At 49.0% G+C, this 57,671-nt stretch carries 44 protein-coding genes; 11 read left to right on the plus strand and 33 right to left on the minus strand.

Annotation, left to right across the window (positions count from 1 at the left end; translation table 11 throughout):
- From CUC53_RS03315 to CUC53_RS03330, 4 genes are all read right to left on the minus strand, one after another.
- Positions 1 to 847: glycosyltransferase family protein (locus tag CUC53_RS03315; RefSeq protein ID WP_100292836.1), on the minus strand; the 847-nt coding region annotated here is incomplete at its 3' end.
- A complete protein-coding gene (locus CUC53_RS03320) occupies positions 844 to 2,112 on the minus strand; it encodes a glycosyltransferase family 4 protein (protein ID WP_100292837.1) in 1,269 nt (422 codons plus the stop codon). The genes CUC53_RS03320 and CUC53_RS03315, both read right to left, overlap by 4 nt.
- A gap of 4 nt (positions 2,113 to 2,116) precedes the next feature.
- On the minus strand, positions 2,117 to 3,496 hold the full coding sequence (locus CUC53_RS03325) for an O-antigen ligase family protein (protein ID WP_100292838.1): 1,380 nt from the start codon (positions 3,494 to 3,496) through the stop codon (positions 2,117 to 2,119).
- On the minus strand, positions 3,484 to 4,803 hold the full coding sequence (locus CUC53_RS03330; protein ID WP_100292839.1) for a lipopolysaccharide biosynthesis protein: 1,320 nt from the start codon (positions 4,801 to 4,803) through the stop codon (positions 3,484 to 3,486). The genes CUC53_RS03325 and CUC53_RS03330 overlap by 13 nt, the downstream gene beginning before the upstream one ends.
- Positions 4,804 to 5,089: 286 nt before the next feature.
- On the opposite strand from CUC53_RS03330, the gene CUC53_RS03335 reads away from it, so the two are divergent.
- Genes CUC53_RS03335 through CUC53_RS03350 form a run of 4 tightly spaced genes read left to right on the plus strand, consistent with a single transcriptional unit; the run spans position 5,090 to position 10,064 of the window.
- The gene (locus tag CUC53_RS03335) at positions 5,090 to 5,854 is read left to right on the plus strand and encodes an acyltransferase (RefSeq protein ID WP_100292840.1); all 765 of its coding nucleotides are present in this window, start codon (positions 5,090 to 5,092) and stop codon (positions 5,852 to 5,854) included.
- Positions 5,851 to 7,041: a glycosyltransferase gene (locus tag CUC53_RS03340; protein WP_100292841.1), complete on the plus strand. Its 1,191-nt coding sequence runs from the start codon at positions 5,851 to 5,853 to the stop codon at positions 7,039 to 7,041. Before CUC53_RS03335 ends, CUC53_RS03340 begins: the two co-directional genes overlap by 4 nt.
- Positions 7,042 to 7,052: 11 nt before the next feature.
- On the plus strand, positions 7,053 to 9,584 hold the full coding sequence (locus CUC53_RS03345; RefSeq protein ID WP_100292842.1) for a hypothetical protein: 2,532 nt from the start codon (positions 7,053 to 7,055) through the stop codon (positions 9,582 to 9,584).
- A 48-nt stretch (positions 9,585 to 9,632) separates the two neighbouring features.
- A complete protein-coding gene (locus CUC53_RS03350) occupies positions 9,633 to 10,064 on the plus strand; it encodes a hypothetical protein (protein ID WP_236757855.1) in 432 nt (143 codons plus the stop codon).
- On the opposite strand, the gene CUC53_RS03355 is transcribed toward CUC53_RS03350, so the two are convergent.
- A complete protein-coding gene (locus CUC53_RS03355) occupies positions 10,033 to 10,491 on the minus strand; it encodes a hypothetical protein (protein ID WP_100292844.1) in 459 nt (152 codons plus the stop codon). The genes CUC53_RS03350 and CUC53_RS03355 overlap by 32 nt on opposite strands.
- A complete protein-coding gene (locus tag CUC53_RS03360) occupies positions 10,475 to 11,248 on the minus strand; it encodes an archaeosortase/exosortase family protein (protein ID WP_420808038.1) in 774 nt (257 codons plus the stop codon). The genes CUC53_RS03355 and CUC53_RS03360 overlap by 17 nt, the downstream gene beginning before the upstream one ends.
- Before the next feature lie 140 nt (positions 11,249 to 11,388).
- Here CUC53_RS03360 and CUC53_RS03365 point away from each other — a divergent pair, with 140 nt between their 5' ends.
- Both CUC53_RS03365 and CUC53_RS03370 read left to right on the plus strand, forming a co-directional pair.
- Positions 11,389 to 12,219, plus strand: coding sequence for a DUF1194 domain-containing protein (locus CUC53_RS03365; RefSeq protein WP_100292845.1), 831 nt, complete (start codon positions 11,389 to 11,391; stop codon positions 12,217 to 12,219).
- Between the two features lie 391 nt (positions 12,220 to 12,610).
- A complete protein-coding gene (locus tag CUC53_RS03370; protein WP_100292846.1) occupies positions 12,611 to 14,992 on the plus strand; it encodes a beta-glucosidase in 2,382 nt (793 codons plus the stop codon).
- Positions 14,993 to 15,076: 84 nt separating this feature from the next.
- Here CUC53_RS03370 and CUC53_RS03375 read toward each other — a convergent pair whose 3' ends face one another.
- Both CUC53_RS03375 and ppsA read right to left on the minus strand, forming a co-directional pair.
- On the minus strand, positions 15,077 to 16,063 hold the full coding sequence (locus CUC53_RS03375) for an AraC family transcriptional regulator (RefSeq protein ID WP_100292847.1): 987 nt from the start codon (positions 16,061 to 16,063) through the stop codon (positions 15,077 to 15,079).
- Positions 16,064 to 16,363: 300 nt separating this feature from the next.
- Positions 16,364 to 18,745 carry a phosphoenolpyruvate synthase gene (ppsA, locus tag CUC53_RS03380; RefSeq protein ID WP_167386672.1) on the minus strand — a complete coding sequence of 794 codons (2,382 nt, stop codon included), beginning with the start codon at positions 18,743 to 18,745 and terminating at the stop codon, positions 16,364 to 16,366.
- Between the two features lie 330 nt (positions 18,746 to 19,075).
- On the opposite strand from ppsA, the gene ppsR reads away from it, so the two are divergent.
- On the plus strand, positions 19,076 to 19,888 hold the full coding sequence (gene ppsR, locus CUC53_RS03385; protein WP_100292848.1) for a posphoenolpyruvate synthetase regulatory kinase/phosphorylase PpsR: 813 nt from the start codon (positions 19,076 to 19,078) through the stop codon (positions 19,886 to 19,888).
- Between the two features lie 535 nt (positions 19,889 to 20,423).
- Positions 20,424 to 21,794, plus strand: coding sequence for an amino acid permease (locus CUC53_RS03390; RefSeq protein WP_100292849.1), 1,371 nt, complete (start codon positions 20,424 to 20,426; stop codon positions 21,792 to 21,794).
- 111 nt (positions 21,795 to 21,905) lie between these two features.
- Here CUC53_RS03390 and CUC53_RS03395 read toward each other — a convergent pair whose 3' ends face one another.
- The 25 genes from CUC53_RS03395 to CUC53_RS03510 form a co-directional block, all read right to left on the minus strand.
- Positions 21,906 to 22,547: an energy-coupling factor ABC transporter permease gene (locus tag CUC53_RS03395; RefSeq protein ID WP_100292850.1), complete on the minus strand. Its 642-nt coding sequence runs from the start codon at positions 22,545 to 22,547 to the stop codon at positions 21,906 to 21,908.
- A gap of 73 nt (positions 22,548 to 22,620) precedes the next feature.
- A complete protein-coding gene (gene pflA, locus CUC53_RS03400) occupies positions 22,621 to 23,418 on the minus strand; it encodes a pyruvate formate lyase 1-activating protein (RefSeq protein WP_100292851.1) in 798 nt (265 codons plus the stop codon).
- Between the two features lie 65 nt (positions 23,419 to 23,483).
- Positions 23,484 to 26,423, minus strand: a complete 2,940-nt coding sequence (locus tag CUC53_RS03405; protein WP_100292852.1) for a sensor domain-containing phosphodiesterase — start codon at positions 26,421 to 26,423, stop codon at positions 23,484 to 23,486.
- Between the two features lie 346 nt (positions 26,424 to 26,769).
- Positions 26,770 to 27,858 carry an LPS O-antigen chain length determinant protein WzzB gene (locus CUC53_RS03410; RefSeq protein WP_100292853.1) on the minus strand — a complete coding sequence of 363 codons (1,089 nt, stop codon included), beginning with the start codon at positions 27,856 to 27,858 and terminating at the stop codon, positions 26,770 to 26,772.
- Positions 27,859 to 27,909: 51 nt separating this feature from the next.
- Complete coding sequence (gene rfbC / locus CUC53_RS03415) at positions 27,910 to 28,440, minus strand: dTDP-4-dehydrorhamnose 3,5-epimerase (RefSeq protein WP_100292854.1); 531 nt, start codon at positions 28,438 to 28,440, stop codon at positions 27,910 to 27,912.
- A gap of 45 nt (positions 28,441 to 28,485) precedes the next feature.
- Positions 28,486 to 29,394 (minus strand): dTDP-4-dehydrorhamnose reductase, encoded by a 909-nt coding sequence (rfbD, locus tag CUC53_RS03420; protein ID WP_100292855.1) that lies wholly within the window; start codon positions 29,392 to 29,394, stop codon positions 28,486 to 28,488.
- A gap of 13 nt (positions 29,395 to 29,407) precedes the next feature.
- On the minus strand, positions 29,408 to 31,369 hold the full coding sequence (locus tag CUC53_RS03425) for a polysaccharide biosynthesis protein (RefSeq protein ID WP_100292856.1): 1,962 nt from the start codon (positions 31,367 to 31,369) through the stop codon (positions 29,408 to 29,410).
- 64 nt (positions 31,370 to 31,433) lie between these two features.
- Positions 31,434 to 32,609: a DegT/DnrJ/EryC1/StrS family aminotransferase gene (locus tag CUC53_RS03430; RefSeq protein WP_100292857.1), complete on the minus strand. Its 1,176-nt coding sequence runs from the start codon at positions 32,607 to 32,609 to the stop codon at positions 31,434 to 31,436.
- A 26-nt stretch (positions 32,610 to 32,635) separates the two neighbouring features.
- Entirely contained in the window at positions 32,636 to 33,262 is a 627-nt protein-coding gene (locus CUC53_RS03435; protein WP_100292858.1) for an acetyltransferase, read from the minus strand.
- Positions 33,255 to 33,866, minus strand: coding sequence for a sugar transferase (locus CUC53_RS03440; RefSeq protein WP_167386673.1), 612 nt, complete (start codon positions 33,864 to 33,866; stop codon positions 33,255 to 33,257). Before CUC53_RS03440 ends, CUC53_RS03435 begins: the two co-directional genes overlap by 8 nt.
- Positions 33,867 to 33,953: 87 nt before the next feature.
- A complete protein-coding gene (locus tag CUC53_RS03445) occupies positions 33,954 to 35,201 on the minus strand; it encodes a glycosyltransferase family 4 protein (RefSeq protein WP_201796707.1) in 1,248 nt (415 codons plus the stop codon).
- Between the two features lie 75 nt (positions 35,202 to 35,276).
- Positions 35,277 to 35,495: a UDP-N-acetylglucosamine 2-epimerase gene (locus tag CUC53_RS19435; RefSeq protein WP_272896747.1), complete on the minus strand. Its 219-nt coding sequence runs from the start codon at positions 35,493 to 35,495 to the stop codon at positions 35,277 to 35,279.
- Positions 35,492 to 35,707, minus strand: coding sequence for a hypothetical protein (locus CUC53_RS19440; RefSeq protein WP_272896748.1), 216 nt, complete (start codon positions 35,705 to 35,707; stop codon positions 35,492 to 35,494). The genes CUC53_RS19435 and CUC53_RS19440 overlap by 4 nt, the downstream gene beginning before the upstream one ends.
- Before the next feature lie 7 nt (positions 35,708 to 35,714).
- Positions 35,715 to 36,899, minus strand: coding sequence for a glycosyltransferase family 4 protein (locus tag CUC53_RS03455; protein ID WP_201796708.1), 1,185 nt, complete (start codon positions 36,897 to 36,899; stop codon positions 35,715 to 35,717).
- Positions 36,823 to 37,896 (minus strand): glycosyltransferase family 4 protein, encoded by a 1,074-nt coding sequence (locus tag CUC53_RS03460; RefSeq protein ID WP_167386674.1) that lies wholly within the window; start codon positions 37,894 to 37,896, stop codon positions 36,823 to 36,825. Before CUC53_RS03460 ends, CUC53_RS03455 begins: the two co-directional genes overlap by 77 nt.
- Positions 37,897 to 37,940: 44 nt before the next feature.
- Positions 37,941 to 39,824 (minus strand): asparagine synthase (glutamine-hydrolyzing), encoded by a 1,884-nt coding sequence (asnB, locus tag CUC53_RS03465; protein WP_100292862.1) that lies wholly within the window; start codon positions 39,822 to 39,824, stop codon positions 37,941 to 37,943.
- Positions 39,824 to 41,155 (minus strand): hypothetical protein, encoded by a 1,332-nt coding sequence (locus tag CUC53_RS03470; protein WP_201796709.1) that lies wholly within the window; start codon positions 41,153 to 41,155, stop codon positions 39,824 to 39,826. The genes asnB and CUC53_RS03470 overlap by 1 nt, the downstream gene beginning before the upstream one ends.
- Positions 41,156 to 41,938: 783 nt before the next feature.
- Positions 41,939 to 43,195: a lipopolysaccharide biosynthesis protein gene (locus CUC53_RS03475; protein ID WP_100292863.1), complete on the minus strand. Its 1,257-nt coding sequence runs from the start codon at positions 43,193 to 43,195 to the stop codon at positions 41,939 to 41,941.
- A gap of 365 nt (positions 43,196 to 43,560) precedes the next feature.
- Positions 43,561 to 44,745, minus strand: coding sequence for a DegT/DnrJ/EryC1/StrS family aminotransferase (locus CUC53_RS03480; RefSeq protein ID WP_272896749.1), 1,185 nt, complete (start codon positions 44,743 to 44,745; stop codon positions 43,561 to 43,563).
- The gene (wbpD, locus tag CUC53_RS03485; RefSeq protein WP_100292865.1) at positions 44,666 to 45,241 is read right to left on the minus strand and encodes a UDP-2-acetamido-3-amino-2,3-dideoxy-D-glucuronate N-acetyltransferase; all 576 of its coding nucleotides are present in this window, start codon (positions 45,239 to 45,241) and stop codon (positions 44,666 to 44,668) included. Before wbpD ends, CUC53_RS03480 begins: the two co-directional genes overlap by 80 nt.
- A gap of 88 nt (positions 45,242 to 45,329) precedes the next feature.
- Positions 45,330 to 46,604 carry a Vi polysaccharide biosynthesis UDP-N-acetylglucosamine C-6 dehydrogenase TviB gene (tviB, locus tag CUC53_RS03490; protein WP_100292866.1) on the minus strand — a complete coding sequence of 425 codons (1,275 nt, stop codon included), beginning with the start codon at positions 46,602 to 46,604 and terminating at the stop codon, positions 45,330 to 45,332.
- 15 nt (positions 46,605 to 46,619) lie between these two features.
- Positions 46,620 to 47,660, minus strand: coding sequence for a Gfo/Idh/MocA family protein (locus CUC53_RS03495; RefSeq protein WP_100292867.1), 1,041 nt, complete (start codon positions 47,658 to 47,660; stop codon positions 46,620 to 46,622).
- A gap of 153 nt (positions 47,661 to 47,813) precedes the next feature.
- Entirely contained in the window at positions 47,814 to 48,917 is a 1,104-nt protein-coding gene (rfbB, locus tag CUC53_RS03500; protein WP_100292868.1) for a dTDP-glucose 4,6-dehydratase, read from the minus strand.
- Positions 48,918 to 49,601: 684 nt separating this feature from the next.
- The gene (locus CUC53_RS03505) at positions 49,602 to 52,754 is read right to left on the minus strand and encodes an efflux RND transporter permease subunit (protein ID WP_100292869.1); all 3,153 of its coding nucleotides are present in this window, start codon (positions 52,752 to 52,754) and stop codon (positions 49,602 to 49,604) included.
- A gap of 17 nt (positions 52,755 to 52,771) precedes the next feature.
- Entirely contained in the window at positions 52,772 to 53,950 is a 1,179-nt protein-coding gene (locus CUC53_RS03510) for an efflux RND transporter periplasmic adaptor subunit (protein WP_100292870.1), read from the minus strand.
- A 140-nt stretch (positions 53,951 to 54,090) separates the two neighbouring features.
- On the opposite strand from CUC53_RS03510, the gene CUC53_RS03515 reads away from it, so the two are divergent.
- The 3 genes from CUC53_RS03515 to rimO all read left to right on the plus strand — a co-directional run bounded on the left by CUC53_RS03515 (position 54,091) and on the right by rimO (position 56,939).
- Entirely contained in the window at positions 54,091 to 54,732 is a 642-nt protein-coding gene (locus CUC53_RS03515; protein ID WP_100292871.1) for a TetR family transcriptional regulator, read from the plus strand.
- A gap of 82 nt (positions 54,733 to 54,814) precedes the next feature.
- Positions 54,815 to 55,390, plus strand: coding sequence for an SAM-dependent methyltransferase (locus CUC53_RS03520; RefSeq protein WP_100292872.1), 576 nt, complete (start codon positions 54,815 to 54,817; stop codon positions 55,388 to 55,390).
- Between the two features lie 220 nt (positions 55,391 to 55,610).
- Positions 55,611 to 56,939 carry a 30S ribosomal protein S12 methylthiotransferase RimO gene (gene rimO, locus CUC53_RS03525; RefSeq protein WP_100292873.1) on the plus strand — a complete coding sequence of 443 codons (1,329 nt, stop codon included), beginning with the start codon at positions 55,611 to 55,613 and terminating at the stop codon, positions 56,937 to 56,939.
- Positions 56,940 to 57,671: the final 732 nt, after the last annotated feature.

Raw genomic sequence — 57,671 nt, forward strand, 5'->3', positions numbered from 1 at the left:
ACACAAAAATGCCGCAGTGGGAGCGGATCATATCTAGGTCAGCGGGGGCCTGATACCAACGTGTATCCGGCAACTCGGGTTGGGGGGTACTACAAGGTAATGCGATACCTTTAGGCAGCAAATAACAAACCGTCAGTATGGGCCGTAGGTGCCCCATCTGTTGGTGCGCCGCCAACATGGTTTCCAGCCCTTTCCAACGCAATAATGACGCTGCCCAAAGAATGCCACTCCCACCCTCTCCCTGACGTGGCCACACTGCTTCAGATAAGCCATTACGAAAAGGCTGCCAGCTGTTTGGAAAATCATCTTTGCCAAGCCGTTCTAGGATGGCGTTTAACGACGGGCGGCAACTCTCGAGATAAAAAACGCGTGTCGCTTGCCATAGCGCCCGAGCAGAGAGCCCAGAACAATACACCGGCCCATGGATCAGCTGCACCACGGGTAATCTCAGGAGTCGGGCGGCCCAATAACAACAGAGATCAACCCCTGGACCAGATGCAGCCAACAAGCAAGTCACCCGACCTAATCGCCATGCCCACCAGAGGATCAGCAGAGTCTGCCAGCTTTGTGAGAGTAAATAGCCGACCCCCGACTCTCTCCCCTGCAATAACCGCGGTAACCCTAGCACGTGGTGCTGGCACAGGGGCCACGAGTCACCATCTTGCGTTACTACATGGAGCTCAGCATGAGGCATACGCTGGTGTAGCTCAGCTAACATCGCCTCTGTCGCAATCTTTGAGCCGCCACGAAAAGGAATGGGATCCACAATCAACAACTTGGGTACCGCACTCGTGGCCATCGATTGTTTGGCATCACGGTCTTGATGAAAAGAAGGGCTGATACTCATGGCTGTTCCTTATTGGCCATATTTGCCGAGCCTGTGGGCTGCTTGCCTGCGCGTAACCGAATCAAGTAAGCACGCCCTATTGCGAGCAGTCGTTGCCAGATCCACGCGGCAATCGCGCCATAGGGCTGCCGCCCTGCCTGTGCCCATTGCCCTGCATAAAGATTTGACCAAATAGACATCACCTTCTCGGTGTAACGAGATACGGTAAAATACTGCCGCGCGCGCAGCTGCCCGGCCAGCCCCATCTGTTGTCGTAATTGGGGATCAGCTAACCGCTGCCACTGATGGGTCATCTGCACCCAATCTTGCGGCTCAGCTAACAAGCCGGTGACGCCGTCATCAACCACTTCAGGGATCCCGCCAACCCGATAGGCACTGACCGGTAATCCCAACATTCCAGCCTCCGCCAAGGTCAAACCAAATACCTCTTCTCTGGCACCAGAGACCAGTAAATCTACCCCGCCACGCAAGATAGCAGCACTGTCTGCACGCTCCCCCAAAAAATGGACCTGCTGCAACACCCCGAGTTCACCCGCTAATGCCTCCAAGGCGTTACGTTCAGGACCACTGCCAATCACCAGCAGATGAGCGTCTTGCCCTGATCGAAGTAGCTCTGCCAGTGAGCGGAGCAGCAGATCCATGCCTTTACGGGGGATCAGCGATCCGATAGTGGCGAGGACAAAACTCGCTGGCGACAGACCTAATTGCTCCCTGACTAACCAAGGCTCCCCCTGATCCAGTCGAACCGGATCAACCCCATTTGCCACATGGATCAAGCGTTCAGGGTCGCAGCCATCTTGGTACCAAGGTGCCAAAACGGGCTGACTGACACCGATCAACACATTGGCCTTATGTACCTGCAAACTAAATCTATCTCTGGGCTGATAACGCGCATGTAAGTGGCAAACTAAAGGGACCTGTAACCCTTGGCACACGTCAGCTAACCATTGACAAGGCGCTGCACTGTTGGCGTGCACCACCGCAATCTGATGTTCACGTAACAACTGGCGCGCACGCAAACAACGCTGCCGATGTGCCACCAAATCAAAACGGGGAGCTTGCCAGCCCAGCAGCAGGCTGAACGGTTCGACTAGCACCATGACCCCAAGACGAACAGCTTCTTCAGCCAGCAAAGGGCTATTACACCAAAGTAATGGGGCAAAACGACGGCGGTCGAGATGGGCTAGCAGATCGAGCAAACAGCGCTCGCTGCCACGAATCCAGTCATCACCGTAATGCACTAATAACACCGGAGTTATGCTCATGCTGTCACTTCCTGATTGACTGTGCCGATGTCGCACTAGAGGCTGGGTGGCTCATGTCATCACTGGCATGCTGGGCATACCGGATCACCGCAAGCGCTAGTGCCAGTTCTAAATAAATGGGCCAAGTGAAGCCTTGGGTCAAAAACGATCCTGAAATCACAAATCCCATCATGCTGGCAATCACCCCCTGCATGGCTGTCGCAACAGCGGGCGGCATTCCCTCTAACTGACAACGCCAAGCGCTGCGTATCGCCACACTCACCATGCCAACAAACAGTACTAACCCAACGAATCCTGTCTCCGCCAGCACGCCAAACCATGTGGAGTGCACCGCATGATTGAGCCCATCCCAATGGGGGCTATAGAAGTAGTAGTTGTAGTAAAAGTTGTTTAGACCAACGCCAATAAAGGGGTGGTCTAACGCCATCCCCCACGCCGCTTGCCACGCATAAAGCCGCCCCATCGCTGAGGCATCAACGCCACTTTCTGCCGCACCACCGGAGGCCCGCTCACTAATCCCTGCGGCAACAAACAGCACCATCATTGCTACAGTACCAAGCATGATCAGTAACGTTTTCGACTGCACCCGCTGCCAAGCAAACACACCACCTACCGCACAAATCCCAAGCAAACCGCCTCGGCTCTGGGTGGCAATGATGGCCGCAGCCGTCAAGATGAAGCCTATCCCCCCTAACGCGCGACCGACCCAACTACCAGGATTCAGTAGTAAGCTCACGGAGAAACCCGCCGGAAATAGTAATACCAACGCTAAATCATTCGGATCGCCCAACACGGAGCCAAGTTCCCGCCCAATGGTGACCCGCGTCTCCTCCACTAAACCGATTCCGTTCGCTTTGTTATAAAGCGCCACCAGCGCCACCATTGAGCCAGCGACCACGAAAGTGCGTACGGCCAACGCGAAATCAGCTGGTGTACGCACCAACCACGCAGTCGCGAGTGTCATCAGATAAATTTTGCTGTAACTACCGGTCCAAGCGGCCATCGCCTCACCCCGATTGTTCGCAAACAAAACACCAATCGACGCAATAATAAAAAATGCACTCAACCAGCTCAGCACCGGGCTCCAGTAAGGTTTGATACGACCGCTCAACACAATGTGCCACGCAAGCGCCCCGATCGCTGCCAAGGATAACAACAGAGGCACTTTGAGCGGATAGAGTGGAGGAAATACCTCATGAAGGCGGAAAAATGAGAAGGTGACAAATCCTAGCACCATCAAAAATGGCCAACGCAGTGCAAACCAGATTGCGGGTATTGCCAGACCGACGGCGGGCAGTAAAAGTGGATGGGGTAAACGTAACCACAGCCATGTGAGCAGCACACAGGCAACCAGCGCCCATAGCCCATGACTTAAACGCCCCATAAACTAACCCACTCTTGTCCAATCCATACCATGACCAGCGCCCCTATGATGCTGGACCAGAGTGGTAACAACCGATAGGGCAGCGGTAATAACCGCTGACTGACGAGGTAAAATGCCAGAGCTCGCACTAAATAGACCAACAGCAGCGTCCAGATCACCCCTTCAACACCATAAGCGGGGATAGTCAGCCAAAACCCCATCACCCCAAGTGCACTGCAACCAAGGTTGATATACATCTGAGACTTACTTTCCTCGCCACTAAAACAACCGACATTCAGTAAATCTGAGACATTACGTACCGCCATCCCCAAGACTAACAACGGGATATAGGCAATCGCACCATGATAGCTTTGTGGTGTCAGCCAAGAGATAAGCAAAGGAGCGATAAGTCCAACGACACCTGCGGTAACAAAACCCAGCACTGACCCAAGCACACTGTAATGGGCATTAAGACGTAAGCCATCAGGCTCTTTGAGCAGCATAAAACGACGGGGATACCACCAGAGTGCAAAGGGTTGGAGCAATAGTCCTACCGCCAGCGCCAATTTACCCGCAACCGCGTAATACGCCAGGCGGGCTTCACCGACCACATCGGCCAATAGCCAACGATCCAAACCATTTAATGCAAAACCGGCAAGGCCACTGACCACCAGCGGCAGTCCATAACGTAATAACGGCCGCGAGTGATACCAATCAAATCGTAACCCGCTGTCACGCCACTGCCAAAAACTCAGAATCAAAGCCAGACCAACACACGTGAGGGTCCCTGAGGCGAGCACCCCACTCACCCCCCACCCTAGCCAGAGCCACCATACCGTCAGCAAAGACTGGATCATCGCCTTGCCTGCCGTGACAAAAAAGAAGAGGCGAGCAAAATTACGCATGCGTAGCCAGGCCAGCGGTACTCCAATCACCCCCTCAAACGGCAAAGCGCATAATACCCAGCGCACATCGGCAAGCTCCGTTGGTACCGGCAACAACGCTTGTACTATGGGAGCTAGCCACCACAGCAACAGCAAACTTCCCAAGGCAATTAGCCACACAAGGCCAAATAAGTTAGCTACCACCGCTTGGCGCGCTTGGTCATCTTTAGCAAGACCCGCAAAACGATAAAGCGCATCCACCAGCCCAAAACCCAAGATCAGTGAGCCGAGGTTAATAAGCGTGAGAAGCACTTCCAGCTGGCCATACTCTTGGGGGACTAACATGTGTGTTAGGACGGGTAGCATCAATAGAGAGATGCCCTTCATCAGTAGCAACCCCACTGCGTAATACAGCATGGCTCGTTGGTTTATCCCCAATGTCATTTGGCCTCCTTGCCGAGGGTGACACTGCATTGCTTTACTGTGATTTCAATAACGCAGTAGGAAGATAAGCCACAAATGGGCTTAAGCTCTTAGCATGTGTCTGATGAGTGACTATATTCAAGCTCACAATGAGACTCTGTCACGCTTTTTGCAGCTGCTGTTGCAAATTTCATCGCAGCCAAGAGAATCCCACTCCCACTATCCTGCTTTTTCATCACGGTAGATCCAAAAACAACCAATTCATGCCACATTAATTCATTGGCGCGACCGACAAGAGGAACAAACGATGAGCCTACTCAACATGCACAACATAAAAGCATGGGCAAAACAGGGCGATACGCCAATGGCTCGCCAGCTATGGCGATTTGCCAAAAGGGCGCGTGGCTGGTCGTGCCCAGTAATCCCTCCCCTTCATCGTTTACTTTATCGTTTTTATCTGCTTACCAGTCATAGCCTCGCCACACTCACTCGCACGCTCTGGTGGACGCCCTTATTTCAATCTCGCCTGACAACACCAGCCCCTCGGCTATATCTGTATGGTGGCATCCCTTTTATCAGTGGCCCAGTGACCATTGAGATCGGCGCAGACTGCCGACTCAGTGCGGCCATAACCATCAGTGGTCGTCCGTCTAGTGAAGCGCCTTTACTCAAGCTAGGTAGTAACATCGATATCGGCTGGCAAACTACCCTAGCAATCGGACGTAAAATTATATTAGGGGACAACGTGCGAATTGCTGGGCGCGCTTTTTTGGCAGGCTATCCTGGCCATCCACTTGACGCAAAGGATCGAGCGTTAGGGAAACCTGACTTGGATGAGCAGGTCGGAGATATCGTGCTAGAACAAGATGTGTGGCTCGGCACCGGCGTGATGGTAATGGCGGGTGTCACCATTGGTGCTGGCACAGTGGTTGCAGCTGGCAGCATCGTCACTCGCAGCTTACCCGCAGGGGTTCTCGCAGCCGGTATCCCAGCGCAAGTGATCAGAACGCTTGGTCGTCAGGAACAACGCGAACCACTTATCTCCCCTTTATTGCAGGAGACCACATCATGACGCCATCAGAGAAGAAACCTCAATTGGTCGTGCTGGGTGAGGACTGGGGGCAACATCCTTCCAGTACTCAGCATCTGATCAGGCGCTTATTACCTGACTATCAGGTGCTTTGGGTAAATTCGATTGGTTTGCGTCGGCCACGCTTTACACTCCATGACCTTACCCGCATGGGGCGCAAATTGAGCGCCGTGTTGCGTCGCTCCGCCAAGACTGAGATATCTTCTGAGCAGCACAATCAGCCCCAGGTTCTCCCCCCCCTTGCTTTACCCCTACCAGGCAATCGCCTAGCAGGAAAAATCAATGGCCACTGGCTTGCCGCACAAATTCGAGCCCAATTTCCCGAGCTAGATCGTCCACTGCTGTGGCTCTCGCTACCCAGTGCTGTCGACCTAGTCGGTAAATTGGGGGAACGCGCTGTGATCTATTATTGCGGCGATGATTTCTCGGCATTAGCGGGAGTAGACCATCAAGCAGTTGCCCGCAGTGAGGCCACACTGGTTGAGAAGGCGGACTTAATCCTCGCCGCCAGCCCTGCGTTAGCGAGCCGCTTCCCACCCCATAAGACTCGCTTGCTCACTCATGGTGTTGATTTGGAACTCTTTATGCCCCCCCAACCGCGGCCAACAGACCTCCCCCGCGGCCGCCCTATTGCCGGTTTTTACGGCAGTATCAGCGACTGGATTGACCTTCCTTTGCTAGCAGAAACAGCCAAAGCGTTACCCCATTGGGATCTCGTGCTGATTGGCCCAGTCCAGACAGACCTTAGCCCCTTACAAGGGCTGCCGAATGTTCATCTCCTGGGCCCCCGCCCTCACCATGCCTTGGCTGCCTACGCCCAACACTGGCAGGTAAGCCTGCTGCCTTTCGTCGATAACGCCCAGATCCGTGCTTGTAACCCACTCAAACTTCGAGAATATCTTGCTGTTGGTCGCCCTATAGTCAGCACTGATTTTCCTGCCTTAGAAGGGTTTCGAGAACTCGTTCATATCAGCACCACAGCCAGTAGCCTCGCCAGTGCAATTAACCAAGCCGCCTTTGATCAGACCAACCCAACGTGGTTTCAAGCCAATGAATGGGAGACATTAACCAGACATCACGGACCTCAAACACGCCAGTCTCACGTCGCTCAACAAAGCTGGGACCATAAGGCCGGTGAACTAAAGACTTGGCTTGCTGAGTTGGGCTAATGATAAGAGGAATGCGAAAGCCCCGTTGGGCAACGGCGATCATCCTCTTATTTGCATCTCATCTCTGCGCCGAAAGTCGACTGAACCAACCGGTGTCACTGCCGCTCAAGGGGTCTCATACCCCACAGCAGGTGAGTCTCATCAACGACCCAGTACCGATAGGCAGTGATGATGAACTAGTGATAGAAGGAGATAATCCCAGCCCCCTATCAACAACCCTGATCTTACGGGTTGATGACACGGCCTCTGTCGGCTATGGCAGTCGGGTTAATCTGGAACGAATCATTCCCCCTGGCCCGTTTACACTTCGTTTCGCCCTCAGTGAATGGCGCACCAATCAACCTCGTGCACTCGCGCTCGACAAGCTCACTGACCTTTATCTTTTTACCGCCGACACGACATCCGCTATGACCATCAAAAAATGGTACTGGACTGCAGGTTTAACCTTACCAAGCGATACGATTGCCCTCGACTTGGGCCCAGCGGATGCACCACGGTTCAGTGGCTTCGATGCAGTAACCCCCGGAGATCCTCGCCTAATCGGGCACCCAACCCCTATCTTACGCCCCTCGGGAGATGCCCTGATCCGTGATGGTTTACGTAACCTTGATGGCCTTAATCTGGCGGTGCCACCAGGGCGCTATGAACTCACCTTGTGGCTAGATGATCCTGGTGAGTGGGAATACGTGCCTCACCCCCTCGAACGCACTGTGCTGATCAATGGTGAACCTATATGGGCAGAGCAATGGCAACCTCAGCAGTGGCTAAAACACCGCTATTTAGCAGGGCAGATGCGGGAGGCATTGCCCAATCCAGACCCTTGGCAGCTGCTGGGCGCCTCTCAGGGGGGACCGGTAACGATCACCCTTACACACGCAGGAGGCCCTTTCAACGTGCAGCTTATTGGTCACTCGCCAGAGGCGAAATTTTTAGCGGGCTTGCTACTGACACCTGCTCCAAAGAGCACGGCTCAACCACGAGGTGCAGTCCCAAAAACCGAGCCGTCACCACACTCAAACGCAACCTTGCTGGTACGAGCAAAACAGCAACAGCTGTTTACCGAAAAATGGGCGCTGGCGCCCTATAAGGCAATACCTGCAACGAGTTCATTGGGCTTACGCCCGATCGCCTCCTCACAACCCACCCTTGGCAGCACGATAAATAGCTCCCTTTCCGACCAACAGTCACCAATAATAGCGGCTCGAGGAAGCCAACTTTTGTTAACGTTCGTGATTGATTCACCATGGGATGACCCAACCCCATTACTGGTGATTCAGCCCCCTACAAGAGAGGATAAATCACTACCACTTACCCCTTATTATGGTCAGTGGCACCTCACGCGGCCCCAAGCCAGTGGTACTTTGCTCACTCCTTCAGATCAAGAGCTGGTTGAAGGTCTCGCTGGGCTTACATTACAACCGTCGGTCCCTCGCCGGATCGTACTGCACCTGCCCATTCCAAACGATGCCCCCGCTGGTATCTATCAAGGCAGCATTCAGCTGTTAAGCAAGCATCAATTGGTGCAACAACCTGTGCAGATTGAGATTCTCCCCTTAAGGCTACCTGCAAGCCTCAAACCCATAGGCATCTATTTGGAAGCTCCGCCTTACTTTAACTGGTTGAACCAAGATACAGCGCAAGCCAGCCAACAAATTGAAGCTGCTAATCGTTGCGATCTCACCCGCTTAGCGCAGCTTGGCATCACCGGCCTCTCTCCCGCATTACCACAAGATGATGCGGGAATACGTAATGCGATAAGCGAAGCGATGGGATTTGGCTTTCAGCCACCGCTACTTGCCTACACACCTCTCAAACGATGGGGAACTGACCTCGCCACCCAACTTACAGCTTGGCAGCGGCAGCAAGCGGCTCTGAAAAAAAACGCTCTCCCTCCCCTCGCGTGGAGCCTGTTTGATGAACCGGAGTTAGCAAGCTTGCCCTCTATTATTAACTTGGCTCAGGAGATGAAACGGCGTGATCCGTTAGTTATCCGAGCCGGCCATTTCAACCATCCTGACCAAGCTCCTTTACTTGCCGAAGTAGAAATAGCATTAATCAATACAGGTTTTGGCGCTGACAAGTCTGATGTCATACGTGTTAGAAACGCGGGTGCGCAACCATGGTTTTATAATCTTGGCAGCCCCAGAGCTGCGGGGTTTTATTTATGGCAGAGCGGAGCACAAGGTTATCTGCAGTGGCATGGCCGGATGCCTACCGCAAAACCTTATGATCCCACTGACGGGCGTGAAAGCGATTTTCTATGGCTTGGCCCTCAAGCTTGTGAAGCACACCGTCTGAGTCAAGATTTGCTCATGCTACAGCAAGCCATCGAAGACTTACGCTGGTTACAATGGCTTGAAGATGCGGCTCGCTATCAAGTTGATGCTGCCTTGTTACTCAGAGACTTACGTCGACAGATCCCTACTCGCTGGCATGATGCAGAGCAACAATCCCCGTACGCATGGGAGGCACTACGTCAACCAATAGAACAACTAGCCAAGCGGCTGAAAACCTTGCAAACTGAGGCCAACCTATCCCCTTGATGCCATTTACTTATGTCAATGCCAAGATCGCAAAGCAGACAACTGATTGTGCCATTTGCACTGTCGGTATTAGCGCTATTTGGTTGTGCCAGAGAAAGGCCGATGGACGACACGCTACCCTTGCTCGCGCAGTTGCGTCAACAACAGTTGGCCGAAAACTCGCAGCTGCAGTTGCAATATCTAGGCGAAGAGATCACCCTCCCATCCGACCAAGAACAGCTATTGCACCAATTTTTAGCCCAAAAAGATCCAACAAGAATTACCCTGATAAGCGGGCCAAGCAAGCAAACTAACGTGCTGGAAAGTGCACGATTGGCTAGCTTACGTCTGAATAAGTTGAGCCAGTTACTCGCACCGCGCGCCATCGAACTGGAGCCCCACTATGACCCAATGCAATCGCCTAATCAGCTCCTGATCAAGGTATTACCTCCTAAAACAGAAGATCACATCAGTGCACAGCCAGAGACACCTCCCCGATAAGACTCAGACATGACTCAGGCAGGGCAACTCGATAAAACGGATAAGGACTTAGCCCCCACAATTTACGCCAGCCCTGACTCAGTCTATAAACCAACAAGGGAGGTTGCAGATAGCGTTGTCCCTGAAACATGATCCCTTGCACCAAAGTGGGTAAGGCAAACGATACTGACATCGCCTCTTGATCTGCAGACAACACCATCGCCTGTAATGCCCCATCACAACGAGGGTGTAATAACTGATAGTTGATATAAGTGCCGCCAAGTAATGGGGTTGCCATACGAACATGCCAGCCCCAACTTGAAAGCTCTGCCAACATCTGTTTTTCGCTATCATCGGCAATCCGATATTGATAACGCCAAAACATAAATCCAATGGAAAGCACAGCCACTAGTAGCCACACTGTATATCCTCTAGCGTGACCGTTCATGACGTCCTCCAACAAACAAGAAAATCATGATGATCATCATGATGGTCCACTGATATAGCTGCGCCCAAGAACCACTGTGTAACCAGCGATACCAACGTACATCTACGCTCATCAGTACTAATCGTAATTGGTTAGCACCGATATAGAGGACACAAACAAATAGCAATAATGGCAACCGCTGACGCCAAGTATGCTGCGGTGTGAGCCAACAAGACGACACCAGCCAAGCAAGTACAACCAAATAAATCTGAGCAAATGAGGAGCATCCTTTCAACACAATTAAAGAATGGCCACCAATACGCTCAATCCGATTTCCTTCCCAATATGTTTGCCATCCCAGTAACTGTAACCACTTGCTTACCCCCCAAGCATCTAAGGCCAACACCGGACCAGAAAGCAGTGCGAATACTTGTTGTCCCCACAAAACGGCGACCGTAAAACCGAATACAATCTGCAATACTGCACGCTGATCCTTTGATTGACCCCGACGCCATAACGTGGCGACCAGCATCAGGCATGCTAATGCCTTGAGGCTAGCGCTTGGCACTAAGATCAATAAAATAAAACCAATGAGCTGATAGCGATTCAATTGCCAACTGGCAGCAATTCGCAACGCAATTTGCCACCAAATAGCGATGAGTAATACAACCAGCAGATTGAAGTGTCCCATATTCAGCCACACCATTATCCACTGATTGGCCAATCCTAATAACAGCCAGTTAGGTGCCCATAGCCAAGGGCGGTCTGCTATCCTCATTCTATGCATCTCCCTAGTATCACCGGATCAGACACCTATACATCATGCCTGCAACAATAATGAAAGCCATAGACCAGATTGGCACGCTTTATTCATAAGAGAGTTAGGCAACCATCACTAACAAAGACAAGGAAAGCGCGATGAAACTCAAACCATTAATTGGTCTACTGGGAATATTCATGGCTACGCAAGTCCACGCGTTGACCGAAGTTGACACTGAATTACAACTGTTGATGGACGTATCAGGTAGCGTCAGCTCCTCTGAATACAATTTGCAGCTACAAGGCTATGTTGATGCTTTTTATAACACTGAGGTACAAAGTGCCATCCTCGATACCAGTGAAGGGCGACTGGGCTCTATTGCCGTTCAAATGGTGATGTGGAGTGGCGGTAGCCAGCAAAGTGTGATGACTGACTGGTTTCATCTCTATGACATGACCTCTATAAACAATTTCGCAGCGACTTTAGATAGTCTGGTTCGTCCCTTCTCAGGTTCAACAGCACCAGGATCCGCAATGGCTTTTGGTGGACTGCAATTTGATAACAACGACTTCACCGCGGCACGTCAGGTTATCGATGTTTCGGGAGATGGCATTCAAAACAATGGTATCGATACAGCAACCGTACGGGATCAACTACTGGCATCAGGTATCGACACCATCAACGGTATCACCATCGGCCAAGACTATGCAGATGGCGTCCTCCAGTCATGGTACATGGATAACATTGCGGGTGGCCAAGATGCATTTGTTATCAATGCAGCAACGTTTTCCGACTTTGGTAGTGCATTACAATTGAAGCTAGCTGCAGAGATCGAAGGCGGGGTCATTCCCGAAGGCGCTCTGCCTGCACCGATAGAAGACATACCGCTGCTTGCTCAATTCCTACTCGGCATCCCTTTAATGCTTGCTTGGCATTATCAACGTCGGTCTCGTTCTTTGCCGCGTCACAGTGCACCGGCTGAGGCTTGACGTACCCCAGCCAGCATCGATGAGATCATCATGTTCCCGATGAAGACTCTGGCCACTGCGCGCAGCCGCCCCTGCGTGCAGTGGCTCAAAAAGTGGGATGTCCCAGTTATCACCTTCCCACTTGCGACACATCTTGGTTTGACACTCACAACACGATCTTGCTCACAACTCCGTATGCTTGCTCCCGCCGGCACATTCCTCGCTCCCTCTAGGCAAGGCGGCCATCGCTCAGCTTGTTAACCTGCCTACGAACCGAATGCCTGACGATGGGCGCCCGACTTCCTTGCGATACCCAATAACAGTACGCGAGTGTCCAGCCTGAACCCACCTCTTACGCTCGGTGTCGCTCTCTCTTTTCTATTGTTCTTCTGACAGTTATGAGGAGATCTTCATGCCTATCACTACAAAATTAAAAACAGTTTCACTGGGTGTCAGCTTGGCACTAGCCGGCCTGCTGGTCGGTTGCAACCAGACTGACGCAGACCCCAAGGTGAAAAACGATGCCTACTACCGCAGCCAAGCCGAAAGCATGGTGACAAAACTGACGCTGAGCGAGAAGCTGAGCCTGCTCTCCGGCCCTGGTTACGGCAGTGCCAACGGCGCCATCAACGTCAAGCAAGACGTGCCCGGCGTGGCGGGTTACATCAACGGTGTGCTGCGCAGCGCGGACGGCATCGACATTCCAGCCCTCAAACTGGCCGACGGGCCGGCAGGGGTACGGATCAACGCCAACCGCGACGGTGACAGCGCCAGCTACTACGCCACCGCCTGGCCCATCGGCTCGCTGCTCGCCTCCAGCTGGGACGTCAAGCTGGTCAAGGCCGTCGGCGCAGCCATGGGGGACGAAGTTCGCCAGTACGGGGTCGATATCTTGCTGGCACCGGGCATGAACATCCAACGCAACCCGCTCAATGGCCGCAACTTCGAGTACTACTCAGAAGACCCCCTACTGACCGGCAAAATCGGGGCCGCCATGGTCAATGGGGTGGAGAGCAACGGGGTGGGCACCACCATCAAACACTACTTCGGCAACAACTCCGAGACCAACCGCACCCAGATCAACGATATCGGTGAGCCGAGAACCTTCCGCGAGATCTACCTGCGTGGCTTTCAGATCGCGGTAGCCGAAGCCCAACCTTGGGCGGTGATGACCTCCTACAACAAGGTCAACGGCACCTATGTCAACGAACGCAGAGATGCGCTGACCGATCTGCTGCGCGGTGAGTGGCAATTCGACGGTCTAGTGATGTCCGACTGGTTTGCCGGCGACGTGGCCAATAGCGCCTACAAACAGGTACTGGCGGGGCAGGATTTGATCGAGCCTGGCAACGTCAAGGAGCAGTTGCAACAATCCATCGAACAGGGCGACCTCGACGAGGCCAAGGTAAACAAGGCCGCCATCCACATCCTGACCCAGGTGATGAAGAGTCCCTCCTATCAGCGGCTGGCTATCAGCAACAACCCAGATTTGGCGGCCCATGCCAAGCTGGCGCGTCAGGCTGGTGCCGAGAGCATGGTGCTGCTACGCAACGATGCCGCCGCCCTGCCGCTAGCGGCAAGCAGCTCCTTGGCCAGCTTCGGCATCAACCAGATCAACACCTACAAGGGCGGCACCGGCAGCGGGGATGTGAACGCCGCCAGCACCACCACCATCGCCCAAGGGTTAGCCGCTCGCTTTTCGGTCAACGAAGCGTTGCAGCGTTACTACCGCGATTTTTACCAGAATAACAAGGTCTATCACGAGGGGCAGTTTGGCGCCAAGGGCTACTACACCTGCGCCGAGGCACCGATAAACGGCGATCTGGCGGCCCTGATCGCCAATACAGCCACCACCCAGCAAGCTGCCATCATCAGCATCGGCCGTCAGGCTGGGGAAGGGGCGGATCGCAGCAGCGGCAAAGGGGACTATCTGCTCGGGGATGACGAGCGCGCCCTTATCGACGCAGTGAGCAGCGCCTTCCACGCCCAAGGCAAGAAGGTTGTCGTGGTACTCAACGTCAACGGCGTCATCGACACCACTCAGTGGCGCGACAAAGTGGATGCCATCCTGCTGGCCTACATGGCCGGCCAGGAGACCGGCCACGCGGTGGCAGACGTACTCTCTGGCGTGGTCAACCCGAGCGGCAAACTGGCCCAAAGCTTCCCGCAAAGCTATGCCAGCGTTCCCTCCGCCGATACCTTTCCTGGCGAGGATTCTGACGGGGATGGCGAACCGGACGATCTCTACTACAACGAGGGGATCTACGTGGGCTACCGCTACTACAGCACCTTTGAGCAGGCAGTATCCTATCCGTTCGGCTTCGGCCTCTCCTACACCAGCTTCAGCTACACCAACCCCACTATCGCCAGCAATACATTGACCAACGATGGCACAGGTAGCCTGGTGCTGACCGCCACCATCAGCAACACCGGTGCGGTGGCAGGAAAGGAAGCGGCCCAAGTCTATGTCACCGCCCCCGAGGTCAAGCTGAAGAAACCGCTCATCGAGCTCAAGGCCTTTGCCAAGACGGCGCAGCTGGCACCTGGCGCCAGCGAACAGCTGAGTTTTACTATTCCGGCCAGCATCCTCGCCAGCTTCGATGAGACCAGCAACCAGTGGATCGTGGAGCCGGGCCGCTACAATGTCTACATCAGCCCCTCGTCAAATATCTCCGCCAGCACGCCGGTCAGCTTCACGGTGAGCAAGGAGATCGTGGTCAGCAATACCACGCTGGGGGCGCTGGCACTGCCAGCTGGGGTAGACCCCACCACTGTCACTACCGTCACCCGCTAACACGATGCGTTCAGCTCAGCTTGACTCGACAATTATGGCTCGGCAATAGCCCGACTACGGGACTGGCCTTGCGCCGGTCTCGTGTTATTGGCGGGCGTTGCGGTAGGCCAGTGGCGTCATCTTGGTATTGGCCTTGAAGAAGCGGTTGAAGGCGCTCTGGGACGAGAAACCGACCTTATCACTGATGTTCTGCAGGGGTTGCAGCCCCTCGCCCAGCAAGCGACAGGCTTCGTTCACCCTCGCCTCCCTGAGCAGAGTGGAGAAGCTGCATCCCTCCCCCTGTAATTTACGATTCAACGTCCAACGACTGACGTTCATGGCCGCACACACTTCTTTGAGCAGGCTTGCGTCGCACTCCAACCCCCTCTCTTGGATTTTGTGACGGATCCGCTCCCCTACCAGATAGGCAAAGGGGGACCGCTCGGCGATGTCGGCGCAAATCTGAACCAACTGGGCCAGCTGCAGACGAGCAAGGGGCTCGTTGTAGCTGGGGCTGAGGCTATCTAGCTGGAGATTGTTGATGGTCAGGGTATTCTCCCTTTGCTCCCTTTGCTCCCAGCGGCAACGGGTGGCAAAAAAGTGATCCAGCAGCTGATGGCGCGGTGGTGGTTGCCCCGTGAAGCCCACTGAGATCCGGGGAGCATCCAGATAGAACCGCAAGATCCGAAAGATCATGATGAAGTTGGGAATGGCCTGGCTCGCACCTAAACTGGCGGGCCCCTGATTGAGATACAGATATTGGCTGACCTGCCCTCCTCGGCGCACCCGCAGCTCATCACAACTGCCGATAATGGGGCGATAGGCCAGCAGCACCTCGAGCGCCGCACGCGGCGATGGCTGGTTTAGGCACAGGCTGATGAGCGGCGGATAATGCTGGTAGAGCTGAGCGATGTCATAGGAGAGGATGGTTTCGTGAAAACTGGCCAAATAGGGCTGCATCAGTTGCAGCATCCGGTAGTGGCTATGGGCTGGGATCCGACCCAGTTCCCGCTCGATGTCGAACGAGGTGAGTCCACCCGCCAGCAAAATGGCAGCAGGATCGCCCCCCTGCTGCTGGCAGGCCGCCAGCATGGTTCTGATCACCTGATTTGATACGCTCTGCGACATCTGCCGTCCCAATCTGCATGCTAACAGGAAACTGCTCGTGATCCCCCAGCCCGCGAAGTCAGGGCGGGAAAGCCCCCATATCGCAATGGCGGGACCAGTATGGGGTGGTTGCAAAGCAAGCAGATGTAACGGAGTGTAAAAACATGCGCCAGCGCGCCTATTTGGCCCCATATCGTCACACTAGCGGGACACGTCAGTTTCCGCGGTGAAAAATGGCGCCCGCAGGCGCCATCTCATCAGGATCGGCAAACAGGCAATAGCGGTTTAGCGCACCTTGTGCTGCTGTGCCAGATAGAGCCAGGTATTGACCACGGTATCAGGGTTCAGCGACACCGAATCGATCCCCTGCTCCACCAGCCAGGCGGCGAAGTCCGGGTGATCCGATGGCCCCTGACCGCAGATCCCCACGTACTTGCCCGCCTTGCGCGCGGCCTGAATGGCCATCGACAGCAGCGCCTTGACCGCCTCGTTGCGCTCGTCGAACAGGTGGGCAATCAGCCCCGAATCCCTATCAAGTCCGAGCGCGAGCTGAGTCATGTCGTTGGAGCCGATAGAAAAACCATCCACGTGTTCAAGAAACTGGTCAGCCAACAGGGCGTTGCTTGGGATCTCGCACATCATGATCACCTTAAGCCCCCGTTCGCCACGGCGCAGGCCGTTTTCTGCCAGAATGTCGATCACCTGTACGGCCTCACTGACGGTGCGCACGAAGGGGATCATTATCTCGACGTTGGTTAACCCCATCACATCGCGCACCCGCTTGATCGCCTCGCACTCGAGGGCAAAACAGGGGCGGAAGCTGTCGGCGATATAACGCGACGCGCCACGAAAGCCGATCATCGGGTTCTCTTCATGAGGCTCGTAATCACGTCCCCCCACCAAGTTGGCGTACTCGTTGGACTTAAAATCCGACATCCGCACGATCACCCGCTCCGGCCAGAAGGCAGCAGCGAGGGTTGCGATCCCTTCGCTCAACTTGGCGACGTAGAACTCACGCGGGCTGTCGTAACCGGCGATCATCTTGGCGATGGTGGCCTTGAGCTCTGGCGTTTGCTGGTCAAACTCCAGCAAGGCCTTGGGGTGCACGCCGATCATCCGGTTGATGATGAACTCAAGGCGCGCCAGCCCCACCCCAGCATGAGGTAGCTGGGCAAAATCAAACGCCCGGTCCGGGTTGCCGACGTTCATCATGATCTTGATCGGCAGCTGTGGCATGTTGCCCACCTCGGTCACCGCCACATCGAAGTCCAGCTCGCCGTCATAGATAAAACCGGTATCCCCTTCGGCACAAGAAACGGTGATCCGCTGGCCCGGTTGGATATGATCGGTGGCGTTGCCACAGCCGACCACTGCCGGAATGCCCAGCTCACGGGCGATAATGGCGGCGTGACAGGTGCGGCCGCCCCGGTTGGTGACGATGGCGGAGGCCCGCTTCATGATGGGCTCCCAGTCCGGGTCGGTCATGTCGGTGACCAGCACATCGCCGGGTTGCACTTCGTCCATCTGGCTGATGGAGGAGATGACCCGCGCCGGGCCCGCGCCAATCTTGTGGCCGATGGCCCGCCCCTCGATCAGCACCTTGCCCGCTTGCTTGAGGGCAAAACGCTCGAGGGTGTTAGCCTCCTGGCGGCTGCGCACGGTTTCCGGGCGCGCCTGCACGATATAGAGCTGGCCATCCTGACCATCTTTGGCCCACTCGATATCCATTGGGCGGCCGTAGTGCTGCTCGATAATGAGGGCCTGTTGCGCCAGCGCCATCACCTCCTCATCGCTGATGCAAAAATGGCTGCGCTCGGCCTCATCGGTATCGGCGATCTGCACCTGACGGCCATGGCTGGCATCGGCGGAATAGGTCATCTTGAGCAGTTTCGAGCCTAAGCTCTTGCGCACCACCGCTGGGCGACCCGCCTTGAGAGTGGGTTTATGTACATAGAACTCATCCGGGTTAACCGCCCCCTGCACCACCATCTCGCCAAGACCGTGAGCGCCGGTGATAAAGACCACGTCGTTAAAACCCGACTCGGTATCGAGGGTAAACATCACGCCAGAGGCGGCGAGATCCGAGCGCACCATCCGCTGTACCCCAGCCGAGAGAGCCACCCCTTTGTGGTCGTAACCTTGATGCACCCGATAGGAGATGGCGCGATCGTTAAACAGGGAGGCAAATACATGCTTGATGGCGATCATCACGGCATCGATGCCGCGCACGTTGAGGAAAGTCTCCTGCTGGCCAGCAAAGGAGGCATCCGGCATATCCTCAGCGGTGGCAGAAGAGCGCACCGCAAACGAGGCCTCCCCTAAGCCTGCGCTCAGCTGCTGATAGGCGCTACGCACCGCCTGCTCCAACGCACTCTGGAATGGGGCCTCAATCACCCAGTCGCGGATCTGCTGACCGGCCTGATTTAGGGCAGCGATATCGTTCACATCTAAGTTATCAAGCAGATGGTGGATTTTGCTGTTGAGGCCACTGGACTCAAGAAACTCGTTAAACGCAAACGCCGTGGTGGCAAAGCCACCCGGCACCGATACACCGGCCCCCGCTAGATTGCTGATCATCTCACCAAGGGATGCGTTCTTGCCGCCCACTCGTTCTACATCATGCATACCGAGTTGCTCGTACCACACTACGTACTGTTGCACTTGCATGTCTCCTGTTGGATGGGCGCTTGGCCATCACACCTTGGGCGCCCACTATTATCGGTGTATAAGCTGCCCAATTATCCAAGCCTGCTGTTTGTCAACGCACGAATCAACAACCTTGAAAACGTTTTCCTTTGGCAGCCAAAAAAATCCCCGTGCAAGTCAGGGGATCGTCAAATGACCCAAACATTCTACAATGTCGATACAAAAATATAACGATTCAGATTTGCAAGCGGCGTCACAACTTGGCTACAGCAGACCCGTTGACAAAACTGGTATGGTTTCGATGGGTACAGCCCATCCCAGAACCTTAGATTCATGTAACAGGAGCCTCGTGTGCACACGGTTTTTTATGTTTCAGACGGCACAGCCATCACCGCCGAAGTGTTCGGCCATGCGGTATTAAGCCAGTTTCCTCTGGTGTTCGAGCAAGTCACCATCCCATTTGTCGAGACCCAAGAAAAGGCCCGCCAAGTGCGACTGCGGATCAACGAGCAGTTTCGCCAGACGGGGCTGCGCCCGATCTTGTTCCATACCATCGTTGACCCCTTGGTGCGCGAAGAGGTACTCAAAGCCGAGGCCAGTAGCCACGATTTTCTCAACACCTTCGTCAGCCCCTTGGAGCAGGAGCTGGGCATCAAAGCTGAACCCAAGCCCCACCGCACCCACGGTATGGAGAACCGCAAGCTCTATGACGATCGTATTGAGGCGGTCAACTTTGCGTTGGCCAACGACGATGGCATCACCACCAAGGAGTACGACGAAGCCGACATCATCCTAATCGGGGTGTCGCGCTGCGGCAAAACCCCCACCAGCCTCTATCTGGCGCTGCAATTTGGTATTCGCGCCGCCAACTACCCGTTTATCGAACAAGACATGGGCTCCCTCGCACTGCCTGCGGCGCTCAAAGCCAATCGCCACAAGCTGTTTGGCCTCACCATCGCCCCCCTGCGCTTACACGAGATCCGCAACCAACGCCGCGCCAACAGCCGTTACTCCTCGATCGAGCAGTGCGAGCAGGAGCTGGCCTGCGTCGAGCGGCTGTTTCGCCAAGAGGCGATCCGTTTTCTCGATACCAGCTCCCACTCGGTCGAAGAGATTAGCGCCAAAATCCTAGAGGCGACCGGCCTGCGTCGCCAGCTCTGTTAAGCCAACTTGCCAGCTACACCGTCACATCCGATAAAAAAGTGCGCCAGTGCTATCCACCTATCAACTGGCGCAGATTGATTTAAGACCTTAATGCAACAACCTCTCCCTGTCGGTCTTCGATTAGTACGGCCGTTTATCATCACATCTGGCTTTTTGGCCGACATAACGATTCGAGTGGGTACATCAATGGTGTCTTGTTCTCCGCACCGCTCTGATAGCCAGCTGAAAATCCAGCAGCAATCAGCAATGTCAACGAAATCTAATTCGATTGAGCAAAAAAGCGACGGTCACCATAAAAAGCTTACTGAGATCATAAAAACGCTACATTTTGTTAAAAATACAGCCATTACACCATGAAAAAAGGTGCATAAGTGGCGGATGATCACTATTCTTCTGCGCTTGCTAGCCATTAGAAAAAAATGGCGAATAGCATTCCGTAACGAAATAAATACAGATTTCCCCCGTGTTCATCCTGTATCAGGTGAGGGACGCCGCAAGAGGGGCAAACTATAACGTCAGAGGTTAAGGGCAGAATATGGATCTTCAACAAGAGGGTGAAGAGCTCAAACGCGGCTTAAAAAACCGCCACATCCAGCTCATCGCGCTGGGCGGCGCCATTGGCACCGGCCTGTTTCTCGGGGTCGCCGATACCCTGAAAATGGCGGGACCAGCGGTGCTGCTGGGGTATGCTATCGGTGGCTTTATCGCGTTCTTGATCATGCGCCAGCTCGGTGAAATGGTAGTGGAAGAGCCCGTTGCAGGCTCTTTTAGCCACTTTGCCTGTAAATACTGGGGCAATTTTGCTGGCTTTGCGTCCGGCTGGAACTACTGGGTACTTTATGTGCTCGTCAGCATGGCGGAGCTGACCGCTGTGGGTATCTACGTCCAATATTGGTGGCCCGAGATCCCGACCTGGATGTCTGCTGCTTTCTTCTTCGTCCTGATTAACGCAGTCAATTTCTCCAACGTTAAGGCGTTTGGTGAGATGGAGTTTTGGTTTGCCATCATTAAGGTGGTCGCTATTCTCGGCATGATTGGCTTTGGTGGCTACCTGCTGCTCTCCGATACCGCAGGCCCTGAAGCTAGCGTGACCAACCTCTGGGCTCAAGGTGGCTTCTTCCCCCATGGGGTCGGTGGATTAGTGATGGCCATGGCGTTTATCACTTTTTCCTTCGGTGGACTCGAGCTAGTAGGGATCACCGCCGCCGAAGCCGATGACCCAGAAAAGAGCATTCCCAAAGCCACCAATCAGGTGATCTACCGGATTTTGATCTTCTACATCGGAGCCCTGACTGTGCTGCTGTCACTCTATCCGTGGAGCAAGGTAGCAGAAGGGGGTAGCCCTTTCGTGATGATTTTCCATGCCCTCGACAGCAACCTCGTCGCCAACGCCCTGAATTTGGTGGTGCTGACAGCCGCCCTGTCGGTCTATAACAGCTGTGTTTACTGCAACAGCCGGATGCTATTTGGCTTGGCTAAACAAGGTAATGGCCCCAAAGCGCTACTCAAAACCAACAAGAGTGGTGTGCCGCTGGTCGCCATTTCCATCTCTGCAGCAGCCACCTTACTGTGTGTGCTGATCAACTATTTGATCCCGGGTAAAGCCTTTGGTCTGTTGATGTCCTTGGTGGTCTCTGCATTGGTTATCAACTGGGCCATGATCAGCCTCGCGCATCTCAAGTTTCGCAACCACATGCTAGCAAAAGGAAAGGAGCCAAAGTTCAAAGCACTATGGAGTCCGTTTGGTAACTATCTGTGCCTTGCGTACATGGCTGCCATCTTGGTCATCATGTACCTCAATGACGGCACTCGGATCTCGGTTGAGCTGATTCCGGTCTGGCTGGTAGTACTGGGTATCGGTTTTATGATCAAACGTCAGAGCCAAGCCCACGCTAAGCACAATTGATCCCAAGCCAAGATGCTAAAACGCCGATCAGATGATCGGCGTTTTGTCAGCTAGTTCACGTTATCCGTTCAGATAATAAGCGGGCGCCCTGCGTGGGCCACACTCCCCCCATTAACGCCCCAGATATTCCCGATCAAAAAAGGTATAGACCCAGTGGGGCCGATAGATGGCCAGCACGGTCATCGCCATGCCATTGAGCAGCGCTTCGGGAAACAGCAGTAGAGGCCAGACAGAGAGGTAATCGGCCAGGATGGTATGCCAAGGGTAGCTGCCGCCAAGGCCCATCAGCAAGGCGCTGGCCACTACTTTGACGGTGATAGTCACCGCCCCGCCAAGAAACGCAGCAACAAAGATATAGACAAACAGGTGACGCGGTAGAAAGGCCCAGCTGGCCAGGAACAGCAGCCAGCTAGTGGCCACAGGCAGGGCAATCCCGATCAGCCCTTGCCAACCGAAGTCAGCCAAATTGGTGACCCCGAAGTAACCAAGCACCAGCAGAGTGAGACAAGGGGCCAGCAGCGCTAATCGCCAGCCCAGCAACAAGGTAAGGGAGGTAAGCCCGAGAAAATGCACTTCTAGCCCCTCATGCAGCCCTGCCCGTAGATACCAAAGTGGCACCAGTGCAATGGCACAGCCCAGCAACAGGTGCTGATAAAGGGGATTGTCGTGGAGTGTTTGCCACACTGAACGATGAAGGCTCAACAGCAGCAATATGAGCCAGCAGATGAGGGCGGCGAGTTGTCCTTCACTCATGCGCGTTTACTCGGGCAAGTGGAGATAACCTAAGCCGCTGCTGCCTTGCAAACGAGAGCGGCCCAGTGGTAAATCAATACTTCACGTTGTGGTGATAGCGACCAATAATGCCTTGGATCCGATCCATGGTCTCTTTGCTCGGCGGTTTGATCCCCGTCAGATCATAGGTATCACCCAAGACATCCCATTTGTGTTTACCCAGCTCGTGATAAGGCAGCAGCTCCACCTTCTCAACACTCTCCCCCAGTTCGGCGATGAACTGACCTAATGCTTCTGCACTCTGCTCATCATCAGTCCAGGTCGGCACCACCACATAGCGGATCCACATGGTTTTGCCTTTCGCCGCCAGATAGCGGGCAAACTCCAAGGTGTACTTATTGCTCACGTGGGTCAACGGGATGTGTTTGTCATCGTTGATCTGCTTGATGTCGAGTAATACGAGGTCGGTGTTGTCGAGCACCTTATCAACCTGCTCATCCATCTGCCGGACAAAACCGTTGGTATCAAGACAGGTGTGAATGCCTTTTGCTTTGCAGGCGGCAAACAGCTCAGCAATAAATGCTTGCTGCAACATGGCCTCGCCACCGGATGCTGTCACGCCGCCGCCAGAGGCATTCATGAAGTGACGATAACTAGTGATATCACTCATCAGCTCGGGCACGGTCATCTCTCGACCGCCCTGCGTATCCCACGTATCGCGGTTGTGGCAATACTTGCAGCGCATCAGGCAGCCCTGCATAAACACAATAAACCGGATGCCGGGACCATCCACCGTGCCGCAGGTTTCAACAGAGTGAACTCGGCCAATGACGCCTGGCGCCTCGGCTGGTTCGCTGATATTCGCAACAGGGATCGGGTTCGTGACAGACATAGACAACTCCAACGGTTCGGTCAGGCCGCCATTTTATGCCAAAAATCCCTATTGTTCCTATACCTTTAGTCAGCCTCGGTGGGACAAAGTAGCTGTTCAAGTCCGTTGACGGTCAGTGGTCGGCTGGTCAGAAAGCCTTGGTAATGTTGGCACCCCAATATCTTGAGCACCTCCAGTTGGGCGGTCTCTTCAACCCCTTCTGCCGTGACGGTAAAACGAAAGACCTGAGCCAAGTCGAGAATCGCCTTGACGATGGCGCGATCCTGTTCGCTGTTCACCAGGGTCTGGATAAAGCTGCGGTCTAGTTTGACCTCGTCAGCGGGGAGATCCCGCAAATAGGCAAGCGAGGAGTAGCCGGTGCCAAAATCATCGATAGAGATAAGAATGCCAAGCGCTTTGAGTTGGCGCATTCGCGCGATGCTGTCGCGGCGATTTTCAAGCACCACCGACTCGGTCACCTCAAGTAGCAAGCGGGAGGGCGGTACACCGGTATCGCGCAGAATATATTCCACTTGCTGCACAAACCCTTGGGTATGGAACTGACGAGCACTGACGTTAACCGACAGATGGGGAATGCAGAGCCCTTGGTTCAGCCAGAAGCTGTATTGGGCACAGGCGGTTTTCATCACCCAGTAGCCAATTTCCAGGATCAGGCTGGTCTCCTCGGCGATGGGGATAAACTCGGCAGGGGAAACCATGGTGCCATCGGCCCGCTGCCAGCGTAGCAGTGCCTCCACCCCATATAGGGAGCCATTATCGACCCGGTACTGGGGCTGATAGTGAAGTGATAACTCATTCAGGCGCAGGGCATTGCGGAGTTGATTGGTCAGGGTTAAGCGGTGTCTTTCCTGCTCAGCCATGGTTTCAGTGAAGAAGACATAGCTGCCTTGGCCTGCCCGCTTAGCCATGTGGGTAGCCGTATCTGCCTGTTGCATTAAGGTCCAGTGATCCTGCTCACGGCAGGAAAAGAGACTGATACCCACCGAGGCACTGCAGTGCAATTTGTGATCACCGATGTCAAATGGCGTACTGAACAGCCGCATTAACTCGCGGGCGAAATGCTCGGCAAGGATCTTGGCCGTCACCTCCCCCTGCCCTAACTGAGTGAATAACAGCGCAAATTCATCCCCAGAGATCCGAGCTTGCACGAGATTGTCTTGCGGTAAATCCTGAAAGCGCGCCACCACCGCCTGCAATAGCCGATCCCCGCACGCATGACCCAATGAGTCATTGATCGCTTTAAAGTTATCAAGATCCACCAACAGCAAGGCGCCCCATTGATCATTGGCAGCATTGAGGGTCGCTTGCAGGGTTTGGTTAAAACTACGACGGTTATAGAGACCGCTTAAATCGTCATAGTAGGCAAGTTGCTCAATGTGTTTGGCCGCTTCACGCTCTTGGGTCATGTCGTAAAAGCTGCAGATAAAGTGGGTCACCCCGCCCTGCGGCTCCTTAACCCGGCTGACCATCAACCGGACTGGAAAAAGGTGGCCCTGTTGATGCAAACAGCGCTCTTCCCCCAGCCAGCACTCTTGCATCTCTAGGGTGCGTAGCACATCGGCCTTGAAGTTATCGCCATAATAGGTGGGACGAAGCAGATCGATCGTGCGGCCAATGACCTGCTCTTCGCTAAAACCGGTAATACGGCAAAAAGAGCGATTCGCTTTGAGGATCGCGCCATTGCGATCGAGGATCAGCAGGCCATCGTGGGTTTGAAATGCCACCTCCGCCAATCTCAACGCATCATCGCTGCTCAGCCGCTGCACTTCACTGGCCGCCCGCTCATGCTGGCTACTGAGCAAATCAAGCAGTGGCATGGGATCGCTCAATGGATGATCGAGCAGCAGCGTTAACACGCCCACTGGCGCCTTTTTATCCAGATAAAGCGGGATACCGATATAAACAGGGGTATTAAACGCCAGTAGTCGAGTCGCTTGGGGATAACGTAGCCGGATCTGATCGATATAGATCGCTTGACCATGCAGGAATATGTCACGCTCAGGGCCAGCATCGAGCTGACTGGGGGTGATCCCATCTGTGCCCGTCTGTGGCCAAATACAGCGCTGATGGCACCACAGCAACTCACCTCTGGGTTGAAACTCGCCAATCCAACCGACTCGGGCACCACTGGTGGTGATGGCCCATTGCAGCAAGGCTTGGCAATAAGGTAAGCCCGTCAATTGCGATAACACTGCTGGCAACACCAACTCGTTCGCCAATTCAGACGCCGCCACCGGCTGCCAGTGGCCAAGCAACTGAGCACAGCTGCGCACCAGCTGCAGCATCTCATCGCCCAAGGGGGTGGGATCGAGATACTCGATGCTCAACACCCCAAGTAGCTGCCCCTGCTCTAATAAGGCGCCATCTAATCGAGAGCTGACACCCGCCGCAGCCAAATAGGTGTGCTGGCTTAACATCGGTTGGTGAGAGGACTCTGAAAAACGCAGTGACTTTCGCGTACGCAGGGCGCGAATATAACGGCTGTCACCCCGTATTGGTGACAGCGGCTCAGTCCCTAAACTAAACACCGGCGTCAGTTGCTCCCCTCCTAGGGTGCTACTGGCTTGGTAGTGCCAAAAGATAACCCTATCAGCCCCTAACATCTCTTTGAGGCTCTCAAGCAACAAGACATATTGCTGCTGGCTCGCCATCTGGCTCAGCCTGGGCAGCTGCAGCCTAAGATCGGCGATCGGCCCTTGGCGCTGAGTCTGCAAGCAGATGAGCCAAAAATCCCCCTGTTCATGGGCAAAGGTGATATGCCAGAGCAAGTCAGCAAAGCGCAGCGTCAGCCGTCCCCCTTGGCTATGCAGCAGTGCTTGCTCGATAGGCAGGCGTAACGCATCAGGCAACTGATTAGGCCAAGGGGCTCTGGGCTCATCCAGCCAGTAAAGCGGGGTTTGCATCACATCGGTTAGCGCCACCAATCGCTGGCCGCGCTTGTCCAAACGGAAAAACAGTGGAGTTTGACTAGCTGGAAGGCGAGAACTAAGCGCAGTGGACGACATGAATAAAGCTGCATCCTGTTAATTCGATGGCACATTGTGGTGGCCAGAATAGCCTAACATCCCAGCCACCAAAAGAGGGTTATTACTCGGCATTGAGCAACAGGTTAGTGAAATCAATGCTCATGCAGTTAACACACCAACATCATTGCCATGACAGACGTGCTGGTAGCCAAGAAAACATGGCATGTCACAAGGCAAGTGGAATGTTATCGCGGGTATTACCAAGATAAATGTCGATATGAATATCGAGGAGTGAAAAAGCGGCGAGCTGAAGATCTATTTCATCCATCAGCACGCTACTTTTACTGGCAGATCATGACTAGCAGAGAATGACTAGCGGATAATATTACTGCTGAGCGGCAGGCTTACGAAAGGCATGGCGTACTAATACGATGGCCACAGCTAGCATCCCCCCGAGTAATGTAGCGAGCACCACAATCAACGAACGTTTTGGTTTATCGCGCGTCAGCGGTTCCTCAGGTGAGCCGAGCATCTGAAAAGAGTAAAAGGGGACAGGTGTTAATTTTAACGATTTCAGGCTATCGAGCCGGAGACGAATTTGCCCTAACTTAGGATCTAATAACTCTGGGTTTTTGATTTCTTCAAACACTTTTAATTTTTCAGCTAACGCTTTACTACCTAAATCAATATTAAAAAGCTCGCTACCGCTGTAAGTTCGCTCAAGTGGTTTTTCTACCCCAGCCGCTTGGCTAATACGCAAACTATATTGAATCCGATTAATATTGTCTTGCAGTGTTTTAAGCGTATCCGTTTTAAGGTTGTCATATTTAATAGTTAAGGTGTCGACTCTATTTTTAATAATATAATTGAGCGCTGAATACTTATCCAAGGTCTGTTTTTTTTGCGTAAACGCAATATAATCCTGCAGTCGCTGCTTAGCTAACACTGCGGTATCAGCAGAAAAAGAAAGCGTCATATCATTACTGGTCTTATCGGCAAGCTTAGCGATAACCCCCTCACTTAATCGATTAACCAGTGCTTTTTTATGTTTTTCATCGCCGTCATCTTTTTTACTCAGCTCTTCAGCAATAATTCCTCGCTCTTCAAAAAACTGACGTTTATTATCAATACTATTAAAAGTGTAAATAAAGCTTTTATATAACTCTGCTTTGCTAAATTCAGACAAGTCTATTTGATTCATCAACTCCAATGGAATAGTGCTAGAGAGTTTATCGATATCTAATTTCAGGGTATTCAACTGCTCAATGGAAGGGGAAGTGATCACAGCTTGACTCACCCATACTTGGCGTGCAGTCAACGCGTAACTGATACCAATAGCAGTGAATAAGATTGTAACCAGTAAAATAAAGGTTTTATGCCGCCATAGCACTAACACCAACTCTCGTAAATCAATTTCATCAGAAGATACCGTGTGCATCAACTGCGGGGGAATTGAAGGAACTTTATCGTTCATACTATCTCTCTATTATCAGCTAATATTGGTATAAAAATATAACTACACTCATCAACTAAAATTGGGTGCGATTAAATCTCGCTCAGACAGATATAACCTTTGCTCCTTTAACAAAGGCCATGCAATATTTAGCTTCGGGCTATTCCAGTGAATAGCACACTCATCCTCAGCGCTATAGTAATCGGTACATTTATAATGAATATCTGCATGATCGCTCATAACATAAAAGCCATGAGCAAAACCAGGTGGGATCCACAATAATTCACCTTGGTCAGCATCAAGTATATAACCTACAGTCTGACCATAGGTGATGGAGTTAGGTCGCATATCTACCGCAACATCAAAAATACGACCGGTAATAACTTGAATTAATTTTCCTTGAGGCTTATTTTTTTGATAATGTAGACCTCGTAATGTCCCTTTTTTCGAACGGCTTATATTATCTTGAACAAAGTGATAATGACCACAATATATTTTAAATTCACTTTCGCGAAAACACTCCTGAAAAGAACCACGAACATCTCGATGAATATGAGGTGTAATAAGTATCACATCTGGTAACGCTAGCGATTTATACTGCATAAATAAATACTATCGGATGATAACTGTAAGAATTAAAGAGGATAGTCATAATATAAGGTCTGGATTTATATGTAACCACTGCAGCGTCTCAATGACACCAGTTTGCCATTTAGGGAGCGGCTTTCCAAATACATGGGTAAAAAGAGAACAATCAAGTCGTGAATTAAGCGGCCGTTTAACGATACTGGGATAATGTTCACTCGTGACAGGTATTATCCTCGGTATATTAGTGCATAGCCCTATTTCATGCGCTTGGTGAAAAATAAAGCGGGCATATTCATACCAACTCGTCTCACCGCTGGCTGTCATATGATATAAACCACAAAGTGAAGGGTCAGCTAATACACGCTTAATCGCGAGTAGCGTCATTTCTGCCAGCATTATCGCTGATGTTGGGGCTCCAAACTGATCGGAAACAACTCTTAACTCAGGTTGAGTCACTCCCAAACGGAGCATCATTTTGAGAAAGTTATTGCGCCAAGGGCTATGTAGCCAACTAGTACGAATAATAAGGTAGCGACAACCACTGTTAATAATGGCCTGCTCACCTAAGTATTTACTTTGACCATAGATGTTTAATGGGTTTGGAGTATCGCCCTCACTCCAAGGTGTTTGACCACTGCCATCAAAAACATAGTCCGTCGAAAAATGTACTAATAACAAGTCACGTTGCTTTGCAATATAAGACAACTCCGATACGACTTTATAATTTAACATCACTGCTTCGTCTGGCTTATTTTCTGCATGCTCAACAGAAGTATATGCGATTGCATTAATAATGACTTGGGCATTTTTGGTAAAGACAGCATTATTGATAATGCTAGAAATATTATTTTTATATATTTTTTCTATAAAGAAATCGGCACTTACACAGCTATCTTTTTTAATTTCTGCAACGAGTGCCTTTCCTAACTGACCATTTATACCAAGTAATATCACTGACTTAAGATACACATGACCCCCCTAATTAATGAACAGAAAGATTAGCACCAGAATTTAAAAAGCCAAGATCATCTATGACACCCTGTGATGGTTCACTTTGCACACACTCTCTTTCCTTCCAAACAAGATCACAAATTCCATCTGATGGATTAAATCCCGCTGGTATTTGTAATAATAAACTACGAATTCCTTCGTGATCAAAGCGATGACATGCGCCGTCTAATTCTATTAGAAAGAGCCGCAGCTCTGACCATGGGACCATTTGCTCTGATGCTCTCATTATTCTAGTGTGCGCGGTTCCTTCAACCTGCTCACCGATCAATAACTCCTCATAGAGTTTCTCACCTGGCCGTAATCCAGTAATTTTTACCTCAATGTCACCATGAGGTTTTTGTTCATTCTTCAGTGTCAGGCCACTCAACCGAATCATGCGATGAGCAAGATCTATTATCTTGACGGGTTCACCCATATCTAAGACAAATACATCGCCACCATGTCCCATTGCCCCCGCTTGGATCACGAGCTGTGATGCCTCGGGAATTGTCATAAAATAACGAATAATATCTGGATGAGTTACGGTCAGAGGTCCGCCATTATGAATTTGCTTGCGAAACAGTGGCACAACCGAACCAGAAGATCCTAATACATTACCAAAACGCACCATACAAAATCTGGTTTTGCTTTGAGCTAATGATAATGCTTGTAACACGAGTTCAGCCAAACGTTTCGTAGTCCCCATCGTATTAGTTGGACGAACAGCTTTATCGGTTGAAATTAATACAAAGGTTTCGACCTGTGCTCTAATCGCAGCTTGGGCACAATAAAGCGTGCCAAAGACATTATTACGCACACCTTCTACAACGTTATATTCAACTAATGGAACGTGTTTGTAAGCAGCAGCATGATAGACAGTTTGGATCTGAAAACTATTCATCACTGCCTGTAAACGATGTTGTCTTTGCACAGATCCGAGTAAAGGAACAATCTCAACAAGTAAACCTTCGGCACGACATAGTTCATTAAGCTCTTTATCTATGGCATATAATCCATATTCAGAAAGTTCAAATAATACTAATTTTGCTGGCTGACAGCGAATAATTTGACGGCACAGTTCTGATCCGATAGATCCCCCAGCACCAGTCACCATTACTCGCTTTCCTGTAATATTGGCATTAAGCAATTCTGGTATCGGGTCTACAGGATCTCGTCCTAGTAAATCCTCAATAGAAACTTCTTTAAGCTCATCAATATGTGCTTTGCCTGCAACCAGATCTGCCATACCAGGGATAGAGAGAACTTCACAGGGAAAATGCTCTAACCTACGAAGAACATCCTGACGTACAGCTCTTGACGCGCTTGGCATCGCTAATAAAATTTTCTTTATTTCGAAACGCTGGATTAACTCACCAACCCAGTCAGGGCTATATACACTAATCCCCTGAATGACTGTTTTACGTAAAGTCGGCTCATCGTCAATAAATGCAACAGGAAAAAACTCCTTCCCCTGATTTAATGCTAACTGCAATTGTCGTCCAGATGCACCAGCACCATAAATTAAAACTGCTATTTTTTTAGATTGACCGTGATGTATTAATGCTCTGAAAAATAAACGTATGCCACCGACTAACAACAGCGCAAAGGAAAAATAAATCAACGATACTGTTCTTGGTAATGTAACCTCCATAAAGAAGGCAAGAATTACCAATGACATTGTTGATATAAAAACGCCTAACGAGACTGTCCACAGTACTTTAAAGCCAACGTAGCGTAATACAGCTCGGTAAAGACCAAGCCTCATAAATATAATAATGGTGATTGGTAATAATAATGCCAACATCTGCCAATGCATGAGGCTTTGCAATGGTGTTTTTGCATCAAGTCTAACCCAATAGCCACCCCAAAAAGATAGCGTAAGCAAGAGCAGATCAACCAATACGCTAATAGTTCGCTTATATATTCTGGGGAGGCTAAGAAATATCGAAAACATTATTTCACCTTAATTTAAAAACAGGCATAAGCATGAATAAGAAGCGTATCTATAACCACGAAATCTAACTGCTAGCTAATAATAAAACTTCAGCTAGTACATTACATGACTTCGCTATCTCATCTTTAGTTAATGTGGGATGAACTAACATCATTAGGCTAGTTTCACCTAATATCTTAGCATTAGGAAGACGCTCTACAGGTTGCCAAGGAGTATTGTTAAATGCCTTTTCTAAATAAACTTCTGAACAACTTCCCTGATAACAAGGCACGCCACGTAATACTATTTCCTCAATAATTTTATCCCTACTCCAGCCAGGAGCTAAAAGTTCAGGCTTAACAAAAAAATAGTGCTTATATTCTGCATGAATAACATAATCAGGAACATGAACTACACGGAGCAGGGGATATACAGATGCTATCGCATCGAGTTTAGCGGCATTTTCTATACGAGCAGCGGTCCAATTATTCATGCGTGCAAGCTGAATACGCCCAATTACCGCTTGTATCTCCATCATACGCCAATTGGTACCAAAACTGTCATGCACCCAACGAAAACCTGGTGCATGCTGTTTATGATAAACAGCATCATAACTTTTACCGTGATCTTTATAAGACCACATGGCTTGCCAAAGAGCCTCACTGTTCGTGGTGACCATACCGCCTTCGCCACCCGTGGTCATAATCTTATCTTGGCAAAATGACCAAGCCCCAATATGACCAATTGACCCTACGGAACGTCCTTTATATTTGGCACCATGTGCCTGTGCACAATCCTCTATCACATAAAAGCCAAACTCTGCAGCCAAAGACATTATTGGGTCCATATCTGCAGGCATACCCGCCAAATGCACGACAATCACCGCTTTAATACGAGGCGTTAGCACGGCACGAATTGAATCAGCGGTAATATTTTGGCTATTAAGATCAACATCGGCAAATACAGGATTAGCACCAGCAGTCACTATTGCAGAAGCAGAGGCTAAAAAAGTACGTGGAGTAACAATAACATCATTGCCAGCTCCCACACCTAATGCTTTAAGCGCTAAATCAAGAGCAAGAGTGCCATTAGCAAGTGCAACTGCATATTTAGTATCAACCCATGTCGCAAACTCCTGCTCAAATTTACGGCATTCCGTACCAGTCCAATAATTAACCTGATTAGACTGTAGCACCCTGCTCACCGCATCAACTTCTTCTTGCGTAAAAGAAGGCCAAGGGGAAAATGCAGTATTTAACACGGTATATTCCTTATTATCGACAATTATTATTTACGTGAGATTGTAGAGGCGGGAGTGCCAACAACCACTTCAAAATCAGGGACATCACGAATAACAGTCGCACCAGCACCGATAACGACTTCATGACCAATACGAGTCAGTTGCTTAATTTGGGCACCGATACCAATCCAACTTAATCTACCTACATGAACGGATCCTGCTAGGCTAGCATTTGGGCTAATATGCACACCATCCGCCAGTTCACAGTCATGATCAACACTTGCACATGTATTGATAATTGCCCCGATGCCGATAGATACAAAAGCATTAATAACTGCATTTGCCATTACAACTGAACCCTGCCCTAAATTAGCATAACGACTAACACTTGCGCTGGGATGAATTAATGGCATTAGCTTTGCACCCGCGTTTTTTAATAACTCTAGTTTATTCAAACGTATAGTATTATGGCCTATCGCCACTGTGACTAGATCATAAGTTGATACTGAATCTAATAAATGAGGGGTATCACCTTTAACTGACCAATGTGCAATACTATTCAACTGTGGCCATCGATCATCAAAAAAATGAACTTCTGTATACCCATTAAGCTCTGCCATATCGGCAATAACTTTACCATGACCACTTGCACCTAAAATTGCACACTTAGTCACGGTATTCACCTTGCTTTATATTACCAATAAATGGAGCCATAGTAACATGATCACTAGCAGATATATCTTCCTTAAAAATTACTTTTTTAAAAGTTAATAGCAATATTTTAAAATCTAACCACAATGAATGGTTATCCACATACCATACGTCTAGTTTGAATTTATCTTCCCAACTTAGGGTATTGCGGCCATTAATTTGTGCCCAACCAGTCACACCAGGACGAACTTCATGGCGACGCGCTTGCTCAGAACTGTAGAGCGGCAAATATTGCATAAGCAGTGGCCGAGGGCCGACAAGGCTCATATCACCTTTTAATACGTTCCACAACTCTGGCAATTCATCCAAACTACTGCTACGCAGCTTATTGCCAAACGACGTCATTCGCTCAGCATCCGGCAAAATGTTACCCTGTACATCCGTTGCATCTTTCATGGTGCGAAACTTCACCATCTCAAAAGGTTTGCCATAGATGCCAGGTCGCGTTTGTCGAAACAACACAGGGGAACCTAGGTTTTTTCGAACTTTCCAGGCCACTAAGGCGATAACAGGGGAAAATAATAATAGAGCGCAAAAGGAGACAATGAAATCAAAGAGTCTTTTCATTATTTTATCACTAAATTTAAGAAGACGATGTGGAAATTATATAACCAATAATAAACTTCCTTCAGCAATCACTATTAATAGTGATTGCTAGTTAGCTAAAAATATCACCTTTGCCAATTGTTGAGCCAGTTGGCCATACTCGTACTGCGCCATTGCAGCCTTGTGGCCATTAGCACCGAATAATGTTCGATCCCCCATCGGCAGGTGATACAACTTTAACACTGCCTGGGCTAATTCATGGGCATTTTCAGCAGAAACTTGAATGCCGGCACCATATTCAGTGATGGGATCACAGGCACCTGAATAAGCATGCAAGACTGGCTTACCAGAGTATAAATATTCCGGTATTTTATTAGCCCCGACACCAAAACGATAAAGATCATCATTCAACCAACCAATATAACAGACATCGAAATAACTTAACATTGCTTGAATTTTTACTTTAGGAATAGGTTCAATAAAAATGACATTATGAAGTCTCTTGCTCGATACCATTGCCTGTAACGAAGCTTTTTCTTTGCCACCACCGACCAAAACAAACACAATATCGGTATGCTCACGTAATTTGTCTGCCGCCAAGATAAAGGTATCCAGCGCATTGGCAACGCCTAAAGTCCCGGTATAACCGACAACAAACTTATCTTGTGGCAATTGCTGGTACACAGAATCCGACAGCGGCACGTTTTTATTCACTTCATCGAGTGAAAAACCATTAGGGATCCAGCTAAACTTTTCCCGTGACATACCACGCGAAACCATATGTTCGACGGAATTTTTTAAATTTGATATCACTGCATCAGCGCGGTGATAAGCGCGATCTTCTATCCACTGCATTATTTTAATAAATGGATGTTTAGCTGAATATCCACCAATTTTAGTCAAGGTTAACGGCCAAATATCACGCACTTCAAAGACCAATCGCGTATTGAATTTATTGGTTAACCACTCTGCACCTAGAAAAGCAATGGGAGATGGGGATGAATAGAGAATAACATCTGGTTTTGTTAAAACATTAACCAACCCTTGCAAACGCCAAGCAAAAACAAACCAGCTTAATGCCCGTCGCTTGCTGTGTGCATCACTATACTGTGGCATATTAACCCAAACAAAATCAACACCATCCACCTGTTCAACTTTATAAGGTTGATTGATTTCAGGTTTATGATGCAATAAGTGATTTGCCGAGGAGGCTATCAGATAAACCTGATAGCCTTGCTTTACCAACTCTCGCGCTAAATAATAATGCCGTCCACCGATTCCGGTGGCTGGTGTTGACGCATATTGATTAATTATCCAGGCGGTTTTGGTCGCTACATTCATCACATTGCTATTCATCACAGCCTCCTGCGGCCAATACATCAACAACACGCAGCGCTACTTGACCGCCGCCATAAAGTTATTGGATATCTTCTATTTTTCGACCAAGGTGGCGGGTTGCGGCGGCAATAATACGCTAATACGCGCGGAGTCAGTACCGACCAATTCATTAGCCCCTACTTCAACATGCACGACCGGAATATGCAATTTAGCTGCTGCCAAGGTAGAGTTCGTGTCGCCATATACCAAAACACGATCCGGTTTATGAGCTAATGGCTCCCGCTCAATTTCAGCCACCTTTTTACCTGTCATCTCACCGTGGTTGTCGCCATGAATATCAAGCTGAACATCCGGCTTAGGGATGCCCCGTTGGATAAAAAGATTTCCGATATATAGGCATTAAAGTGCTGACCGGTATGCACAATAATTTCTGTCAGCCCACTGTGCTGTGCCATCGCCCGTGAAACGACACAGGCTTTAATAAACTGCGGACGTGCACCGATAACGGTTAAGCTTGTCTGCATAGTTGGCTCATTTATTCAATGATTGATAAAAATCGAGCAGTTTGCATTCTTCAATAGTCCAATTATATTTTTGCTGCACCGCTTGTTGGCCATTACGCCCCATCATTTCAGCTTCATGTGGATGCGTAACTAAATAATCAATCGCGTTGGCAATAGCTTGCGGATCTAATGGATCGACACATAATCCGCACTGATTATCTTCGATAATTTCTTTCCAAAAAGGAAAATCAGAAGCGATGACAGGCAAGCCTACCGCCATATACTCAAACATTTTTACCGGCAAAGCATCCAGATAATTAATTATCGGATGCAACGTAACTAAACCAGCTACAGATTCATTGAGTGTTTTACGAATTCCATTACGATCTTGCCAACCCAAAAAATCTACCTGAGACCACCCATTTCTTGCTCTGATCTTTACCTCAAAATCAGATTCACGAAAACTACCCGCGATGGCTAATCTCGCTGAAGCTAGCGAAATGGCTATCGCTTGAACAATTTCATCTATGCCACGTATTTGCGCCAGCCCCCCTACATAGCAAACCTGGCACTTTTTATCCGGCAAATTGGTACTCACCGTTGCTAATTCACCTAACAAGGGGTAGTTATTGATATCTATCGACTTTATGCCTATGTTTAGATATTTATCACGAATAAAGGGCGTGGCAGCCACGACCGCATCGAGTTTACGGCAAGCCCAATGCTCGAAAATAGCAAAGCTTTTAGATAGAAACCATTTTGCTGGCATATTTAAATAAGGCTTGCCTAGCAGTTGCTTGGGCACATCTTCATGGGCATCAAAAATCACCGTCTTGCCTAATTTCTTTAGCTTTAAACCAATCGGGATCAGCTCAGGATCATGCAAGTGATAAATATCCGCATTCAATTCAAGCGCCTTTTCTAATACTCGGCCAGGGGCATGACGGATACGATCTAAACGACCTTTAGATAAGCCCACATCATAAATAGCAACACCCGACTTGCTTTCATCGCCTTTTCCATCGGCTACAATCAAGGCAACTGAGTAACCGTGAGTAGCAAGTGAGCAGCACTCTTTTAAAAAGATACGCGTATCGAAACGCGAGTGGACGGAAGTAAGGTGAGTTACTTTTAGATTAAATCGCATGATAAACTTCTCTGAGTACTTTTTCTTGCTGTTGCCAACAGTATTTTTTTCGCGCAACGAAAACATTTTTTTGAATCGTTTCATAATTTTGATTTAGGGATTCCGTAACCGCTTTTCTAAAGCCATCTACCGTATTATCTTCAGCAACGATCCCCACACCCTCATTTTCGACTAAACGTTTCATCTCGAAGAGATTGGACGTTAATACGGGTAAACCAGCCATAAGATACTCGAATATCTTATTTGGTAAGCAAAAACGATAACTTAAACAAGAATCTTCAATAAAAGAAACACCATAATCAGCCGAACTAGTGTAATTTAACAACACTTCATGGCTGACCGCAGGATGATAAAAGATAGTTGATTGCAGTCTGGAGCTATCTTTTATTAGATTAGTAAGTGGCCCATATCCCATACAAACCAATACATTTTTATCTGATTCAATATCAGAAAAAGCTTCTAGCAATAGCTCAATACCTCGGCCTTGAGTCAATCCACCTTGATATAGAAAAATCGTTTGATCTGACCTTATTCCAAAATATTCACGAAACAAATTACGCTTAGATTGCTCATGATAGAGAGGACAATTCATAACTAAATAAGGCTTTGGAATATTATAAATATGGGAGTATTCATTCGCAATAGAATCGCTAACATTAATAACTCTACATGCAAAATTTATTAATATGCCCTCAAGAAATTTTTTAAACTTTATGGACCAAGCTGATTGGTTAGGAATATCATTAATTGCAAATTCATGAGAATCATAGATCAATTTAATGGCAGGCCTAGTGCATTTACAAATGACGCCAACAAAAAGTCCATTTAAATCATTACAATGTAAAATGTCACTTTTTCTATAGGAAAGACTAAAACGAATTATAAATTCAACTAACTTAATCAGTTGAAAAAAAATACTTTTAGGCCATCTCCTCGTCATTAAGGAGACTCTGTTAACACTCACTCCACTTACATTTTCATTTATCAATAAACCGTCGCTGTGTAATGCTACCACTTTAACATCAAACCCAAAAGACATGAGAGATAAAGATGTTTTCAACACACGACTATCATTAGTAAAATCGTTTAATACTAAATTAGTGATTCTCATTTAACACCCACTAGAGTGCACCAGCGTAAATAATTAACCCAGCGCCATACTCTTCGATCAAATGCCTGTTGACCAGAGACAATGCTTTCAAACTCATTAATCAACTCTTGTTTATTAATAAATGCTAGATCTGGTGATTCGTAAATCCATGTTATGATAGTATCAGCCATATTTAAAAGCCAAGTATATTCTGGCGTCTCAAAACCAATTTTATCCTTACGATCCAAATGTTCATCTGGTACTATTCCGCGCATCGCTTCTCTGAATACGTGTTTTGTCACCCCATCGTCTGAAATTAGATAACTTTCCGGAAGTGACAACAGAAAATCTGCTAGTGGTAATGTTAGAAATGGCACACGACTTTCTATCGAGAATGCCATTGAGTTGCGATCACCATGACGCAACAATGATGGCAAACCTCTATTCATTAAAGAATTAGCTAATGCTTCTTTTACTCGTTTCCCTTTATTATGTGTGCTAAGTTCATCACGATTATTTATAAAATTCACATTATTTTTAGCTAAGTAGTCAATATTTAGCCATTTGGGTTGAAACTTTCGCCCCATCTTCTCTCTTGCAATAACATATAACCACTGTGGCAACCTAACACTAGCGAGGTATTTCCAAGCTAGAAAGTAATTTCTCCCTGGAAACTTTGACCAACGTTTCACATACCGATGCGCAGTAATTAAACCTTCCGTTTCAAGAATACTCAATAACCGATGACCAGGATAACCGGAGTAACCAGCCAGGAGTTCATCTGCACCTTGGCCATCTAACGTAACCGTGATGCCATTTTGCTTTGCTAATTTAAAGACCCGATACTGAGCATAAATGCTAGTTCCACCAAATGGTTCTCCTTGTTTAATAAGCATATCATCAAAATCTGCTATCATTTCATTTTGGTCTGCAATGACTTTATGTCCTATTGCCTTCATTTTATCATTTATTATATCAACCCATTTTTCTTCTGAAATTCTTTCATCGCTAGCGATATAACTAAAGGTATTAAGCTGAATATTAGGTTCTAAATATCGCACAGCGGATACAACTGAAGATGAGTCGATCCCACCTGATAAAGCAACACCTAATGGAACATCACTTCGGAGGTGTAGCTTAACACTATCTAAGAACAGTGATCTCAGTTGAATAACTGCATCATCAAAACTAATGTTCTCATTCGTATTGATATCAGGATGCCACCATCGTTCTGGTCTAGTAGCAGTTTTGTTTTTTAAGTCAAAAGTAAAATAGTGCGCAGGCAATAAATGCATTACACCGTCTACAAATGAATTTTGATTTGAATCGTAGTCACCATGCACCAAGTAATCGTAAGCACGTTGCAAGTTAGGCTTAGCTTTTTCATCATTTAGTCTAAGCAGTGCTCTGACTTCCGAACTAAAAGTGATTTCATTACCTTTGATAGAATAAAAGAACGGTTTAATACCGAAGGCATCTCTAACAAGCAATAATCTTTTTTCTTTTTTATCATAAAAGACGAATGAGAACATACCGATCAATCTAGGCAGGCATTCAACCCCCCACATACTTAGCGCATTTAATAGCACTTCTGTATCGGAATCGGTCTTAAAAGTAAAGCCAAAAGCTGCTAACTCAACGCGAAGTTCCTTGTAATTATATATCTCACCATTAAATATAAGCATGTATCGACCACACTGCGAGTGAAAAGGCTGTACCGCAGAGTCACTTAGATCAATGATCGACAAACGTGTATGACCTAAGTATAGAAATCCATCATCAACCTGACACTCACAAAATGAACTATGATCTGGACCACGATGTTGTATTAATTCAAGAGCACTATTCAATAATATCTCATCTTTACTACTTTCAAAAAAACCACCAAGAAAACCACACATTATACACGCTCACTAAAATAAAAAGGCTTGGAGATAAAACCAAGCGTAAACCAGAGAACAGACCAAGACACGCCTGTCGCAATATTGGCAAAAAAAAGTATATAGATAAAAATAAACATTGAATAAAGAGCAACCATATTCAATTTATAACTAATAAACCCAGTATATTTACCTCGCCGAGCTTCATAATATAGCTGAAATATAATACTAGTGAAAATCATGAGTACAAGTGTTAAGCCTACCAGCCCTAAATTAGCCATGACATAAGGAAAGAAGCTATGCAGAGTTAGTCCTGAATCACCTGTCGTTATATAAGCAACGTTCATATTTCCTAATATAGGGGCATAACCAAGTTGGTTAACTCCTGTTTCTAAAAGTATTTCAACTCGACTCGATAAAGATGAATTAGTACCCGTCCCAAACCCTAGTAACCGTAAGCTGGTTATATCAAAATTTGTTGCGCTAATAATAGCAACCACGAGCAATATACTTCCCCCCCCCACAAATATTGCCATCAGCCCAAACTGTTTTATTAATTGTTTCCGCCAAGGTAACACTAATTGCTGTCTTAGATAACTCAACAACATAGCTTTTTTGGGTATAATCAATGCCATAACAAAAGTAATCAAATACACACCAATTATAACTGCTGTGGCACTGTTAGATCCAAAAAGTTGAGAACTAACCAGTGCCATTAACGTTGAAACCGTATAAGTAAACATCCAAAAAACAACAGCTATTTTACTAACCATCCGACCTATTCGTGTGAAAATATAGGCCAGATAGAAATAAGAAAAAATAATAAATGAAATCGATAGAAAATCGCCAGCCCTTTGGTAACTACCATCAATATTAAGAAGATAAAATAAGTGTGGATGTAACCGGTGTGAAAAATTATATAGCGTCCATATTTGAAGTATGAAAAAAACTGTCAAAACAAATTGCGCAATCCCACCATTGTAATTATTAACAAGTGAACTCTGATAAGTAATACTGAGAAAAGCACCTAAAAAGTAGAAAAGAAGCATCCCTCCAGTTGTGGCTATAGTTATTTGCTTAAGATACTCCATGTCACCAAGATCAATAGTTACTCTGACAGACGTCCAGACGATTAAAAATGAAAATATAATAAAGTGAATGCGTAAATGAATATTTTTTTTAATCCAAATAGCCAAAATTAAGATAAGTGAAAAAACAACATAACCTATCAGTAGAGGTAATGCAGTACCCATTTCCCCCACATTTACAATGTTGGAGTTTAAGTAAAGAATAAAAAATGAGATCTGAATTCCAAAAAATAAAACCAACAAACCTGAAGTGTTTATTTTCATAAGTTAATGCCAAAGTATTCGCCAATAAATATCACCAGGTTCATCACAATGAAAATAAAAATCATGCCAAACCCACTGATCTACTGACTGCGTTTTGAACGCTGCCTCATCTTTACTTCTGCAGCAACAGTTAAACCTAACTAAAAATCGCCTTACCTTCCACAACTACTAACGCCTGAATAAAATCAAATTATTTTTGTGCCACTGAGTCAAAAACTGGGCATTAATGGAAAGTGGTGAAGCGAGAACTAAGCCTATTTGTATAGCCTAAAGGTCCAATCATAGTTCATCTCCTCTTTTTGACGAAACTTGCATTGTAGTTGGTTGCTCCCTATGCTCTAGACCACCCGATTATACTTTCTTCAGAGCAGATATATATAACTGAGACGCGATAATTTCAGCTTAATTGTTGCAGGTCTTTGCAAAGTATCATACATCACTTTGACATTGACCAATATATGCCTATTGTCATATCTTCAACATTTTAAGTTTCCTAATAACTAGATGCTCAAATTGATAATCAGCATCATTATCGTAGTCACCACGGAAAATAAAAGGTACTTTAAATATACTATTGAAGGAGAAGGCTACTTGCAGTCCTCTGTTAAATTGAAAATTGCAAATATACTGTTCCCGAAAAATTTATATTCATCGTAATCCCCTTATCCTCGACAGACTATTGCATTAGACATTCTTCAGCCGTAATTTTTCCACTATTTATTTGGTAGGATAACCGTCAACCCCATACAGATGTCAGGGCGGGATCACACTATGTTAATGAAATTATGAAATTTCAGCATTAGTTCCTTTAATAATAAGAGCCAAATAGAACAAATATAAAACCACTTCATGCACAACAAAAGCTATAAGAAACAGCTCTACCGAAAGTGATGAACAAAAGTAGAGTACTATGGTAATAGTACATAGATATAAAACCTGCCATAACACCCCCATCTTTATATTTTTTTCCAAGCCAAGCACTGCACTTAATGGGCTAACCGCAAAACGTATGGCAACAGCTATGACTAAGTAACCTGAATATATACCAGCTCGCCCCCATTCCTGTCCGAAAATGAGAGAAAACAATGGCTCTCCCCATATAAACAAAATGGGCACTGCTGGTAGATAGATGCCAAAGAGAAACAAAAACATCTTTATAATATATTTTTTTAAATTTTCTGGTTCCGTATTACTTATCTCGACTATTTTTTGAAAAAGAACCTGCGCAATAGCAGATGAAATAATCGATGTCGGCATATTAAGAATACGAAAAGTCAGGCTAAACATACCAGTTATCGAGTCAGAATAGAACTTAGTCAGCATCAAAATGGGCATTTGCACTGCACCAGTATCACACAAGGCCCCAAAAATACCATATCTGGGATATTTTTTATATTTCCACATCTGTTTTTTTATTAGCATAACCTCAGTCTTTTGGAATATCTTCTTACCAGTTTTATCTTTTTTTAGCAGGAAAAGCAATCCAGAAAAAATCCCTACAAACTGTCCTAAAATAAGCCCCCCTACTAACTGCATAAATCCAAAAGATATTTGTGATATACCCTGAAAAAAACTCTGACCAATACGAGAAACCGCAGTATTACTAAATTTTTTCTGTCTGTTATTCCAATAAGTTAGCGCCTGATACACACCTGTAAAAAATACAGAAATTGGAACAAGATACAACCAAGCCGCAATGTCATCATTACCTAAAAATTTGGCTATTTGAGTATTGAAAATAAAAACAGGAATACTAATTATTAATGAAACTATCGTTGCCACCAATACTGATACTTGCAATAAAATTCGTGCGTCTTCATCGCTTTCAGGAAGCATAATAGCTATTTCATAGCGACCAGTTGCGGCCCCCCCTAATATAGAAATTAATGCTGAATATAACGCAAGCAGACCAAAATCTTCAGGCGAAAACACTCTCGTAAGAACAGGTATAATAGCTATTGGTATTGCTTGAGCAATAACTGTCCCCGTCATCAATGTAATCACATTTCTAATAAATGCATTATTTTTTTTTATTTTCATTTAATTCCGACGTGTACTTATTTAAGAATTAGTAATTGTGAATTCAGATAGTGAGGACGGGTTAAAGTCTGAAGTACAACGCTGGATGCCGCCCTTAATTTATTAAGAACCTTCAGTAGTATAAAATTCGAACAGTTCGAACAACTTTGATGCTCAGAAATCAAGTAGCATACTTATTTTTTAATGCAAAAGAAAGTCAGGCTTGGTCACTACCTGCTCGATTTATGTGTTTATTATTAAATTTAACAAAGAGCGCACCCGCCCTGCATAGCCATCCGGCAGGCATGCAGGGTAACTATGAAATACGATCACGGCCAAAACCGCGATCGCTCTCAAGCCTTGAATATTAGGCAGATAGATTAAACTCATGCGCTTAATGCCAGCACTACTTGCTGTAACTCTTCTTCCGTCATATACGGATGCATCGGTAAGCTGATCACCTCTTGTGCAATTTCATCACCGATTGGCAGGCTAACGCTTGTATCTGCTACCGCAGGCTGCTTGTTTAGTGGAATGGGATAATGCACAGCGGTTGGTATACCGGCTTGCTGTAATTTTTTCTGCACCTGCTCGCGGTCTTTAACGCGGATGGTGTATTGCGCCCACGCAGAGGTATTATGCGATTCGATAAAGGGGGTAGTGTTAATGCCAGCCTCATTGAGTAACTGCTGATAACGTGCGGCTACCTTGTCACGCAATTGTAATTCTTCGGTAAAAATAGCCAACTTTGGCAATAAGATGGCCGCTTGCAGGGTATCGAGACGGCTATTTACACCCACGCGAATATGATGATAACGGCGATCCTGACCATGGCGGGAAATCTGACGCATCACCAAAGCCAATTCATCATCATTGGTAAAAATAGCCCCACCATCACCATAACAACCCAAGGGTTTGCTCGGGAAAAAGCTGGTACAAGCCACTGTGGTTAAGTTACACGATTTCTTGCCTTTATAACTGGCACCAAAACTTTGCGCCGCATCCTCAATCACCGGAATATTGTATTTAGCCGCAATTTCATTGATGGCATCATAATCGGCGCACTGGCCATAGAGGCTAACGGGGATAATTGCCTTGGTATTTGGCGTGATCGCAGCTTCTAATTTGGCTGGGTCGAGGTTATAGGTTTTCGGGCACACATCGACATAAACAGGTTTTGCCCCCAATAAAGCGACGGTTTCCGCTGTGGCGATATAAGTAAAGCCAGGGGTAATCACTTCATCACCCGGGCCAATGCCAAACGCCATTTGGGCAATTTGCAACGCATCCGTGCCATTGGCCACGCTGATACAGTGTTTTGCCCCGGTAAACTCTGCTAATTCTTGCTCTAATTGCGAAACTTCAGGCCCCAAAATATAGATGCCGTGTTGTAATACGGTTTGGATCGCCGCATCGATTTTATCTTTTATGCGCGCTTGCTGAGCGACCAAGTCGATAAATTGCATATCAATTCCTTTCTGCTTAAAAAGGTTAGATTTTCTGTAATTGTTTACCCGCAAGTTGGTAAATTGCGCCGGTATGCGGGCAAATGACTTGTGCTTGCCCCTCAATAGGCAAATCCAACTGCTCGCCAAACTCACTCATCCAGCCAATTTGCTTGGCAGGCACACCGACCATCAAGGCATAAGCAGGTACGTCTTTATTAATCACCGCACCTGCACCAATAAAGGCATATTCCCCAATGGTCACACCACACACTATGGTGCAGTTTGCGCCCAACGTTGCCCCCTTGCCCACTTGGGTATCACGATACTGATCTTTACGCTCAATCAGTGAACGCGGGTTATACACATTGGTAAAAACCATGCTGGGGCCACAAAATACCCCTTCAGCTAAATGTACATTGTCATACACCGATACGTTATTTTGGATCTTGCAACGATCACCAATGGTAACTTTATTGCCGACAAAAACATTTTGGCCGAGTGATACACCAGCACCAATTTGAGCGCCAGCACAGACATGGGCAAAATGCCACACCCGGCTGCCCTCACCGATTCGCGCGCCATTATCAACAATGGCCGTATCATGTTTAAAGTAATTCATTATCGCCACTCCAACAGACGAATATATAGACTCGCGCTAATATCTTATATCTACATGAGCCATATTATATTATTGAAAGCAGTGTTATTTATAGGCGGATATCTGATTCACCCAATGGCAGTACATATTTAACGTCATACAAAACATGGTCTGGTTTACCCAATGCCCGGATCGCTGCAGCCCCCATCTCTTTGATCTCTCTGTGATCTACTGCAAGAATAATGGCATCATATTTAGCAGGCTCAAGCTGATCAATTAGATCAATGTCATATTCCTCTTGAACTTCATGTTTAGCCGCCCAACTGTCATAAATATCGACTGACATATTGAACTCTTTGAGCTCCTTGATGATATCAATGATTTTGGTGTTACGCACATCCGGGCAGTCCCCTTTAAAGGTGAATCCCATAACCAAGACTTTTGCCTCATCAATATGAATTTTATTGCGAGCCATTTTCTTTACAAGCTGGGTGGCAACGTATTCCCCCATCCCATCATTGATACGACGCCCAGCTAAAATCACCTCTGGGCGGTAACCTACTTCTTGCGCCTTGTGAGTCAGGTAATAAGGGTCAACACTGATACAATGACCGCCAACCAAACCTGGCTTAAAGGGCAGGAAGTTCCATTTTGTGCCTGCAGCCTTTAAAACTTCTTCAGTATCAATGCCAAGTCGGTTAAAAATTTTTGCAAATTCATTGATAATAGCAATATTGAGGTCACGCTGAGTATTTTCAATTACCTTGGCAGCTTCGGCTACTCGAATAGATGAGGCTTTATGGGTGCCAGCTGTAACAATTTTACTGTATACCAAGTCCACAAAATCAGCGACTTCAACTGTTGAACCTGATGTAATTTTAACAATAGTGGTTAAACGGTTTACTTTATCACCTGGATTGATACGTTCTGGACTATATCCAGCATAGAAATCTTTATTAAATTTCAACCCTGATAATTTTTCTATAATTGGCAAACAAATTTCTTCTGTTGCGCCAGGATAGACTGTTGACTCAAATACAACTATATCATTTTTTTTAATTATTCTAGCAAGTGCAGCTGATGCTTTCTCCAAAGGAGTGAGATCGGGTGTCTTATCTTCCGTAATGGGCGTAGGTACGGTGACAATATAAAAATTGCATTGTTTGATATCTTCTAGTCTGTCGGTATAGCTAAGCTGATTGGCTTCCATCAACTCTTCACGTGAACACTCCAAAGTCAAATCTTGACCAGAACGCAACTCATTTACTCGCTCTGTTTTTATATCAAACCCTAATGTTGGGAACTTTTTCCCAAATTCGACAGCCAGTGGTAGCCCAACATATCCTAGGCCAATGACACCAATATTCAAATTATCTATATTCATGATAAAACTCTATTATTAGACGTTTAAAGGTAAACCGATTTCTTTACTATCCCTTGCTGAACGGTATATAGATATTAGTAATTCAAGTGATTTCAAACCTTCGCGTCCATCTGTCTCTGGTTCAGCTTTACCGCGTAATACATCGGCTACATTTTTAAAATAGGGGGGATGACCGAAACCATACACAGATGTAGTTTGATAATTTGCTTGTGCTATATCTTTATCATAATCTTTAGATTCAGAAAAATTCCACTCTTGGATTTCATTTACAGCTACGCCCCCAATACGTACTGTACCATTCTCCCCAAGAATGGTGATTGAACCTTCTAAATTCTGAGGATAAGTACACATAGTTACAGCCATAGATCCTAAAGTACCATTACGCCACTTCAGATTAACCACTCCTGTATCTTCCACTTCAATATTACGGTGAGTAGAAAGCATTGATTGAACTTTTTCAACAGGGCCTATCAACCAGTGTAGGAGATCTACATAGTGGGTGGCCTGATTCATAAATGCCCCTCCATCCATATCCCACGTTCCAGACCATGCTGCACGATCATAATACTCTTGTGGCCGAGTCCAAAATACATTCATATGAACCATATGAATTTTACCGAAACGTTTCTCTGTTACCGCACGTTTAAGTAACTGCAGCGTAGAATTACGACGATTTTGTTTAACCACAAATAAACGAACACCACTCTCATCACATGCTCGAACCATGGACAAACCATCTTCCCACTTGGTGGCCATAGGCTTTTCGGTGATTACATGTATACCAGCCTTTGCAGCCTTGACTGTTTGGCTAGCATGAATGCCACTAGGTGTACAAAGCGTAACCAAATCAATTTTTTCATTTGTAAGTAATTCATCAAAAGATAGATATGCAGGCACCTTGTATCTCTGACGATGCTCATCTAATACGGCTGGATTATTGTCACAAATTGCGCTCAATTCATATTCGTCAGAAAGTTGTTCTATAGAACCGAAGTGATTTTTTGATATACGACCACAACCGATTACTGCTATTTTTATTTTTTTGTCTACGTTCATATTAATACCTATATATAATAATTAAATTTTAAATTATGTAAAATATATCAAAATGGCTGTTAAATAACATGAACACCTGATTACAGGTAAAGCGCTTATCATAGATAGTGTCATTAATAAGGTTCAACATCTGATGTTGGCTCACTGATATTTTCAGTCCCGTGCATTTACAACCCACTGCTGGTTATCCAGATACCACTGCACGGTTTTGCGAATGCCAGATTCGAAAGTCTCTTGTGGTTGCCAATTAAGTTCGGTGCTCATCTTGCTGGCATCGATCGCATAGCGGCGATCGTGACCGGGGCGATCCGCCACATACGTAATTTGATCGCGGTAGCTTCTCCCCTCACACCGGCCCTCTCCCCTTTCAGTATTAAGAGTGGGCGAGGGAGACAGAGGCACCAGCTCATCGAGCAGATCACAGATGGTATGAACCACCTCCAGATTCTGCTTCTCATTGTGGCCGCCGATGTTGTAGGTCTCCCCTACCACACCTGTGGTGACCACGGTATAAAGCGCGCGGGCGTGATCTTCTACATACAGCCAGTCACGGATCTGGTCGCCCTTGCCATAGACAGGTAGCGGCTTGCCATCCAAGGCATTGAGGATGACCAGCGGGATCAGCTTCTCGGGGAAATGGTAAGGACCGTAGTTGTTGGAACAGTTGGTGACGATGGTTGGCAGGCCGTAAGTACGGCGCCAGGCGCGCACCAGGTGGTCACTGGAGGCCTTGGAGGCAGAATAGGGGCTGCTGGGGGCGTAAGGGGTGGTTTCGGTAAAAAGCGGCAGTGGCTTATTCCACAAAGGATGGCCGGCACTCACCTCATCCGGATGGGGCAGATCGCCATACACCTCGTCGGTTGAGATATGGTGAAAACGAAACGCCGCTTTGTGTACCTCATCCAAACCACTCCAGTAAGCGCGAGCCGCTTCCAACAACATATAGGTGCCGACGATATTGGTCTCGATAAAGTCAGCAGGACCTGTGATGGAGCGGTCAACATGGCTCTCCGCGGCCAAGTGCATCACCGCATCCGGCTGGTGCAGGGCAAATACCCGATCCAGCTCTACACGGTTACAAATATCGACCTGTTCAAAAACATAGCGTTCACTTGTCGATACATCAGCTAGGGATTCCAGATTACCGGCATAGGTGAGCTTATCGAGATTGATCACCGCGTCTTGGGTATCGCGGATAATATGGCGCACCACGGCAGAGCCGATAAAACCAGCACCGCCAGTCACAAGAATTTTCATAGCAGTCATATCTCTACATGCAACAGGTTTAAATGAAATAGCGTTAGATGGGTGATGCAACAATAAGCATTAAATAAAGACGGGTAATATGGATTAAAAAAAATCAGAAATAGGTGTTTATTTAACCGCCTTCACCTTGCTTATTAAAAAAAGCCATGGCTACCGCCCCTGAGTTACAGCTCCCAGTGCGCTCCGATTAACCTGATTGTTTATGCTGTTGGTCATGGTGTCCTCCAGCATTATTGGTTTTTCCAAGGGGGATTATCCCCTGCATATTTGTCGATGCCGTCACACAATGACGATATCTATGCGGCTTCCAGCACAGCCCTATTGGGGCGCGGAATTTTATCTCTTTTATAGACAGAATGAACAGCTAAAAATGAAATAGCAGGATGATTTTAAATGGAACTCGTTTGAAAACAATGCGATAGCAACCTACAGCTAATAACCAACTTGATATTGCGCGTTTCATCCAAACGTTACGTTGCCCAGCCCGTTATTTGGTAGTGAAATATTCAGCAATATGGCGACACGTTACTGCTATTCCAGCGTTTTTACCTGTTTCGAACATATCATTCATGGGTAAAGAAACAGGCAGCCTTATCGGCTGCCTGCTGAGATAACACGCTATCGTATGTTCAAGCGGATATTTTCTGTGCCACTTTACCCACCGTAGGTCTTATTTCATTGGTCATCTTTTGTCTCATTGCCGCCAGCCTGCTGCTCTGCCGCTAGCTGCGACGGTGTGAAGTAACGCATCACCAACACAAAGAAGAGCGGGACGAAGAAAATAGCGAGCACGGTGGCGCTGATCATTCCCCCCATTACGCCGGTACCGATGGCATTACGGCTGCTTGCCCCCGCGCCGGAGCTGATGACCAGCGGCAGCACCCCGAGGATAAAGGCGAGCGAGGTCATCAGGATCGGCCGCAGACGCTGGCGAGCGGCTTCCACTACCGCCTCAGCTAGCCCCATCCCCTTGTCATAGAGCTCCTTGGCAAATTCGACGATCAGGATCGCATTCTTGGCCGATAAACCGATGGTGGTGAGCAGCCCGACTTGGAAGTAGACGTCGTTCTCCAAGCCCCGTAAGGTGGCGGCTAAAATGGCCCCCAGCACCCCGAGTGGCACCACCAGCATCACCGAGAACGGAATACTCCAGCTCTCGTAGAGGGCGGCCAAACAGAGGAACACCACCAGCAAGGAGATGGCATAGAGCGCGGGTGCCTGTGAACCGGCCTGACGCTCTTGGAAAGAGAGCCCGGTCCACTCGATACCGACCCCTTGTGGCAGCTTCTCCACCATCTGCTCGATGGCAGCCATGGCATCACCGGTACTCTTGCCAGGCGCTGCTTCGCCGACGATCTCCATCGCTGGCACACCGTTGTAACGCTCAAGGCGCGGCGAGCCAAAACTCCACTCGCTGCTGGCAAAGGCAGAGAAAGGCACCATTTGGCCAGCGCTATTGCGCACATACCAAAGCTTGAGATCTTCTGGGTTCATCCGAAAAGGCGCATCCGCCTGCATATAGACCTTCTTGATCCGGCCACGGTCGACGAAATCATTGACGTAGGAGGAGCCCCAAGCGGTCGCCAAGGTGTTGTTGATGTCCGCAATGGAGAGCCCCTGCGCTAACGCCTTCTCGTAATCGATCTTAATATCGAGCTGGGGTGCATCTTCCATCCCATTTGGCCGCACCCGCACGAGGTTGGGATCCTGCGCCGCCATGCCAAGCAGCTGGTTACGCGCCGCCATCAGCTGGTCGTGGCCAATGCCGCCGCGATCTTGCAAGAAGAAGTCAAAACCGGTCGCGGTCCCGAGCTCAGGGATGGGAGGCAAGTTGAAGGCGAACACCTGCGCCTCTTTGATGCTAAACAGATAGCCCATGGCACGGCCGATGATGGCATTAGCGCTGCGATCTGGGCTATTGCGTTCACTCCAATCCTTGAGCTTGATAAAGGCCATACCGCTGTTTTGGCCGCTACCGGCGAAGCTAAAGCCCGCCACGGTCAGCACTGATTCGATGTTCTCTTGCTCATTTTTCAGGAAGTAGTCACGCATGTCCGCCAGCACCACTTCGGTGCGCTGCTTGGTCGCCCCCACCGGCAGTTGCACCATGGACATGATGACCCCCTGATCCTCTTCCGGCAGGAAGGAGGTGGGCATCCGCATAAAGAGCACAGCCAACACCGCCAGCATGGCGCCGTAGATCAGGCTGTAACGCACGCCCTGTTTGATCATTTTGCGCACGCCGCTCTGATAGCGCTGGGTGCCTGCATCAAACACCCGATTGAACCAGCCAAAAAAGCCGCGCTGGGTACCGGACTCGCCATGCTTGATAGGTTTGAGCAAGGTGGCACAGAGCGCCGGCGTCAAGATCAGGGCCACCAGCACCGACAACACCATGGCCGAGACGATAGTGAGGGAGAATTGGCGATAGATGGCACCGGTCGAACCACCAAAAAACGCCATTGGCACAAACACGGCGGAGAGCACCAAGGCGATCCCCACCAGCGCGCCAGTGATCTGGGTCATCGACTTGCGGGTCGCTTCCAGCGGCGAAAGCCCCTCTTCGCTCATCAGTCGTTCGACGTTTTCCACCACCACGATGGCGTCATCCACCAACAGGCCGATGGCCAGCACCATACCAAACATGGTGAGGGTATTGATGGAGAAACCAAATGCCGCCATCACCCCAAACGTACCGAGTAACACCACCGGCACTGCAATGGTCGGGATCAGCGTCGCACGGAAGTTCTGCAAGAACAGATACATCACGCAGAACACTAAAATGATCGCCTCGATCAGGGTCTGCACCACCTCCTCGATGGAGATTTTCACAAACGGTGTGGTGTCGTAGGGGTAGACCACCGCCATATTGGCGGGGAAGTAATCCGACAGCTCTGCAAGCTTGGTGCGCACTTTTTCAGCGGTATCGAGCGCGTTAGCCCCAGTGGCAAGCTTGATCGCCACTGCCGCAGTGGACTGGCCGTTATAGAGTGCTTCTGCATCATAACTTTCGCCGGCGAGCTCAACCCGCGCGACATCGGCTAGGCGAACTTTGGAGCCATCTTGATTGACCCGCAGCAAGATGTTGTTGAACTGCTCCACGCTAGAAAGCCGAGTCTGGCCCATCATGGTGGCAGTAAATTGCTGATCGGCGACCGAAGGGGTGCCACCGAGCCGACCGAACGCGACCTGAGCATTTTGGGCACGAATAGCTGCTTGCACATCGCCGGGCGTCATCTGGACACGATTGAGCTTGTTGGGATCGAGCCACACCCGCATCGAATACTGGCTACCAAACAGGGTGATCTCCCCTACCCCGTCCAAGCGACTCAGTGGCTCCCGAATGTTGGAGACCACATAATCCGCCAGATCGTCGTTGTTCATGCTGCCATCGCCAGAGATGAACGCGACCACCATCAAGAAACTGCTGGAGGTTTTTTGAACCCGAACCCCTTGCTGCTGCACCTCTTGCGGCAGCAGTGACATTGCCTGCTGCAACTTGTTCTGGACTTGAACCTGAGCAATATCAGGATCGGTGCCTGGCTGGAAGGTGAGGGTCACCGATACCCGCCCTGCTGAGTCAGACTGGGAAGACATGTACAGTAGGCGATCTAGGCCGGTCATGTTCTGTTCAATGACCTGGGTCACCGAGTCTTCGACGGTCTTGGCCGACGCGCCCGGATAACTGGCGGTGATCCCCACTGCGGGGGGCGCAATACTGGGATACTGGGCAACCGGCAAGCCGATAATGGCCAGCGCCCCCACCATCATGATCACTAAGGCAATCACCCAAGCAAAAATGGGTCTATCTATAAAAAATCGAGCCATGAGGCGACTACTCCATCCTACTTGTTAGCCGAGGCTTGGGCGGCAGGGGCGGCCGTCGCCTCTGACGGATTGACCTGCGCGCCGGGTTTCACTTTTTGCAAGCCCGCGACAATCACCTTTTCGCCAGAGGTCAACCCTGACTCCACCAGCCAGCTGCTGCCAACCACGCGGCTCAGTTGCACATTACGCAGCGTTACCTTGTTGTCCGCAGTGACAACCAGCACGGTGGCGCCGCCATTGGGCGTTCGGGTCACCGCGGTTTGCGGCACCAGCAGCCCTTGTGCCCGCTCCCCCTCTTGCAAGGTGGCACGCATAAACATGCCCGGCAGCAGCAATTGCTGAGCATTGGGCACGATCACCCGCAGCGTCACCATGCCGGTCGTCTCATCCACTGTTACATCCGAGAACTGCAGTGAGCCAACGTCTTGATAAGCAGAGCCATCTTCCAGTTGGAAGGTTACCTTGGCTCCCTTTTTCTCATCCTGGGTCAACTTGCCCTCGGCAACGAGTCGCTTGAGGCGCAGTAAATCAGCCGTGGACTGACGTACATCCACATACATGGGGTCGAGCTGCTGGATGCTGGTTAGGCTTTCCACTTGCTGAGCGGTCACCAGCGCCCCCTCGGTCACCGCAGACTTACCGATACGGCCGCTGATGGGGGCAGTGATGCGGGTATAGCCCAAATTGATTTCGGCGCTGCGCAGGGCCGCTTGGCTGGCCATGATCTCCGCCTGTGCCTGCTTCCAGCTGGCATCGGCATCATCATAATCTTGGCGACTGATGGATTTAGCCTGCAGCAAATCTTGATAACGTTTGGCTTTGAGGCGCGCACTCTGCTCGTTGGCTTCGGCCTTAGCCACATTGGCCTTGGCGCTGGCGACCGCCGCCTGATAGACAGCCGGATCAATCTGATAGAGCAGATCGCCCGCTTTCACATCACTGCCCTCGGCAAAGAGTCGCTTCAAGATAATGCCGCTGACTTGGGGGCGTACCTCAGCCACCCGCAGTGGCGCACTGCGGCCAGTTAACTCGGTGGTTAACTGCAATGGGCGACTCTCTAGCGTGACCACATCGACCGCGGCGGGGGGCATTGCCCCCTGATTGGCGACCGCGCCACCCTTATCACCACAACCTGCCAGCAAGCCGGTTGCCAACAAGGCCAGCCCCACTGAACGAGCAACAATATGTTTATGCATGAAACCCCTAAGCCTCTGCCAGTCAATGAACAATCAGGGCTACGCTAGCCCTGTTGGTAAAATCGGAAAGATGAGGCAATATACATACATTCACTAATGTATGTAAGTGACTTTTTACATAAATCAAGGCGTAAAACCCGATGGCCAGACGCACCAAAGAAGAGGCACAACAAACCCGCTGCCATATCATGAGCACGGCGCTGGACTTGTTTTGTTCACACGGGCTAAACCGAACGAGCCTGACCGATATCGCCAATGCAGCCAAGCTGACTCGCGGTGCAATTTACTGGCATTTCAAAAACAAAGAGGAGTTGTTCTTTTCGCTTTGGCAAGAGCTGTGTCAGCCCCTCTCTCGCCAACTCAACGCCTGTATTGCTGAACAAGAGCCAGATCCATTGGGTAACTTACGGGGGTTTCTCAAAGAGTTGCTGACCAAGATTACTCACGATCAGGCGCACCAACAGATGTTCACCATTCTCTTTAACCTCGAATCACTGGAGCGCGAATCGACCTCGCTACGTGAGCATATCTGCAATCATTCCGGCCATTTCTTTCGCGACTTGGAAACCTCTCTTGCCAACGCCGTGCGACAACGCCAGTTACCAGACACCCTGGATCTGCAACGAGCGGCAACCCTGCTGCACTGCACACTCGATGGCTACATCCTTAACTGGCTGCACTTCCCTGAGCGCATTGATCTGATTAAGGAAGCGGACTATCTGCTCGACAGCATCTTTGCCATGTTGCAACTGGCGAATGGACCTGCCACGAAGCTGCAATAAACACCCAACGGGTTTGCTTACCCTCTTGGTAACGTCACGATCGGTTTATTAACGTCTCTGTCCCCTGTCTGAGGTTGTGCTTGTGCCCTATATTGCTCCCCCCACTGCGCTGCGCCCCACCGCTCAACTGGTCGCGGCCCGCGCCTGCTTTCTGGCTGCCTTGCCTGATGGCGCCCACCTGCTCCATGCGCACGGCAGTGTAGACGACACCTTGGACTATTTGCGCCAACAAGGTCATGTCGTCACCGCCTGTGAACCCAATTTAGCGCTGGCTAAAATAGCCTCTGGGCGCTACTCGCAGCCGGTGCGGATCTGCCATGTCACCGACTTTCACTCGGTATTACCTTACGATGGCATTTGGCTCGCAGAGGTGCAGCCTCATCCGCGCGATGCCGCACTGGCTCAGCTGCTGCAGCACCTTGGCGGTCTGCTCAAAAAAGCCGCTTGGCTCTATTGCGCGGTGCAGGTTCAACCTGAGCGCGTCCCCTCCGCAGGGCCTCAATCCGCGTCAGCCATTATCCCTGCCCAGCGCTCATTCACCGATTTTCTGCTGCAGCATACCCCCTTCCAACTGGCCCACTCTTGGCTGGCACCGTCCCATCAACAGGGTGAGCCACAGATATTGCATTGCGTGCTGCAACGGGTCGCGATGACTTAGGGAAGACTCGCTGCTGGTGGCGGTAGCCGCTTAATAGAGCGCTCTTAAGCCGTGGGGATGGGTTAAGCGTGCGGGCAACCTCACCTATGGGGGAGACCACACTCTCCCTTCACTGCAGCCACGATTGTTTATTGTCACTCAATTGACTGTATAGTTTTTGGTTAGCCATTCCGGTAAAATCCGCGCCCTTAAAGAAGAGCTACCTAAGAGTGATTGAGCGATGTCCAACACAAAACAGGCCCCCAAAGTAGGATTCGTCTCCTTGGGTTGCCCGAAAAACCTAGTTGATTCCGAACGTATTCTGACCCAGCTGCGTACCGAGGGGTACGATGTGGTGCCCAGCTATGACGATGCGGAACTGGTCGTCGTCAACACCTGCGGCTTTATCGACAGCGCAGTGCAAGAGTCGCTCGAAGCGATCGGCGAAGCACTGGCCGAGAACGGCAAGGTGATCGTCACCGGTTGCCTCGGCGCCAAAGAGAACCAGATACGCGAGATCCACCCCAAGGTGCTCGAGATCACTGGCCCCCACGCCTATGAAGAGGTACTAAGCCACGTCCATAAATACGTGGAGAAGCCAACCCACAACCCCTTCACCAGTCTGGTACCGGCCCACGGCGTCAAGCTGACCCCTCGCCACTACGCCTATCTGAAGATTTCCGAAGGCTGCAACCACCGCTGCACCTTCTGCATCATCCCCTCCATGCGCGGGGATCTGGTGAGCCGCCCCATCGGCGACGTGCTGGCGGAAGCCAAGCGCCTAAAAGAAGCCGGCGTAAAGGAGCTACTGGTGATCTCGCAAGACACCTCCGCGTACGGCGTCGATGTGAAACACCGCACCGGTTTCTACGACGGGATGCCGGTCAAAACCAGCATGGTCGCCCTGTGCGAAGAGCTGGCCAAGCTCGATATCTGGGTGCGCCTGCACTACGTCTACCCCTACCCGCACGTGGATGACGTCATCCCGCTGATGCGCGATGGCAAGATCCTGCCGTACCTCGACATCCCGCTGCAACATGCTAGCCCGCGCATTCTCAAGCTGATGAAACGCCCCGGCTCGGTCGAACGGACCCTAGAGCGGATCCAGCAGTGGCGCGAGATCTGCCCACAAATCACCCTGCGCTCCACCTTTATCGTCGGCTTCCCAGGCGAGACCGAGGAAGAGTTCCAGATGCTGCTGGACTTTATCGACAAGGCGGAGCTGGATCGGGTCGGCTGCTTCAAATACAGCCCCGTTGATGGGGCGAAAGCCAACGAGCTGCCGGATCCGGTGCCGGATGCCGTGCAGGAAGCGCGCTTCCAGCGCTTTATGGAGCTGCAACAGCAGGTCTCCATCCGCAAGCTGGCCCGCAAAGTGGGGCAGGAGATGACCGTACTCATCGACGAAGTGGATGAAGAGGGTGCCACTGGCCGCTCGTTCGCCGATGCGCCAGAGATCGACGGTCTGGTCTACCTCAACGGCGAAACCAGCCTCAAGCCGGGGGACATGGTCAAGGTGCGGATCGACGAAGCCGATGAATATGACCTGTGGGCTAGCCTGATCGGCTAAGCCAACGTGACTCATCCTGATTGAACACGAGTCAATGACCAAAGCGCCTGCCGGCGCTTTTTTATTGGCCAACTGCCATTAGCAAAAACGGATCGGCAACAAAAGTAGACCTAGCTCATATCATGCAGCACCTTGCCATGAGCTGACATACAGGCCGTGTATCACCAGTTCCTGCCAGCCTAGCGCCATGGCAAGCCACACGCCACACCCCTTACCTTAAGAAAAATCAGGGCCGCCATGGAACTTCTCAACCTTATCTCTATCTCTGCGATTTATTGAACTAGCGCAAAAAATCAGCCATGACCGATGCTCACTCGACTTTTTTGGCTAGTTAAATCAGTTTCGATTGAAGTAGTATGGTAGCCCCATGCCTATTCATCGGTGGTGAGCTGCGGCTAACACTGGTTAACAGGGCATATTGGGAACACTAATCCACGGGTGGTAGCGTGAGATTTGGTGGCATTATGTCTTGTTCAACAAGGTGGATGTCCCAGATTTTGTTGTTACGACAGGGAGATGCTGGCGCCAATCCGAAGCGTGATTTATTGCTAGACCGCAATATATATTGCACATTAAGGAGATATGACATGCAATTTACCTATGCTGGTGCTGGATCTGGAATCGATCTTGAAAGTGTAATTTCTGCCAGTCTTACCGCTAAAAAAGCCCAGTTTTCCCGACCCATTATTACCAAGCAAAATACGACTCAGATAGCGCTTTCAGGTATTGGTC

This window comes from Aeromonas cavernicola (assembly GCF_002795305.1).
Lineage (GTDB): Bacteria > Pseudomonadota > Gammaproteobacteria > Enterobacterales > Aeromonadaceae > Aeromonas > Aeromonas cavernicola.

What these genes read in the sequence shown, in the direction of transcription:
- CUC53_RS03320 (WP_100292837.1), bottom strand. Translation starts at nt 2,112, where the DNA reads ATGAGCATAACTCCGGTGTTATTAGTGCATTACGGTGATGACTGGATT.
- CUC53_RS03325 (WP_100292838.1), bottom strand. Translation starts at nt 3,496, where the DNA reads ATGGGGCGTTTAAGTCATGGGCTATGGGCGCTGGTTGCCTGTGTGCTG.
- CUC53_RS03330 (WP_100292839.1), bottom strand. Translation starts at nt 4,803, where the DNA reads ATGACATTGGGGATAAACCAACGAGCCATGCTGTATTACGCAGTGGGG.
- CUC53_RS03335 (WP_100292840.1), top strand. Translation starts at nt 5,090, where the DNA reads ATGAGCCTACTCAACATGCACAACATAAAAGCATGGGCAAAACAGGGC.
- CUC53_RS03340 (WP_100292841.1), top strand. Translation starts at nt 5,851, where the DNA reads ATGACGCCATCAGAGAAGAAACCTCAATTGGTCGTGCTGGGTGAGGAC.
- CUC53_RS03345 (WP_100292842.1), top strand. Translation starts at nt 7,053, where the DNA reads ATGCGAAAGCCCCGTTGGGCAACGGCGATCATCCTCTTATTTGCATCT.
- CUC53_RS03355 (WP_100292844.1), bottom strand. Translation starts at nt 10,491, where the DNA reads ATGAACGGTCACGCTAGAGGATATACAGTGTGGCTACTAGTGGCTGTG.
- CUC53_RS03360 (WP_420808038.1), bottom strand. Translation starts at nt 11,248, where the DNA reads ATGAGGATAGCAGACCGCCCTTGGCTATGGGCACCTAACTGGCTGTTA.
- CUC53_RS03365 (WP_100292845.1), top strand. Translation starts at nt 11,389, where the DNA reads ATGAAACTCAAACCATTAATTGGTCTACTGGGAATATTCATGGCTACG.
- CUC53_RS03370 (WP_100292846.1), top strand. Translation starts at nt 12,611, where the DNA reads ATGCCTATCACTACAAAATTAAAAACAGTTTCACTGGGTGTCAGCTTG.
- CUC53_RS03375 (WP_100292847.1), bottom strand. Translation starts at nt 16,063, where the DNA reads ATGCTGGCGGCCTGCCAGCAGCAGGGGGGCGATCCTGCTGCCATTTTG.
- ppsA (WP_167386672.1), bottom strand. Translation starts at nt 18,745, where the DNA reads ATGCAAGTGCAACAGTACGTAGTGTGGTACGAGCAACTCGGTATGCAT.
- CUC53_RS03390 (WP_100292849.1), top strand. Translation starts at nt 20,424, where the DNA reads ATGGATCTTCAACAAGAGGGTGAAGAGCTCAAACGCGGCTTAAAAAAC.
- CUC53_RS03395 (WP_100292850.1), bottom strand. Translation starts at nt 22,547, where the DNA reads ATGAGTGAAGGACAACTCGCCGCCCTCATCTGCTGGCTCATATTGCTG.
- pflA (WP_100292851.1), bottom strand. Translation starts at nt 23,418, where the DNA reads ATGTCTGTCACGAACCCGATCCCTGTTGCGAATATCAGCGAACCAGCC.
- CUC53_RS03405 (WP_100292852.1), bottom strand. Translation starts at nt 26,423, where the DNA reads ATGTCGTCCACTGCGCTTAGTTCTCGCCTTCCAGCTAGTCAAACTCCA.
- CUC53_RS03410 (WP_100292853.1), bottom strand. Translation starts at nt 27,858, where the DNA reads ATGAACGATAAAGTTCCTTCAATTCCCCCGCAGTTGATGCACACGGTA.
- rfbC (WP_100292854.1), bottom strand. Translation starts at nt 28,440, where the DNA reads ATGCAGTATAAATCGCTAGCGTTACCAGATGTGATACTTATTACACCT.
- CUC53_RS03425 (WP_100292856.1), bottom strand. Translation starts at nt 31,369, where the DNA reads ATGTTTTCGATATTTCTTAGCCTCCCCAGAATATATAAGCGAACTATT.
- CUC53_RS03440 (WP_167386673.1), bottom strand. Translation starts at nt 33,866, where the DNA reads ATGAAAAGACTCTTTGATTTCATTGTCTCCTTTTGCGCTCTATTATTA.
- CUC53_RS03445 (WP_201796707.1), bottom strand. Translation starts at nt 35,201, where the DNA reads ATGAATAGCAATGTGATGAATGTAGCGACCAAAACCGCCTGGATAATT.
- CUC53_RS19435 (WP_272896747.1), bottom strand. Translation starts at nt 35,495, where the DNA reads ATGACAGGTAAAAAGGTGGCTGAAATTGAGCGGGAGCCATTAGCTCAT.
- CUC53_RS19440 (WP_272896748.1), bottom strand. Translation starts at nt 35,707, where the DNA reads ATGCAGACAAGCTTAACCGTTATCGGTGCACGTCCGCAGTTTATTAAA.
- CUC53_RS03455 (WP_201796708.1), bottom strand. Translation starts at nt 36,899, where the DNA reads ATGTTTTCGTTGCGCGAAAAAAATACTGTTGGCAACAGCAAGAAAAAG.
- asnB (WP_100292862.1), bottom strand. Translation starts at nt 39,824, where the DNA reads ATGTGTGGTTTTCTTGGTGGTTTTTTTGAAAGTAGTAAAGATGAGATA.
- CUC53_RS03470 (WP_201796709.1), bottom strand. Translation starts at nt 41,155, where the DNA reads ATGAAAATAAACACTTCAGGTTTGTTGGTTTTATTTTTTGGAATTCAG.
- CUC53_RS03475 (WP_100292863.1), bottom strand. Translation starts at nt 43,195, where the DNA reads ATGAAAATAAAAAAAAATAATGCATTTATTAGAAATGTGATTACATTG.
- wbpD (WP_100292865.1), bottom strand. Translation starts at nt 45,241, where the DNA reads ATGAATTACTTTAAACATGATACGGCCATTGTTGATAATGGCGCGCGA.
- tviB (WP_100292866.1), bottom strand. Translation starts at nt 46,604, where the DNA reads ATGAATATAGATAATTTGAATATTGGTGTCATTGGCCTAGGATATGTT.
- CUC53_RS03495 (WP_100292867.1), bottom strand. Translation starts at nt 47,660, where the DNA reads ATGAACGTAGACAAAAAAATAAAAATAGCAGTAATCGGTTGTGGTCGT.
- rfbB (WP_100292868.1), bottom strand. Translation starts at nt 48,917, where the DNA reads ATGAAAATTCTTGTGACTGGCGGTGCTGGTTTTATCGGCTCTGCCGTG.
- CUC53_RS03505 (WP_100292869.1), bottom strand. Translation starts at nt 52,754, where the DNA reads ATGGCTCGATTTTTTATAGATAGACCCATTTTTGCTTGGGTGATTGCC.
- CUC53_RS03510 (WP_100292870.1), bottom strand. Translation starts at nt 53,950, where the DNA reads ATGCATAAACATATTGTTGCTCGTTCAGTGGGGCTGGCCTTGTTGGCA.
- CUC53_RS03515 (WP_100292871.1), top strand. Translation starts at nt 54,091, where the DNA reads ATGGCCAGACGCACCAAAGAAGAGGCACAACAAACCCGCTGCCATATC.
- rimO (WP_100292873.1), top strand. Translation starts at nt 55,611, where the DNA reads ATGTCCAACACAAAACAGGCCCCCAAAGTAGGATTCGTCTCCTTGGGT.